Below are 55,489 nucleotides of genomic sequence, written 5' to 3'. Positions count from 1 at the left end.
TGCTGCCGCCCTGCGGGCCGAACGCGCGGGCCGCCTCCTGGCTGGCCAGCAGCAGGCCCAGCACGTTGGTGTCGAACTGGCGGCGGAATTCGTCCTCGGTCACCTCGTCCAGCAGGGCGAAACTATAGACGCCGGCGTTGTTGACCAGCACGTCCACAGCGCCGAACGCGGCCTTGGTCTCGGCGAACAGACGGGTCACGTCGGCCGCCTTGGACACGTCGCCCTGCACCGCCACGGCCTTGCCGCCGGCGGCGACGATCTCGGCCACGACCTTGTCGGCGCCGTCGCGGCTGGTGGCGTAGTTGACCGCTACGGCCGCGCCCTCGGCGGCCAGCGCCTTGGCGACGCCGGCGCCGATGCCCTTGGATGCGCCGGTCACCACGGCGGTCTTGCCCTGCAGCTTGCTCACTTGAACTCTCTCCATCGCCCGAGGCCTGAGCGCCCGATCGGGTCGATTAGACATTTAGATAAGCATCTAATCGATTCAAGAGGCAGGGAGCGGCGGCGGCGGTCTTGCCGTCAGATCTCCGCGAGCTGGGCCAGATAGGCGTTGAGGACGTCGCGCTGCAGCACCAGGAAGGCGAACTTGCCTTCGCGGACGATGCGGATCAGGCCTGCGCCCTCCAGTTCCTTCATGTGGTGCGACAGGGTGGCGGCGGTGATGGGCAGGGTCTGGGCGATGCAGCCGCAGGCGGTCGGCGCGCTGTTGGCCCCGATCTCCTTGAGGATCTGCACCCGGCGCGGCTCGGCCAGGGCCTTGGCGATCAGGGTGACCTGTCGCTCGCTCAGCGGGGCGGCCGTCTGGGTGTCCATGATCGACATATGACGGCGGGAGGCCGCGGACGCAACGCCGAGGGCGGGAGGGGCGTCGTCAGTCTGGCGTCTCTCGCCCCATCACCGCCCCGACATGGGCGATGCCCAGTTCGCGGGCTCGGGCCGCCTGGCGGTGGCGCTCGGCGTAGCGGGCCTTGGCTTCGTCGTCGCGGGCCTCGAAGCAGGCCGGACAGGCGACGCCCTCGATGAAGTGCTCCGAGGCGCGGTCCTCGGGCCCGACCGGCATGCGGCAGCCCCGGCACAGGTCGTGGGTCCCCGGCGCCAGGCCGTGGCCGACGGCGACCCGCTCGTCGAACACGAAGCACTCGCCGCGCCACAGGCTGTCCTGCGCCGGGGTGGTCTCCAGGTAGTTGAGGATGCCGCCCTTCAGGTGGAAGACCTGTTTGATCCCCTCGCTTTTCAGGAAGGCGGTGGACTTCTCGCAGCGGATGCCGCCGGTGCAGAACATCGCCACCTTGGGCGGCGGGGCGGCCGGGTCCCAGGTCTGGCGGAAGGCCCGGAACCAGGCCGGGAAGTCGGAGAAGCTGGCGGTCTTGGGGTCGATCGCCCCCGCAAAGCTGCCGATCGCCGCCTCATAGGCGTTGCGGGTGTCGATCACCACCACGTCGTCCCGGGCGATCAGGGCGTTCCAGTCGTCCGGCTCGACATAGGTCCCGGCGTTGGCGGCGGGGTCGAGGTCGCCGGCCCCCAGGGTGACGATCTCGCGCTTGATCCGCACCTTCATGCGGTGGAAGGGCGGGGTCGGCGCCTGCGCGAACTTCAGTTCCAGCGTCCGGCAGCCGGGCAGGGCGCGGATGTGGTCCAGCACCCGGTCGACCGCCTCGGGCGTGCCGGCGATGGTGCCGTTGATCCCTTCGCGGGCCAGCAGCAGGGTGCCCTTGACGCCGAGGCCGCAGCACAGGGCGGCCAGCGGTCCCCGCAGGGCGGCGGGGTCCTCGAAGGTCGTGAAGCGGTAGAGGGCGGCGACGCGGAAGCTCATCGGCTGGCCAATAGGCCCAGAAGGCCGGCTTCTCAAGCCGCCCTGGAACCCTTGGCCAAACGCGGCCGTTGAATCGGCATGAGCATACTGATCGTCGTCCTCGTCGCCCTCATCCTGCTCGGCCTGGCGCTCTACGCCGTCCAGCGCAGCCCGATCCCGTCGCCGGTCAACTGGATGATCCAGCTGGTGCTGATCGTCATCGCCATCTGGTTCATCGGTTCCCGGGCCGGCTTCTTCTGACCCAAGCGACCCTCGCTAGCCGGCCGTGATCATCGTCCGACGATAGAGGTCCAGCAGCCCCTCGGCGTCGACCCCGACGGTGATCGCCTGGATCGGCTGGTCGTCCCAGGCGCTGGGGCCGAACAGTTCGCCCTCGACCTTCTGGCAGGTCTGGCCCAGGGCGATCCCCTCGGTGACGACCCGGATCGAACCGCGGCGGACCTGGAACAGCGACGGGTCGACGACATAGGCCACGGCGGCGGCGTCGTGCACGCAGCAGCCGACGATGCCGTCGCGCCCGCCATAGAAGGCGGAATAGGGCTTGGAGATGGCGTTGAGGAAGGCCCCGGCCGGGCCGGCGCCGGCCTCGAGCGCTTCCATATAGGCCGGGCTCATCACCACCTGGGTGGTGACGTCCAGGCTGACGGCGGTGACGAACCACGGGGCGGTGAACACCTGGTCGGCGGCCTCGGGGTCGTTCCAGATGTTGGCCTCGGCCACCGGGGTGACATTGCCGGGCTTGCCGGCCACGCCGAACGCCCCGCCCATGATCACCACGGCCTTGAGCAGGTGGGCGACCTCGGGATCAGCCTGCAGGGCCAGGGCGAGATTGGTCAGCGGGCCGACAGCGATCAGAGTGATCTCGCCGGGATGCTGGCGGGCCAGGTCGATGATCGCCTGGTGGGCCGGCTTGGCCTCGGGCTCGGCGGCGACCAGGCCGGTCAGTTCGACGTCGCCCAGGCCGTTCTCGCCGTGCACGAAGGTCGGCGAGGGGTTGCGCGGCCGGGTCAGCGGCTTGTCGGTTCCCTGGAACACCGGGGCCGTCAGGCCGAAGCGCTGCTTCAGATAGAGGGCGTTGCGGGTGGTGGTGTCGATGTCGGAATTGCCGAACACCGTGGTCACCGCCAGCAGGTCGAGGGCCGGGCTGGCCTTGATGAACAGCAGGGCCATGGCGTCGTCGATGCCGGGATCGGTGTCGAAGATGATCTTGGCGGTCGGGGTCGTCATCCGCGGGACTTTTCTCATCGTGGGGCGAGGGGGAAGGCCCCCTCAAACGAACCATGCTCCCGGCGCGAACCGGGAGCATGGCGGGACGATGGCAATCCTTCGGGGCCGCCCGGCCGCGAGGCCAGGCGGGTCTTCCAGATTACCGCTTGGCGCTGATCGAGACGCCGACGATCCGAGGCTCGTTGACGAAACCGGTGTTGTTGTTGAAGTCGATGCCGCCGCGCAGGTTCACCTCGTTGGTGAGGTTGCGGGCGAACACGGCCACCTCATAGGCGCCGTCCTGCTTGGCGTAGCCGAGCTTCAGGCCGCCTTCGAAGGAACCCCTGGAGTTGAACTCCCTGCTCTCGTACAGGAACAGGTTGGTGTAGCCCTGCTTGAACCAGTCGGTATAGGCGAACAGCTCGCCGTCGCCGATCGGATAGCTGTAGCGGGCGGTGAAGTTCAGCACATATTTCGGCGCGTTCGGGAACGGGTTGCCGTTGACCAGGGCCTGGCCGGACGCGTTGAGCGGATCGATCACGCTGCACTGGGCGCAGACCGCCACGGCCAGATCCTTGTCCTTGATCTTGGTGTGGTTGTAGCTGTAGCCGGCGGTCAGCAGCAGGTTCTGGGTGACCTTGAACTCGCCGTCGAACTCGACGCCGTAGGCCTGGCCCTTGTCGGCGTTGATCAGCAGGGTGTTGTTGCCGGCGCCGCCGATGGCGCTGAACTGCGGGTTCTTTTCCTCATAGGTGAAGGCCGCGCCGTTGAAGCGGATGCGGCGGTCGAGCAGTTCGCTCTTGAAGCCGACTTCGTACGACTGGATCGTCTCGGACTGCGCCACCGAGGCGGGGCTGAAGAAGACGATGTCGCGGCCCTGGATGGTCGGGCCGCGGAAGCCGCGGGCGGCGCGGGCGTAGACGCTGAAGTCGTCGGTCACGCCGTAGAAGGCCGACAGGTCCCACGAGACCTTGCCGTCCGACACCGAGACCTTCGGCGCGGTCGAGGCGACCACGGTCATGCTCTTGTCGTCGTCGGTGTAGCGCAGGCCGCCGGTGACCTTCAGCTTGGGGGTGATCTGGTAGGCGGCCTGGCCGAAGGCGGCCCAGGCGGTGTTCTTGTGGTTCAGCGTCGCCTTGTTGAAGCCGGCGTCGGTGGTGACCAGGAAGTCGGAGTGGAAATAGTAGCCGCCGACCTGCCAGGAGAACGGGCCGTCGGTATCGCTGGCCAGGCGGATTTCCTGGGTCAGCTGGTCCAGGTCGTCCAGGCCGTCCCGGGTGTCGGAATCGAACGGGATGAAGCCGGGGCCGACGCCGGCGACGCCGCCGTCGATGTCGCCGCGGCTGGAGCCGTGGGTGGTCTCGTAGGCGCTGATCGAGGTCAGCTTGGCGCCGCCGAAGTCGTGGTCGATCTTCATCGACAGGCCGGTGCCGTCATACGTCTGCGGGTTGTTGGCGCCGCCGTTGTAGAAGACCGAATCCCGGTCGAAGTTGCCGTTGATCTTGTTGCTGCCCTTGGTGAGGATGTTGGCGCGGAAGATCGCGGCCGTGCCGTCCAGCGAGCGGGTGTGGGCGTTCAGCAGGATGCTGGTGTCTTCGTCGGGCGTCAGCAGCACCTGCAGGCGGGCGGCCTTTTCGTCATAGCCGCCCATGGCGTCCTTCACGTGGGTGAAGGTGTTGTCGATGTAGTCGTCGCGGTGCTGGTAGAGCACCGAGGCGCGCACCGCGACCTTGTCGGGGATCAGCGCCCCGCCGACGCCGGCTTCGAAGGTCGCCGAGTTGTGCGTGCCGTAGGTGGCCGTGGCGTTGGCCTTGAAGGCCTGGCTCGGCTTGACGCTGTCGAACTTGACGATGCCGGCCGTGGTGTTGCGGCCAAACAGCGTGCCTTGCGGGCCGCGCAGCACTTCGACCTGCTCCACGTCGAAGATCGGCGTGCTCTTCAGCACGACGTTTTCCATGACCACGTCGTCGACGATCACCGAGACCGGCTGCGAGGCGGCCAGGTCGAAGTCGGCGTTGCCCAGGCCGCGAATGTAGAAGCGCGGCGCGGCGCGGCCGTTGGAGGATTCGATGTACAGGCCCGGGACGCGGCTCGACAGGGCCAGCACGTCCTCGCCGGCGGCGAACAGGGCGTCCAGCTTCTCGCCCGACACGGCGGCGACCGAGACCGGCACCTCCTGGATGTTTTCCGACCGCTTCTGGGCGGTGACGATCACGTCGTCGAGGGTGACGGAGGCTTCCTGGGCGAAGGCCGGGGCGGCGAGGCCGGCGACCAGGATCAGGGCGGCGAGGGCGCCGCCGTTGCGAAGGCGCAGCTTGGCGGAGGTGGTCATGTCATATCCCCTTCATGCGTCGGCGGCCCGACATCTGAGGGTGCAATGCACAATCATCGCGGTGATTCCAAAGCTTTGATGACGCGATGGTCGTCGCTTGATGAAGTTTTGCCACGGGATGTCACTATTTGACCACGCCGTGAGCCCGGCGCCCAAAAGCAGGTCATAAGTCAGAATTTTATTACTTATGGACACTGTCCGGGCGGCTTTTCGCTTAGGCTGAAGGGGTCCGACGAGGGGGCTGCGCTCGGTCACTTGACGTTTTTGGCGACAAAGTCGCCGGTCGCCGCGATCAGGTCGTCGACGGTCCTGGTCTCCTCGAAGATGTTGAACACGTGGTCCATCGGGCGCACCCACAGTTCGCCCGGCCCTCGATGATGGGTCAGCAGCAGCTGGCCGGATTGGGGTTGCGGATAGATGGTGGTGTCCTTGGTTCCCACCGCCACGAAGACCGGTCCCGGATAGGTGGCGAGTTCCGCGACCGGGTCGATGTCGAAGAGATCCTGGAAGTAGGTCGGCTTCAGCGCGGTTTCGACGCCCCAGGGCAGCTTGATCGCGATGACCTGGCTCCCGCCGGCCAGGCCCGCCTTGACTGCATCGACCCCGAAAACCAGTTCGATCGTGCCGGCGGGGGAAGACAGCGGATTCCACAGCGCGACCGCCTTGAGGGGATGCGTCGTCCTTCCGGCGGCGGTCGCGGCCACGGCCCCGCCCTGGCTCCAGCCGACCAGGGCGATCTTCGTCGGGTCGATGGATTTTTCCGTCTGCAGAAAGTCGATGGCCGCCAGCGCATCCTTGACCTGGCCGGAGATCGTCGTGTCTTCGAAGGCCCCGTCACTGTCGCCGCCGCCGCGGAAGTCGATCCGCAGGCTCGCCAGGCCCCTGGCCGCCCAGGCGTCGGCGGCGCGTTCATAGACGCCCTGCTTCAGCGAGGGGATCTGGACTTCGTTGCGGCTGCCCTTGAAGCCATGCAGCAGCAGGACCACCGGCGGCGCGGCGACGCCTTCGGGGAGCTCCAGCGTACCGACCACCTTCTGGCCGTCGACCTGGAACGAGACGATCTTCTGCACGGGCGCGGCTTGAGCCGCGCCCAGGGACGACAGCAGAAAGAGCGCTACGGCGAGGGTTTTGACGGGGCGCATCTGGGGTCCTGTTCGATCGCGGCGGGCATGGCGTTCAAAGGCGGTTCGCTTACGGCGCAAGGCGCTGGTCGACGCCGTCCTGCAGCAGCGAGACGTGGGCGCTGACGATCTTCCAGCCGGTCTCGGTGCGGACCCAGGCCTGGCTCTGGCGGCCGGGACGGCTGGCCCCCTCGCGCAGGAACTCGACATTGGCGACGGCGAAATCCTGGCCGAAGGTGGTGATTTCCGTGCGCAGGCGCTGGCGCTGCGGCGAGCCGCCGGAGCGGCCGACCCGGAAGGCGGCGATCGCCTCGAAGCCGTAGAGGTTCTCGGCCACGCCGTAGCGCACCGTCTGCGGCGCGTCGCGGAAGAAGCCGTCCAGGGCCTCGACGTCGTTGGTCATCAGCGCCGTCTCATAGGCGTCGACGGCGGCGGTCACCTGGGCCAGCACGGGCGGATCGTTGATCGTCATGCGGGCTCCGGGGCCAGGGGCGGCGGACGGTGGGCGGCGACGACGCCGGCCTGCTCCAGCCGCAGGGCCGCGGCCAGGGCCAGGTCCTCGCGCCAGGCCGGGGCGATGATTTGCACCCCGATCGGCGGCTTGCCCGGCCGGTTGACCGGGGCGGCCACCACCGGCAGGCCGATATAGCTGATCGGCTGGGTGTAGGCGCCCAGGTTCTTGCGCACCGACACCGCCTGGCCGTCCATGTCCATGGTCGCCTGGCCGATGCCGGGAGCCGGGCAGACCGAGGCCGGGGCCAGCAGGATATCGTAGTCCTCGAACACCCCGGCGACGGCGTCGCGGAACAGCGGGCGATAGCGGCGGGCGGTCTCGGCCACGCCGTCCGGCAGCAGGGCGCCGGCCAGCAGCCGGTCGCGAACGGCCGGGTCGTAGTCGAGGGCCCGGACCTTGAGGTCGTCCAGGTGCAGGTGGCCGCCCTCGGCGGCGGTCAGGCAGAAGGCGGCGGCGCGGGCCTGTTCGGCCCCCGGCAGCTCGACGCCGCGCCGGGCCTGCAGGGCGTCGGCGACGATCTCCAGGGCCTCCAGCACCTCCGGAAAGGCGCCCTGCGCGAACCAGCCGCCCAGCACGCCGACGCGAAGGGGCGCGTCGGCGACAGCTTGCAGGCGAGGGGCGCCCGGTTCGGCGGGCCGACGGCAGAGCGGGTCCAGCGGATCGGCGCCCTGCATCAGGTCGTAGGCGAGGGCCAGATCCGCGACCGACCGCGCGAACGGGCCGATGTGGTCCAGGCTCTCGACAAAGGGGAAGGCGCCCTGGCGCGACAGCCGGCCCAGGGTGGGTTTCATTCCGAACACCCCGCACAGGCTGGCGGGGATGCGGATCGAGCCATTGGTGTCCGAACCCAGGGTCAGCGGCACCAGGCCGGCGGCCACCGCGGCGGCCGAGCCGCCCGACGAGCCGCCGGCGATGCGGGTCAGGTCGTGCGGGTTGCGGGTCGGGCCGTCATGGGCGTTCTCGGTGACGAAGCCGTAGGCGAACTCGTCCATGTTCAGCGCCCCGACCAGCACCGCCCCGGCGGCGGTCAGGCGCTGGACGGCGGTGGCGTCGCGGGCCGCCGGCGGGGCGTCGCGGCGGATCTTGGAGCCGGCGACCGTGGTCACGCCCTCGACGTCGAACAGGTTCTTGACCGCGAACGGCGCGCCGGCCAGCGGGCCCGCCGGACGGCCGGCGGCGAGGTCGGCGTCGATCGCGTCGGCCTGGGCCAGGGCGCGCTCGGCGAACACGGCCGTGAAGGCGTTGAGGGCGCGGTTATGGGCCGTGATGCGGGCCAGGGCGGCCAGGGTCTCGGCCCGGGCGGTGGTCGCGCCGGCGCGGACCTCGGCGGCGATGGCCTGGGCCGAGCGGAAGCTGGCGGCGCTCATGGCTCGAAGGCCTCGGGGGCGGCCGACGTGTCGGAAGCGTCGGCGAAGGTCGCGGCCTGGCGGCGCAGCAGGGTCAGGTTCTCGACCACGCCCGGGCGGCAGGCGGCCGGCAGGGCCAGGCCCAGCGCCGCGGCCCGGGCGTCGGCATAGGCCGCGACGGCGTCGTCAGACAGGGCGAGAAAGGCTGCGAGCGCCGGATCGGCCGCCATGCGGGCGAGCTCCACAAGTAAGAAAAATCTTCATAACGGGAACCGGCCGCCGCTGCTAGGGTGCGGCGGTCCGAACGCCGCCGACGCCCAGGGGCGCGTCACCTGCGAAGCTTCGGCGCCCGCAGGATGGGCGCCGGAGGCCGTCGCGGGCGCTGGCGGCGGCCAGGGCTAGGGCCTGGGGGCGCAACGGCGCCAACTGCGCAACAGGTAATAGAAGGCTTACTTCATGCGGCATCATCTGGCCTCGACCCCGAACACCGTGCGCTTCGGGATCTTCGACGCCGCCTTCGACCCGGTCCTGACCGTCGATCCCGGCGACACGGTGGTGGTCGACTGCGTGTCGGGCGGTCCCGAGGTGATGCCGCCGCCGGAACTGGGCCTGGCGATCCCGCCGGCCCTGCAGGCGATCCACGACGCCCGGCTGGAGCGGATGGGGCCGCACATCCTGACCGGTCCGGTGGCGATCCGCGGCGCCGAGCCCGGCGACACCCTGGAGGTGCGGATCGAGGCGATCGAGCCCAATAACAGCTGGGGCTATTGCGCCGTCCGGCCGCTGGCCGGGACCTTGCCGGAGGACTTCCCCGACCGTTATGTCAGCCACATCGCCGTCGACGCCGCGGCCGGAACCTGCAAGCCCAGCTGGGGCCCGACCCTGCCGCTGCGGCCGTTCTTCGGCACCGCCGGCGTCGCCCCGCCGCCACGCTACGGCAAGATCTCCAGCCGCGAGCCGCGCGAGCACGGCGGCAACATGGACTGCAAGGAGCTGACCGCCGGTTCGACCCTGCTCCTGCCGGTCTGGGTCGCGGGCGCCAACTTCTCGGTCGGCGACGGCCACGGCCGCCAGGGCGACGGCGAGGTCTGCGTCAACGCCCTGGAGATGGGCCTGACCGGGACCTTCACCTTCGTGCTGCACAAGGCCGCCGAGGTCGGCGTCCGCGCCTGGCCGAGCGCCGAAACCCCGACTCACTTCATCACCCTGGGCTTCAACGAGGACCTCGACCTGGCCATGAAGCAGGCCCTGCGCGGCATGATCGACCTGATCGTCGCCCGCTCGGCCCTGACCCGCGTGCAGGCCTACCAGTTCTGCTCCCTGGCCGTGGACTTCCGCGTCACCCAGACGGTGAACGGCGAGAAGGGCGTGCACGGCATGCTGGAGAAGGGCGTGCTGTTTTAGGGGCTCCCGTCCCCTTCGATGGGCCGGACGGCCGCCGACGGTCCGATGGCGTCAGCGCGGCGCCTTGTCGGGTCGGTAGTCCTGCGGCAGGCCGAGAATCCGTTCGGCGACGGTGTTGAGCAGCATCTCGTCGGTGCCGCCGGCGATACGCAGGGTCGGCTGGTCCATCCACGACATGGCGAAGTCGGTCTTGGGCCGCGGATGGGCCGTGGCGTCGAAGCGCAGGCCCTGGGCGCCCAGCAGGTCCAGGGCGCAGATCGCCACATCGCGGCGGCCGCGGGAGCCGACCAGCTTGTGGATCGAGCCCTCGGGTCCCGGCTCGCGCCCGGCCGCCAACTCCATCACCGACTTCTCGTGGATCGACGACAGGGCCTGCTGGGTGGCGTAGGCCCGGGCGATGACGGCGCGCACCCGGCCGTCCTCTGTGGCCGGACGGCCATTGAGGCGGGCGGCGCGGGCCACGGCGACCAAGGCCTCCAGCGGCGGACCAAAACCCGTCTCGTCGGCGGCGGCGGTGTAGCGCTCGATCATCAGGGTCTCGACCGCCAGCCGGAAGCCGGCCCCGACCTCGCCCAGCCGCCAGGCGTCGGGGATGCGCACGTCGTCGAAGAAGACCTCGTTGAACTCCTCGGCTCCGTGCAGTTGCTTGATCGGGCGCACGGTGACGCCCGGGGCCTTCAGGTTGACGAAGAAATAGGTCAGGCCGCGATGCTTGGGGGCGTCGGGGTCGGAGCGGGCGACGATGACGCCGTAGTCCGAATATTGCGCGAAGGTGGTCCACACCTTCTGGCCCGACAGGATCCAGTCGTCGCCGTCGCGGACGGCGCGGGTGCGCACCGCGGCCAGGTCCGAGCCGGTCGAGGGTTCGGAAAACAGCTGCGACCACATCTCCTCGCCGCGCAGGGCCGGCGGCACGAAGCGGGCCTTCTGCTCGGGCGTGGCGTAGCGTAGCATCATCGGGATCGGCATCGACAGGCTGATGACGAAATAGGCCGAGGGGAAGCCGCGGGCGGCCTCTTCCTCGACGAACAGCACCTGCTCGATCTGGCTGAGGCCGGCCCCGCCGTATTCAGTGGGGAAGGTCAGGCCGGCGAAGCCCGCCGCCGCCTTGGTCGCCTGCCAGCGGCGGGCCAGGGCCACGTCGTCGTCCAGCGACAGGCCCAGGCGCGCGGCCTGGCCGAACCTGGCGACGTGCGGCTCCATGAAGGCGATCGCGCGGGCCCGGAAGGCCTCCAGGGCCGGAGACAGGGCGGTCATGCGGCGACCTCCTTGGCGGCGAGGGCGAGGACCCGTTCGGCCACGATGTCTTCCCAGGGACCCGTCGCGCCCAGTTCGAGCGCCAGGGCCCGGCCGCGGCGGTAGAACAGGTGCAGGTCGTGCTCCCAGGTCACGCCGATGGCGCCATGGGTCTGGATCGCCTCGCGGGCGGCCAGTTCGCTGGCCTCGATCGCCGACAGCCGCGCCGCCCCGGCCCGGAGCACCAGGTCGTCGGCGTCGTCGCGCAGGGCCAGGACGGCGCGCAGGGCGTTGCCGCGGGCCAGCTCGTTGGCGACATAGATCTCGGCGATGCGGTGCTTGACGGCCTGGAACTTGCCGATCGGCTGGCCGAAGGCTTGGCGCTCGTTGGCGAACGCCCGGGCCCGCTCCAGGCAGGCCTCGGCGACGCCCAGCTGTTCGAAGGCGACGACCACGGCGACCCGGGCCAGCAGGTCCAGGGCGGCGCCGGCCGGGTCCGCTGCGGCGAGCACCGTGGCCGGCGCGCCGTCGAAGCTCAGGTCGGCGTAGCCGCGGCTGTTGTCGAAGGTCTGCACCGCCGCGCGCCGGGTCCGCTCGCCGAGTTCGACCAGGACCAGGACGTCGCTTCCATTCGCCACATCGCGGGCCAGGGTGACCAGCAGCCCGGCCTGCAGGCCGGCGGCGACCGGGCCCAGGGCGCCGTGCAGTCCGCCGTCGCGCAGCACCGGCAGCTCGCCGCCCTCCAGAGCTGCCGACAAGTGGACGGCGCCGATCGTCTCGCCCGCGGCCAGGCCCGGCAGGTGGGTGACCCGGGCCAGCGACCCGCCGTAGCGGCGCAGGGCTTCGCTGACGCCGAAGCTGGTCGACAGGAACGGCGCGCCGGCGGCGAACCGGCCGGCGACCTGAACGGTCAGGCAAAGCTCGATGGGACCGAGGCCCAGGCCGCCATGCTCCTCGGCGACGGTGATCGCCGTCCAGCCCATCTCGCGGCAGCCGGTCCAGAACACCTCGTCATAGGCGCCGGTCCGCTCCAGCAGCGCGCGCAGCCGGTCGGGGGAAAAGCCGTCGCCGAGCCGGCGTTCGGCCTCCTGGACGATCTGGCGGTGGTCGTCGTCGAGCAGGAAGGCCATGGGCGGGTCCTAAAGGCCTTTCGCGATCAGGGCCGGGGCGTCTTTCCAGCCCTTGCCCTCGGCGACCAGGCGTTCCAGCAGCTTCGACGGTCCCCAGCGGGTCTGGCCGTTCTCGGCCCCCAGGATGCGGGCCGTCTCCAGCACCTTGTCCAGGCCGATCTGCTCGCCCCAGAACATCGGCCCGCCGGTGTGGATCGGGAAACCGTAGCCGTTGACCCAGGCGACGTCGATGTCGCTGGCGCGGATGGCGACGCCTTCCTCCAGCTCCTTGGCGCCTTCGTTGACCAGCGGGTGGAACAGCCGGGCAAGGATCTCCTCGTCGGTGAAGGCGCGCTGCTCAATGCCCTGGCGCTCGGCCTCGGCGGCGATGATCGCCACGGCCTCCGGGTCGGGCAGGCGGTCGCGGCCCTCGTAGCGGTAGAAGCCCGAGCCGGAGCGCTGGCCGATGCGGCCGGCCTCGACCATCCGCTCGACAAGTTCGGGCATGCGCTCGTCGGCGGGCAGGGTCTTCTTGCGCACGGCCCGGACATTGACGGCCTGGGCCATGCCGGCCAGGTCGCGCATGGCCAGCGGGCCCATGGCCATGCCGAAGGCCTCGGCGACACGGTCGATCTGTTCCGGCGTCGCCCCGCGCTCCAGCATGTATTCGGCGTTGACGGTATAGTACTGCAGCATGCGGTTGCCGATGAAGCCGTCGCAATTGCCGGCCAGCACCGGCGCCTTGCCGATCTGCTTGCCCAGGGCCATGACCGTGGCGATGGTCTCGGGACTCGTCGCCGAGCCGCGCACCGCCTCCAGCAGCTTCATCACATTGGCCGGGCTGAAGAAGTGGGCTCCGATCACCTTGTCGGGCCGGCTGGTGGCCGAGGCGATTTGGTCGATGTCCAGGGACGAGGTGTTGGTGCCGAGGATGGCGTGCGGCGACGTGGCCTGGTCGAGGAGGGCGAAGATCTTCTGCTTCAGCGCCATGTCCTCGAACACCGCTTCGATGGCCATGTCGACGTCGCCCAGGTCGTCATAGCCGCCGACCGGCTGGATGCGGCCCAGGCGTTCGTCCATCTGGGCCTGGGTGATCGAGCCGCGCGACAGCGAGGTCTCATAGGTCTTGCGCACCGCCGCCATGCCGCGGTCCAGCGCCTCGGCGTCGATGTCTAGCAGCTTGACGGCCAGGCCGGCGTTGGCCAGCGACATGGCGATGCCGCCGCCCATCAGCCCCGAGCCGATCACCACCACCTTGCGGATCGGCAGCGGCTTCACCCCGGCCGGAACGTCGGGGATCTTGCGGGCCTCGCGCTCGGCGAAGAAGTAGTGGATCAGGGCCTTGCGCTGGTCGCTGGCCATCAGTTCGGCGAAGGCCTGGTCCTCGAAAGCCTTGGCCTCGGCGAACGACCGGTTGGTGGCGGCCTCGATGACGTCGACGATGCGGGCGGGGGCGGTCTGGCCGCGCCATTTCTTGCGGTTCTGGGCGCGGAAGGTCTCGAACACCTTCGAATCGACGCCGGTGACCTTGTCGTTGCGATCGCGCACCGGCGGCGGCGCGCCCTCGGCCGCCAGCTTCAGGGCGTAGGCGACGGCCTCGGCGCGCAGGTCCTCGACGATGGCGTCGACAATGCCCAGGCGGACGGCTTCAACCGCGCCAATGTGGCGGCCGCTGGTGACCGCCTCCAGGGCGACCTCGACGCCGGTCAGGCGCGGCAGGCGGATCGTGCCGCCGGCGCCGGGCAGCAGGCCCAGCTTGACCTCCGGCAAGCCGACCTTGGCCGAGGCGACCGCGACCCGGGCATGGGCCGTCAGGGCCAGCTCCAGGCCGCCGCCCAGGGCGGTGCCGTGGAGAGCGGCGACGATCGGCTTGGCGCTGGCCTCGAACCGCGCCTGCACGGTCTGCAGCCGGGGCTCGGCGGCGCTGTTGGGGGTGCCGAACTCGCTGATGTCGGCCCCGGCGATGAAAGTGGTCCCGCCGCCGATCACCACGATCGCCTTGACCGCCGGATCGGCCAGGGCGCGGGCCACGCCGTCGGCCAGGCCGGTGCGGACCGCCAGGCTGAGGGCGTTGACCGGCGGGTAGGCGACGGTCAGCACCGCGACCTCGTTCTCGATGGCGTATTCGACGGCGGGCATGGGAACTCCGGTGGCTTGACGATTGTCTTACGCGCCGCGGGAAGGGCGCCTCAACCTCGCGGGTCTCCTTGATCGCGAATACGATAGGGCGGCCCCGCAAGCGCCTTGGCGCTCGCCGATCGGCCGCGGCTGGGGGAACAGTGGCGGCGAAACGCAGGGGAGGCCCACGATGGCGAAGTTCGATCTGAAGGCGGCGATCGCCCGGGCCGAGGCCCACGCCCTGGCGGCCGGCGCCCTGCTGCCGCTGGTCCTCGAGCAGCGGGTCATCGCGGACGCGGGCCTGACCTTCTCGGTCGAATGGCTTTCGACCCTGGCGATGAAGGACCTGGCGGGCAAGGTCCCGCGGGCCGGCGACCGGTCCTCGACCAACCCGTTCCTGCCGTTCGAGCAGGACCTGTTCGTCGCCGACCTGTCGGACAGCCATGTGGCCATCCTCAACAAGTTCCAGTCCTTCGCCGGGCACCTGGTGCTGATCACCCGCACCTTCGTCGAGCAGGCCGCGCCGCTGACCCGCGCCGACCTGGAGGCCTGCGCCCTGATGCTGGCCCAGTCGCCGGGACTGGTGTTCTTCAACAGCGGCAGCGCGGCCGGGGCCAGCCAAAGGCATCGCCACCTGCAGTTCATCCCCGACTACCACCCGCCGCTGGCCCCGGCGGTCCAGGCCCCGGCGACGCCGTGGACGGCGGGCCGTTCGCCCGCCCTGCCGTTCGCCCACCGGCTCTACGGGATCCCGGCCGGGACCTTCGATGACTTGGCGACGGCGAGCGAGCGGCTGCTGGCCGCCGTGGAGAACGCCTACGCCATGTTGGAGCCGCAGGACGGACCTGAGCTGGCGGCCTATAACCTGCTGATCACCCGCGACTGGCTGATGGTCGTGCCGCGCCGGACCGAGACGGCGGCCGGGGTGTCGCTTTCGGCCCTGGGCTTCGCCGGGCTGATCGGCCTGCGCTCGCCCGACCAGTTCGAGGCCGTCCAGGCGTTCGGCCCGATGGCGATGCTGGTCGAGGCGGCGGGAACGGCCGCCGCCCCGGATCAGTAGAGGCGGGCGAGCAGGGCCTTCTCGAACGGGATGCGCTCGTCCATCCGGCCGTCGCGGACCTTGTCGGCCCAGTCGGGGTCGGCCAGCAGGGCGCGGCCGACGGCGATGATGTCGAATTCTCCGGCCTCCATCAGCGCCTCGACGCGTTCGACGCCGTCAAGGCCGGCGTCGGCGAAGCTGACGGTGTCGCTGTTGATCTGTCCCGGGGCGGTCTTGGCGGTCGAGGCCACCCCCGCCAGGCCGACGCTGCCGACCGCGATCACCGGCTTGCCGGTGATGTCGCGGGTCCAGCCGGCCAGGCTGCGCGCGGACAGGTCCTTGAAGCCCGGCTCCCAGAAGCGGCGGGTCGAGGCGTGGAACAGGGTGACGCCGGCGTCCGACAGCGGGCCCAGCAGGGTTTCGAGCTCCTGCGGGGTCTGGGCCAGCTTGGCGCGGTAGTCCTGCTGCTTGAACTGCGACCAGCGGAACGACAGCGGGAAGTCGGGACCGACCGCCGCGCGGATGGCCTTGACCACCTCGATCCCGAACCGGGCCCGGGCGGCCAGGGTGGGGCCGCCCCACGGATCGTCGCGGCGGTTGGTCTCGTGCCAGAAGAAGGTGTCGATCAGGTAGCCGTGGGCGGCGTGCAGCTCGACGCCGTCGAAGCCCAGCGCCTGGGCGTTGGCCGCCGCCAGGGCGTAGGCGGCGATGACGTCGGCGATGTCCGTCTCGGTCATCGGCTTGGTCAGGTGGGCGGTGTTCTCGAAGGCGTTGAGGTTTTCGGAGGGGCCGAAGCCGGGCACCTCGCGGTCCGGCGCCATGCCGATCTCGCGGAAGCTGCCGGTGTGCCAAAGCTGCGGCATGATCTTGCCGCCCTCGGCGTGGACGGCGTCGGCCACGCGCTTCCAGCCGGCCAGCGAGGCCTCGCCGTAGAAGCGGGGCACGTTCTCGTAGCTGTGGGCCGAGGGGTGGCCGATATAGGTCGCCTCGGTGACGATCAGCCCGACCCCGCCGCGGGCCCGCCGGGCGTAGTACTGCACCATATCGTCGTGCGGGATCTCGTCGGGGCAGAAGTATCGCGACATCGGGGCCATCGCGATGCGGTTCTTCAAGGTCAGCGGACCCAGGGTGAGCGGCCGGAACAGCGGGCCTTTGTCGTCGCCGGAGCCGGCCGTCATGTGGTCTTCCCTGAAGCGGAACCTGGGGGCCGACTCTGACGTCGCGGTCCTGGGTTCGCCAGCGCGGCGGGGCGATCATCGCATTTCCGATCAACCGCGCGCCGGCTTCGGCCGCAGGCTTGGGCGATATATATCTCTGGGCGACAGCGCCGCACCAGACGGCGTTCCCCGGGACTAGGAAACACCGAGCATGCTCGACGACGCCTCCGATCCTTCCGACGCGATCGCCCTCAATCCGTCGGGCAACAGCGTCGCGTATCAGAGGGACAATGTCGCCAAATGGAGCGACCGGCCATTCCTGGACGCGGTGGAAACCGTCTCGCGGGCCGAGATCGACGCTCTGCAGGAGAAGAAGCTGCTGGAGCAGCTGGCCTGGGTGGCGACCCGGTCGGCGGTGGTGCGCGACGTCTGGAGCGCGGCCGGCGTCGACCCGCTGAGCATCACCTCCCTGGCCGACTTCAAGGCCCGCGCGCCGTTCATGGACAAGGACACCCTGCGGGCGTTCCGCGACCGCACCGGCGACCCGTTCGGCGGGGTGCTGTGCGTCGATCGGGCCGAGGTCCACAACATCGGCTCCAGCTCCGGCACCACCGGCGATCCGACCATCTTCGCCGAGCGCTGGAACCGGCCCTATGAGGGGCCGTTCACGCCGCGGGAATACTGGCACCTGGGCCTGCGTCCCGGCGACTATGTGCTGGAGCTGAGCACGGTGCTGCGGGGCGTGGCCCACCGCATCACCCGCGCCGCCGGGGCCATCCCGCTGATGCTCAACCACGATCCCAACGAGGTCGAGCAGGCGGTCGAATGGATCCTGAAATACCGGCCGACCATCTTCTTCATGCTGTCCTCGCCGGTGATCTATGGCCTGGAGCGGCTCGAGCGCGAGAAGGGCGTCGACATGGTCGACCTGTTCTCCAGCTTCAAGGCCTGCATCTATGGCGGCGAACCGATCGGGCCGCGCATGCAGCGCACCCTCGACCGCTGGGGCGTCAAGGTGTTCGAGTTCTCCAGCCTGGGCGATTCCGGCACGATCTGGGAATGCCAGGCCAAGGACGGCTTCCACGCCTGGGAGGACATCGCCATCGTCGAGGTGCTGGAGCCGGGCAGCGATCGCCCGGTGGCCGACGGCGAGGGCGGCGAGTTGGTGGTCACGGCCCTGCACAACCGCACCGACCCCCTGATCCGCTACCGCTCCGGCGACTTCGTCCGCTACACCAACGCGCCCTGCGCCTGTGGTCGCGAGCATGTCCGGCTGTGGCTGGCGGGACGGCTGGGCGACGAGGTGGTGGTCGACGGCGTCTCGGTCCTGCCGCGCGACATCTGGACGGCGGTCGAGGAGGTGCCGGAAACCGCCGCCGCCCTGTTCCAGATCATCCGCCCCCAGCGCGAACTGACCGAGCTGAAGCTGCGGGTCGGCTATGACGGCGAGCCCGACCTGGACGATGTCGCCCGCCGGGTCGCCGACCAGGTCGAGGCGCGCATCAAGGTCCGCCCCACGGTCGAACTGATCCCCAACAGCGAGCTGATCAAGCTGGGCCCGCCCCACAAGATCCCGCGCGTCGCAAAGGCCTGAGGATGTCCATCGCCACCCTGGAAAGCCCGCCCCTGACGTCGGCGGCCCTGACCTTCGATGATCCGGACGCGATCTGGGCGGTCGGCGGCGCGCCGACGGCCGGCGGCCTGGCCCATTATCCGCTGTCGAACCGCGACGTCCGCGCCGACGCCGCCTGGGCCCGCCGGCAGCTGGCCGCCCTGAGCGTCGGGTCCGGGTCGCTGATCGACCTGGTCCATAACTACAGCGAAAGCGGCCAGTTCTGGCCCTATTACCTGGCGGCGATCGAGCTGGGGGCCCAGGTGATGAACGGCATGGCCACGCCGTGGGACGTCGGCCGCATCGAGATGTACGTCCGGCGGTTCCCCCTGCAGGCCGTGCTCGGGGTCAGCCCGCAGACCATCGAGGGCATGGCCGCCTTCGGACTGGACGCCGCCCGGGTGCTGGGCGGGCTGCCGGTGGTCGGGGCGCGAGACGCGGCGGCCACGGCGCTGGAGGCGCTGGGGCTGCATCCGCAGCGGATGACGATCCTGGGGCCGATGATCCTGTTCACCGCGCCCGGCCAGGCCGACGCTCCTTATGACGCCGCCGAATGGCGCCTCGAGGCCGACGTCGAGGGCCGGATCCTGGTGAGTTCGGGACCCGAACGCGCGGCCCGCTTCGACCGGCTCGACACCGGCCTGCGGGGCAGCGTCGCCGACGGCAGGGTCCGCCTGGAGCCTGCGGCATGACGACCGACCCGGTGCTGGCCCGGCTGGACCGGATAGAATCCCACCTGGCCATCCAGCAACTGGCCGTCCGCTACGCCATGGCCGTCGACCGGCGCGATATCGACGAGTGGCTGGGGATGTTCGTCGAGGACATCGACTGCGGCCGGCGGGGCAGGGGACGCGAGGCGCTGCGCGGCTTCATCGAACCGGCGGTGCGCGACTTCTACCGCACGGTCCACACCATCACCGGCCACGCCATCGACCGCATCGACGGCGACGTCGCCGAGGGCCGGGTCTATTGCCGGGCCGAGCACGAGTTCGGCGACCGCTGGATCGTCCAGGCCATCTGCTATTTCGACACCTATGAGCGGCGCGACGGGACCTGGTACTTCGCCCGCCGGATCGAGGACTTCTTCTACAGCTGCGACGTCGCCGAACGGCCGCAGGAGGTCGATTTCGCCCGCTGGCCCGGGCCGGCGCCCAAGCACGCTCCGCCGATGATGCTGCCGCGCTTCCCGACCTGGAAATGCTTCTGGGCCGAGGCCGACGTCTCGGCGATCACCCGGCGTCCGGACCCCAGCTAGGCGTTTCACGCCAGACACGAGCGGCCCCGGCCTTGCACGCCGTCATCCAGGGCGTTGGAAACGGCGCCGTTGTGGGACGGGGCAGATGACCACCTGGATCGACATCGACGCCAAGACCCGGCGACCGCGCCGGACGGTGGGGCGAAAGGTCGCGCGGCCGGCGCGGCCGCCGAGACTGGCCCCCTGGCAGCGGCGCCCGTTCGCCTGGCTGCTGACCACCTGGGCCTTCTTCGCCCTGGTCCTGCTGGCGATCGTCGCCACCATCTAGAGTCCGCCCTTCGGCCCCGGTCCGGCCGGAAGCGGCGCGCCCCGAACCCGACATGAAAGCGAGTTAACGGGCGAATGCTTGCTCCCGTCGTAAACCCCGTCTAGCTAGGCGCGTCGGGGTTCGTCCGAGCCCATTCTGTCGAGAGCTCCTCCGCGCATGACCGAAACCGCCGAAACCGAAGTCCCGGAAGAGAAGACCGGGGCGGTCAAGGAGTTCATCGAGATCGTCAAGACGGTCGCCTACGCCCTGGGCATCGCCCTGGTGCTGCGGGTGCTGCTGTTCCAGCCGTTCACGATCCCGTCGGCGTCGATGGAGCCCAACCTCTACCAGGGCGACTACATCATCGTCAGCAAGTTCAGCTACGGCTGGTCCAAGCACTCGATCCCGTTCAGCCCGCCGCTGTTCGACGGCCGCATCCTGGGCAAGGCGCCCCGCCGCGGCGACATCGTGGTGTTCAAACTGCCGCGCGACCCCCATGTCGACTACATCAAGCGCCTGATCGGCCTGCCCGGCGACAAGGTGCAGGTGCGCGGCGGCGTGGTCTACATCAACGGCAAGATCCTGCCGCGCAAGGAAATGCCCTCGGCCCTGGTCGACACCGGCTACGGCACCATCCGCGCCGGCCGCTTCGAGGAGACCAATCCCGAGGGCCGCAAGTACCTGACCCAGGATTACGGCCCCGACGGCGAGAGCGACAACACCGGCGTCTACACCGTGCCGGAGGGCTGCTACTTCTTCATGGGCGACAACCGCGACAACAGCCTCGACAGCCGCTTCAACCCGGGCGTCTCGCCGTTCAAGACCGGTCCGGGCGTTTGCAAGTGGGACTACGCCAACGACCAGTACATCGGCATGCAGGAAGGGGTCGGCTTCGTGCCGGCCGAGAACCTGGTGGGCCGCGCCCAACTGATCCTGCTGTCGTGGAACGCCGACGCCCACCTGTTCAAGCCCTGGACCTGGTTCATGGACGCCCGGCCCAGCCGCTTCTTCCGCGTCCTGAAATGACCGCCAAGTGACTAAAGATCGGCGCGCCGTCGCCGTCGGCGACCTGGAGCGCCGGATCGGCCACAGCTTCCAGGACCGCAAGCTGCTGGAGCTGGCCCTGACCCACGCCAGCGTCGGCGACGGGGCCAAGAAGGCCGGCGACAACGAGGTGCTGGAGTTCATCGGCGACCGCGTGCTGGGCCTGCTGGCCGCCGAGGCCCTGGCCGAGCGGTTCCCCAAGGCCAAGGAAGGCGAGCTGGCCCCGCGCCTGAACGCCTTGGTCAGCCGCGAGACCTGCGCCCGGGTCGCCCGGGCGGCGCAGGTGGGGCCGGCGCTGCGGCTGTCGGCCTCGTCCAGCAAGATCGGCGGCCGCGAGACCGACTCGATCCTGGCCGGCGCCGCCGAGGCCTTGATGGCGGCCCTGTACCGCGACAGCGGACTGGAAACCGCCCGGCGGGTGTTCCTCGACCTGTGGGCCGACGAGTTCGACCGGGCCGGGCAGGACAAGCCGCGCGACCCCAAGACCGCCCTGCAGGAGTGGGCGCAAGGCCAGGGCAAGCCGCTGCCGACCTATGCGGTCAAGGACCGCAAGGGCCCCGACCACGCGCCGGTGTTCACCGTGCAGGTGACGGTGGTCGGCCTGGACCCGGTCTATGCCGAGGGCCGCTCGCGCCAGGAGGCCGAGAAGGCCGCCGCCAAGGCGCTGCTGGAGCGGGAAGGGGCGGGCGGGGCCTAGGTGCGCGTCCCCACTCGCCGCAACCGCAACATCGGAACGGCCAAGCAGGGTCACGGCGCCGACAATCGCCTGGTTGTCCCCTGGCCCTCTTCGGAAGAACGGGTCTGGTACGCCATGCTAGGCCCGCACCAGCGCTTCCGGATTCCTATAGCTGGCTATGAGATGCTGTTCGTCGTCGAGGAGAATCACGGCGGCTGCGTGCACGCCTGCTCGGCGGCCGACATCGCGCGGATGCTCGAGCACTTGCCGCGCTCCGACTGGGGAGGGTTGGCGGCGATCGTTCTGCGACAGCCCAAGCGCAAGGAGCGGATCCTCAGGCCGGCCTGGGGGCGGCTTTCCTACCATGCTGGCCTTGGCCGCCAGGGACGTCCCTCATTTTGCGAAGGTCCCATGGTGTTCATCGAGGCGGTGGACCTTTCCAGGCCCATCGAATGGTCGGCCTCGCTCGGACCCGAGAGCCAGGCCGAGCTGTCCCGGCTGAGCGCCGACGGCCACGATGTCCGGCAGGTCGGATCACGGTGGGTCGTGACGCCGAGCCTGGAAGCCGTGCGCGCCACCCAACTCTATCGCACTCTGCCGCATGAGATCGGCCACCATGTCGATTGGCTGGAGAAGGTCGAGCGCATTCCGGCCAGCGGGCCTGACGATTGGGATGCGCGCGAAGCGGCCTTCTTCGCCAGGCCCCGCGAAGAACGCGAAGCCTTCGCCCATCGTTACGCCGACGCCGCCAACGAGCGCCTCCGCCGTTTCGGCCTGATCCCGTTTGCGCCGCTGGTCTGAAAGGGGCTCCCCCAACGGGGGAGGCTTTTTCGGCCCATCGGTGCTACACGCACCCGCAATGACTGAAACCACCTCCCAAAACCAAACCACCCGCGCCGGCTTCGCCGCCATCATCGGCGCCCCGAACGCCGGCAAGTCCACCCTGGTCAACCGCATGGTCGGGGCCAAGGTCTCGATCGTCACCCAGAAGGTCCAGACCACCCGCTTCCCGGTGCGCGGCGTGGCCATGACCGGCGACACCCAGATCGTGCTGGTCGACACCCCCGGCATCTTCACCCCGCGCCGCCGCCTCGACCGGGCCATGGTCCGCTCGGCCTGGAGCGGGGCCGAGGACAGCGAGGTGGTCGTCCACCTGGTCGACGTCCAGGCCGAGCTGGCCGCCCGCGAGCGCCGCGCCACTCCCGGCGAGCACCGCTCGGTGCAGGACGTCCAGACCATCATCGAGGGCCTGAAGGCCGCCGGCCGCCAGGTGATCCTGGCGCTCAACAAGATCGACGGCGTCAAGCGCGAGACCCTGCTGGCCGTCGCCCACGACCTCTACGAGACCGGCGTCTATTCCGAGGTGTTCATGATCAGCGCCGGCACCGGGGCGGGGGTCGACGACCTGCTGGCCAAGCTGGCCTCGCTGATGCCGGAAGGTCCCTGGCTCTATCCGGAAGACCAGACCGCCGACCTGCCGGCCCGCCTGCTGGCCGCCGAGATCACCCGCGAGAAGATCTATCTGCGCGTCCACGAGGAGCTGCCCTACGCCGCCAGCGTCGAGACCACCGCCTTCGAGGAGCGCGCCGACGGCAGCGCCCGCATCGAGCAGACCATCTATGTCGAGCGCGACGGCCAGCGGGCCATCGTGCTGGGCAAGGGCGGCGAGGTGATCAAGTGGATCGGCAAGACCTCGCGCGAGGAGCTGGAAGAGATCCTCGACCGCAAGATCCACCTGTTCCTGCACGTCAAGGTCAAGGAGAACTGGGCCGAGGAGCGCGGGCTGTTCAACGACATGGGGCTGGATTTCGACGTCTAGGATCCCAACCTTCGGCGGACACGGATCTGATGAACAGCGGGACCCCATGACCAAGCTCGAAACCGCCTTCGCTCCTGTCGCGCCCGCGGTCGACCTCGACGCCTATTTCGCCCGTATCGGCTATGACGGCCCGCGCGAGCCGACCCTGGCCGTGCTGCGGGCCATCCACCAGAAGCACCCGGACGCCATCCCGTTCGAGAATATCGACGTGCTGCTGGGCCGACCGATCAGCCTCGACCCGGCCGCCATCGACGCCAAGCTGATCGGGGCCGGGCGCGGCGGTTACTGCTACGAGCAGAACGGCCTGCTCAAGCGGGTGCTGGCGGCGTTGGGCTTCCAGGTCGAGGGGCGGATGGCGCGGGTGCTGTGGATGGCCCCGGCGGGGGCCCCGCCGCGGCCGCGCTCGCACATGGTGCTGGCGGTGCGGGTCCCGGGGGACGACGCCGCCTGGCTGGCCGACGTCGGCTTCGGGGGCTGCGTGCTGACCGCGCCGCTGGCGCTGTTCTCCGACGACGTCCAGGCCACGCCCAACGGCGATTTCCGCATCCTGCCGATCGATGAACTGGGCGGCGAGCGCCAGGTCCAGGCCGACCTCTCGGGCCGCTGGTCGCCGACCTACCAGGTGGCCTCCGGCGCCTGGGCCGACGTCGACTACGAGCAGGCCAATTTCTACACCTACGCCCACCCCAGCTCGCACTTCACCTTCAGCCTGACGGCGGGCCGCACGACCCCGACCGCCCGCTACGCCCTGAAGAACAACCGCCTGACCCACCGCGACGCGACCGGCGCCCTGGTCGACCAGCGCGACCTCTCGGCCGCCGAACTGGAAGCGGTGCTGCGCGACGTGATCGGCCTGCCGGTCGAGCCCGACTGGCGGCCGCTGTTGGAAAAGATCGTGGCCTGGGGATCGGCGGCCTGAGGCTTTGACGCCGGACGGCCCACCTCCGATCACCCCGCGCGCTTTCCTTCTCCCGCAAGGGGAGAAGGAAAATGGTGCTCCATCCCCGCGGTTTGCGGGGATAGGCGCTGGTCAGGCCCAACGATTTCAAAGCCCTGCGATTTTCTCGCTTTTTTCCGTCCTCACCCTCCCAGACCAGCCCGATAATGCTCGCACCCAAGAGCACGGGGAGGGCGCACGTACGGCGACCGATGCGGCTTTTGGGGGTGGTCGAGCGGGGCGTGTCCGTCGGCCGGTTGCGCGGAGCCCTTCGGGCCGGCGCGGGTGGCGGGAGGATCCGGACGGACCTTCAGTCTTCCGGTCGGACGGCGGGAACACCTCCGCGGAGCCGAAAGACAGTCGCCACAGGCGCGGGCTGAAATCGCCCGCGCGGTCCGGACGGGGTTAGCCGCCCCTCCGCCCGTCGGGGGCCTCCATCGGAGCGGGTTAAAAATCCGCGACCCGAAGGCTTCCGGATAACGGTTCCACGCGAAGCGCCTGCACTTCGTCGAAACGGTAACAAACATCAAAGCTATTCCGGGCGAGGCCCGGGCGCTTCGCACCCTCCCCATCGACTCAGCGGGCGTCCGCGTGAGGCGGCGAAGCCGCGCACCTCAGAGCCCGATCCGCCGCGCCCCTTCGGCGACGGTGACCACGTCGAAGCCGGCCAGCACCGCCCCGTCGACCAGCCGCTCCAGCGCCGCCGTCGTGCAGCCCCAGGGCGACGGCTCGGGGGCCACGTCGTGGGTGTAGAGGATCAGCCAGGCCTTGCGGCGATGGGCCTTGTCCAGCCAGTCCAGGGCCACGGCCTCGCCGTCCTCGCCCTCGATGCCGACGGCCGGGGCCTGGTTGAGGTCGGCGCCGTCGGCGATCAGGCCGTGGTGCAGGGCCCGCAGGGTCTTGAAGCGGCCGGCCAGGGCGGTCTTGGCCGCGGCGGCGACGTCGCCATAGGGATAGGCGAAGCTGACCGGTTCGCCGGTTCCCCAGTCGGCCAGATGGCGGCCGTTGAGGTCGACGTCGTCGAGCGCGACCTGGCGCGAGGCCTGGCCGCAGTCGAGGTGGGAGAAGGTGTGGCAGGCGATCTCGTGGCCGGCGGCGTGCAGCCGGGCGGCGTCCTGGCCGGTGGCGAACCGGCCCATCGGCCCGTCGCGCCCCGCCAGGCCGGCGGCGAAATAATAGGTGCCGCGCAGGCCGCGCTGCTCCAGCACCCGGGCCCCGGCCTCGCAGGCGGTGACCGGCGCGTCGTCGAAGCTGAACGACACCATCGGCCGCTCCAGCCGCACCCGGGCCGGCCGCCGATGGGCCAGGCGGATCAGCCGCCGGCGCAACTTGCCCTTCAGCGAGCGGTCAGGCTCGTAGGCGTCGACCTTTTCATGCGAAGTCTGCATCAGACGGCGTCCGAATAGAGGGCGGCGCGGTAGAGCCGCAGGGCGAGGGCCCGCAGCGGCGTCGGCGCCGCCTCGGCCAGGGCGAGGGCCTTGAGCCACGGCCGCCAGACGCCGCGCAGCGGGAGCGGCTTGATGGCCTTGGCCACGCGATAGCTGGGATAGCGGCGGACCAGGTCGAGATGGCCGGCCACCACCCGGGCGAAATTGGCCGCCGACTGCTCGTACTTGGCCGCCAGGGCCGGGGCGGTGTCGAGGCCCAGATGGGTGGCCGAATTGTCGATGTGCAGGATCGGATGCAGGGCGACCACCCGCATGGCCCATTCGACGTCCTCCCAGCCCCAGCCGGCGAAGCCCTCGTCGAAGCGCACGGTCTCGAAGACGTCGCGGCGGACCAGCAGGTTGGAGGTGAAGACGTGCTTCTCCGGGGCCTTGGCCCGCTCCGGGGCCGGGGTGCAGTCGCTCTTCAGGGCCATGGCCCGGTGCAGTGCGTGCTCGGGCCGGCGGGGCGTCTGGTCGAGGGTGAAGCCGCCGAACGCCACGGCCGCGCCGGTCTCGGCCACCGCCGTCCAGCGGGCCAGGAAGCCCAGCGGGTCGGGCAGCATGTCGCTGTCGAGGAACAGCAGGTGGTCGGCGCGGGCGTGGCGGGCCAGGCGGTTGCGGCCCTTGGCGCGGCCCTCATTGTGCGACAGCTGCACCAGCCGGGCCGGCAGCTTCAGGCGCGACAGCCGCTCGGCCATGCGCCTGACCAGGGCAGCGTCGCCGCCGCCGTCGTCCAGCAACACGATCTCGGCGGAGACCCCCGGCTCGTCCAGGGCCTGGAGCAGGGCGCTCGGATCGTCGCGATAGGTCGGGATCAGCACCGACAGCCGCGGCCGGGCTCCGGCCCAGGCGGCGTTGTCGGTGAGGATTTCGCGGGCGGGACTGGTCATGTCGCTCATGCCGGCTTCAGGCGGCGCTGGACGAGGTCGGTCACTCGGCTGCGCAGGCCGTCGGCGTCGAGGGCCAGGACGACCAGGCCATAGACCAGGGCTCCCAGCGAGGCCTTGACCGCCAGCTCGACGATGCCGCCGAACGCCGGCACGGCCAGCACCGCGGCGGCCATCAGGGCGCAGGCCAGGCCGGCCTTGGCCAGGCTCGGCCAGGGCAGGGGCAGCGGGCAGGCCCGGCGGCCCAGGACGGCGGCGGCCAGGGCTCCGATCCCATAGCTGGCGGCGGTCGCCCACAGCGCTCCGTCCAGGCCGAAGCGCGGGATCAGCAGCAGGTTCAGCGCCACATTGGCCCCGGCCGGAACCGCCATGCAGGCGATCAGCAGCAGCGTCCGCCTGCCCAGGGTGAAGGCCTGCAGCAGGTAATAGGTGGTCACGCCCGACAGCCAGCCGGCCAGGGCGATCCACGGCACGACCGCGCCGGCCCCGGCGCTGAGCGCCGGCCCGACCATCAGCTGGGCCAGCGGCCGGCCGACCAGGGCCAGGCCGACGGCGGCCGGCAGGGTCAGCAGCACCATGAAACCGGCCTGCTCGCGGGCGGCGTCGCGCAGGGCGGGCTGGCCGCCGCGCTCCAGGGCCGCGACCATGGCCGGGCCGCCGGCCATGCCCAGCCAGATGAACACCACGTCCAGGGTGCGGCTGCCGAGCGAATAGCCGGCATGGTAGATCCCGACCGTCCGCTCGTTCAGGAAGGCGGCCAGCAGGAAGCGGTCGGTGGTCGACAGCACCAGGGCCAGGATCAGCGACAGGGCCACCGGCAGGCCGTAGGCGGCGTAGGTCCGGGCCAGGTCCGGGGCGAAGCGTCCGCCGCGGGCCCGGGCCAGGTCGGCGGGCAGCACGAAGACCAGGCACAGCAGCGAGATCGCGCCCATGCCCAGCAGCGGGGCCGCGCCGCCCAGGCCGGCCAGGGCCAGGCCGAGGCCGAGGGCGAAGCCGCCGACGGTCTGGACGATGTCGAGCAGGGCCGCGCCGGAGACCTCGCCGGCCGCCCGGCGGCGCTCCTGCGACAGCTTGGCCAGGCTCTTGACCACCACCGCGGCCAGGGCGGCGGCGACGGCGACCTTCAGCGGGGCGGGCAGGGGAGCCAGGCGCAGCACCCCGGCGGCGATGACCGGCACGGCCAGGGCCGGAACCAGCCACAGGCGGTAAAGGGTGGCGAAATGGTCGGCCAGCCGGCCGTCGGCCTCCTGGCGGGCGTGGAACCGGGCCATGGCCGCCTCGGTCCAGGTCAGCAGCAGGGTCTGGGTCAGGCTCAGCGCCGAGAAGCCCAGGGCGTAGACCCCGTACTGCTCGGGCGTCAGGACGCGGGTGAACAGGACGATGGTGAGCAGCCCCACCACCCCCTGGGCGATGTTGACCGGCAGATAGCCCAGGACGCCGCGCCAGAACATCGTCCCGCCCTCAGCGCGCCACCGACCGGTCGCCCAGCAGGCAGGGCAGGGTCATGGCGATGATGTAGAGGTCCAGCCAGAACGACTGGCGCTCGATATAGTCAATATCCAGGGCGACCCGCTCGCGCACCTGCTCTGGGGTGTGGACCGGCCCGCGCGAACCGTTGATCGCCGCCCAGCCGGTGACGCCGGGCTTCATGCGATGGCGATGGCCGTAGCAGGCGACCAGCTTGGCGGACTCCACGTCGCCGGTCTTCATGCCGACCGCGTGCGGTCGGGGACCGACCATCGACATCTCGCCCTTCAGCACGTTGAACAGCTGCGGCAGCTCGTCGAGGCTGGTGCGGCGGATGAACCGGCCGACCCGGGTGACGCGGTCGTCGTCGGCCGTGACCTGGCGGGCGGCGTGGGCGTCGGCCATCTCGTGGCGCAGGGAACGGAACTTCCAGACGAGGATCTCCTCGTTATTGAAGCCGTGGCGGCGCTGGCGGAAGAACACCGGCCCCGGGGTGTCCAGCTTGATGGCCGCGGCGGTGACCAGCATCACCGGCAGGGCCAGCATCAGACCCAGGCCGCCGATCACCAGGTCCTGGCCGCGCTTGAAGAAGGCGCGGCGGGCGTCGGTGGCGGCCCCCGACAGGTCGACGAAGCGGGCCAGGGCGGCGTTGCGCTCGGCCTCGCGGCCGACGTCGACGAACAGGCTGACCGGATTGGGCAGCACCTCGAGCCGGGCGACCAACTGGCGAATGCGGGCCTCGGCGGTCGAGGCGACCGCGATCACCACTCGGTCGACATAGGGTATGATGCGATGGTCGATCAGGGTCCCGGTGTCGCCCAGCACCGGCACGCCCAAAACGTGAGAAGGCGCGCGCTCGGCCCGGTCGTCGAACACGCCCAGCACATTGACGTCGCCGGTGGCCAGGGCCGAGCGGATGAAGCGCTCGGCATGGTCCGTGGCGCCGACCACCACGACATTGGGGGTCAGGCGGCCCTCGCGGCGGCCCCGGTCGACCATGCGCCACCAGGCCAGGTGCAGCAGGCCGATCATCAGGCCCAGGCCCAGGCCCCAGCCGGCGAGGATCGGCGGAGCGAACCCGGCGGCGCCGGAGGCCAGGGTCGACAGCGCTACGGTCAAGGCCGCAAAGCCGAGGGCGGCCAGCACCCGCAGGCCGTGGCGCTGGAAGGTCTCGCGGCGGCGGAAGGCGTAGGCCTCCAGCGTGTGAAGGGCGAGCGGCAGGGCCAGGGCCCCGAGCACCAGCGGCGCGAAGGCGGCGGGCGTCAGCCGGGCCGCGACGATGGTCGTGGCGGTGGCCGCGACCGCGACGACCGCGTCGGCCAGGTGGAAAAACCGCGAAAGGCCCTGCACCTGCATTCGGGCCCTGGCCGGCACCAGCCGGCCCGGCCGGAACGGCCCGCGTCGGCCCAGGGCGGCGGCGTCCTCGACCTCGATCACCGGACGCGCCGGCGGCGGCGCGAAAGCCTCCGTCACCGCGGTTTGCTCAGTCTCCAACGGATGTGTGATGACGGACGACATGAGCCTCAGGTGCGCTGCAGAACAAGGTTCAACCTAGTCGCGCGATCTAAGCGGCGCGTTAACGTGGATTTTTCCCGCGCGCTCGATTGTCATGCCGTCGCGAACAGGCTATCGAACCGCTCCCTCTCAGGAGGAGACGTGGCCGAGAGGCTGAAGGCACCGCTTTGCTAAAGCGGCATACCCCAAAAGGGTATCGAGGGTTCGAATCCCTCCGTCTCCGCCAACCTTTCTCAATGAAATCAAGTCGCCTTCTCTTTCCGGAGGCCATTCGGGGACAATTCGGGGACAATTGGGCGCCGACGACGGCGTTCGCCTTGGCGGCCTCAACCCCCTTGTCGGCTCGGTTGATCCATTTCGCGTAGACCTTGAACACCATGGCCAACGATGCGTGGCCTAGCTGCTTGGCGGCCAGCCCGATCTATTTGCCGACCGCCACTTCACAATGTGCCTCGGGGCCCTGGGAGTGCATCGGCTCATGACTGGAGGTCAAGACCACCACCAGCTACCAGGCGGGCAGCTCTGGGGTGGCGAGCAACCTCTTGCCGCTGACGGTGACCAGCGGGGCTGGCGACGGCTCGCTGAGCGCCACGACAGCAATGACCTATGACCAGTATGACAATCTGGAAACGGTCAACGGGCCGTTGGCCGGTTCGGCCGACACCACCCGCACCTATTGTGACGCCATGCGCCAGGTGCTCGGAGTGATTGGCCCCGATCCGGACGGGGCGGGAGGACTTCTCTATCGGGCAACCCGCACGACCTACAATCCTAGCGGCCAGGTGACGTCAGTGAAGGCCGGAACGGCCACCGGGCAGGCCGAAGGCTCAATGTCGAGCTTCGTAGCCCTGGATCAGACGGCGACCAACTACGACGCCATCGGCTGGAAGAGCCAGGCCAGCCAGATCGCTGGCGGCGCCACCCAGGCGGTGACCCAGTACGCCTATGACACGGCCAATCGCCCGATCTGCACGGCGGTAAGGATGAACACAGCAGCGTTCGGCGCGCTGCCAGCCTCGGCCTGCACCTTGGATTCGGCCAGGACTGATGGCGCTGACCGCATCACCTACACCACCTACGACAACGCAGACCGTGCCACCCAGATAACCAGTGGCTATGGAACCAGCGCGCCGCGGGTCGAGCAAGCCGTCACCTACACAACCAATGGCCAGTACGCGAGGGACGCCGACGGCAAGGGCAATCTGACCACCCACGAGTACGACGGCTTCGATCGTCTGGTGAAGACCCGCTACCCGACCGCTACCAGCGGCTCGACCAGTTCGACGAGCGACTATGAACAGTACGGTTATGACGCGGCCGGCAACGTACTCAGTGATCGCCGCCGCGACGGTCAGGTGGTGACCTTCACTTGAACCTCGACATCAAGGAGGACATCTATCCCGAGGTCATCGCCGCCGCCCGCGCCGCCGGCATGGGCGACGATGTGCTGGTCAAGAAGCTGGTGACCGACGAGCGGCCGCCCCTGGCCGACCAGGCCCCTTCGACGGCGCGCCCTTCATGCCCATCATCGGTCGCTGGGTGGACTCGCCGCTCCCCGCCGACGTGGCCCGGGTCATCGCCGCCCAGGCCGCCGGACGCCATCGGCTGGTGGGCGTGGAGATGGTCTATCTGACGCCCAGGGAAGCCGAAGACGCCGTCGAAGTCGCCCGCCGTCTGAAGATTCGGCGCTGGGCCAACACGCTCACCGCCGTGGGCGTGGTCAGCGTCGTCGGCGTCGGCGGCGACATCGAAAGCCTCAGGGGCGGCGGCTCGGCCTGGCGCGAACTGATCGCTCAGGGCTTCGACACCTTCCAGACCGACGAGCCCGGCGCCCTCATCGACTTTCTTCGCGCCACCGGCCGCCGGCGATGATCCTCTGACCCGACCTGGCGCGCGTCGCGATTTGGCGCCTGTTTCCCCAACGCCCGCCTGGCGTTCAGGCCAGGGCCTTGAGAATGCTCAGCATGACTTCGATGTCGGGCATCGGGGCGACGGCGGCGATCTGGGCCGGCATGCGACCGGCGATCATCGGGTCGGTCTCTGCTCCAACCGCGCCGAGCGGCCCGCGGAAGCCATGGTCGCGCCAGCCGATCTCCTGCAGCGGCCGCGACATCAGGGTGTCGATCAGCGGCAGGGCGTGCGGGTCCAGGGCGATCAGCGGGTGGGCGGAATAGACCGTCGGCTTGGGATAGAGGGCCACCGGCTTGGCCGGCCCGGCGGCGGCGGCGATGCGCTTCCAGCGCTCCTTGTCGGCCAGGATCCATTCGACCAGCTGATTCTCGTAGCCGACCACCATCGGCTGGGCGCCGGGGCCTCCGGCCACGTAGTCGTCGAACACCTTGCCGGAGGAACTGGACTTGAAGCCCATGCCCCGGAACAGGTCGACCAGCCTGGGCAGAACCGCCGGCAGGGTGTCGAGGGTGGCGACGTCGCCGGCCAGCAGGTTGGCGGCCAGGCCCGCGAACATGAAGCCGGAATTGGACTTGTTGGGGTCCGACGCGATCAGCCGCATCCGGCCGTAAAGGTCGGGCTGGCCCAGCTCGCTCCAGGATCGACGGGCCAGGACGGCGTCGATCAGGCCGCGGGCGTCGATATAGTAGTGGGCGCCTTCCTTGGTCGCCAGGCCGGCGCGGACCAGGCCTTCGGCGATCGGGGCCCAGGAATAGATGACGATGGGCGAGTTGAAGATCACCTCGTCCTTGAGGATCTTGACGCTGCGCCGGGCCAGGTCGACCAGCGGGCTGGAACTGGGCCACAGGAACTGCGGCTTGGTGGCCAGCAAGGTCGGGTCGCGGACCTGCTCCACCGAACCGGCCCGCTCGGCCGCCAGGGCCAGGCCGTGCTGCTTGAGGGCGGCGATCGTGCGGGGATTTTCGACGAAGCCGATCTTCTCGCCGCCGGCATAGCCCTTGATCAGGTCGACGTCGCCCAAGGCCCCGCGGACTTCGGGCCGGTCGCGAAACAGCACCACCCCGCCCGTGACCGCCGCACTGAGCCCCAGGACCCCCAGCCCCGCCACCGCCCGCCTGCTCATGGCCATGCTTCAGCTCTCCATCAGGGGGTGTTGCTCAGATCGGCCTTGAGGGCGTCCTTCAACACCTTCAGGTCCAGGTCGAGCGTCTGCAGTTCGGGTTCGGCGACGTCGTCGGCATATTTGGCGAAGGCCTGGGACAGTCCGCCCATCACCTCGCGAGTCTGGGTCATGCGGGCGGTCGAGGGGACGGAGCGGGCCTCCAGCGTGCGCCAGCCGTCGGCGACGCTGGCGGCGTTGGGCAGGTAGAAGGTCAGCAGGCGGCGCACGGCCATGGCGCGGCTGGGGTCCTCGCGCACCTCGCGCACCACCTTGTCGCCGACCTCCAGCAGGTGGGCGATCTCGGCGCGCATCGGCGGGTCCTGGATTTCGCGACGAACCTTGCGCAGACGGTCCATGGCGGTCGTCGCTTCGAGCAGCAAGCCTTGAGCCGTGGCGCTCCGGGCGTCCAGCACAGCCTCATCGGTGAGTCCGGGTCCCGGATCGCCGCTCGGCTTCAGCACCAGCCAGACCCCGCCGAACACCGCCAGGGCGAGGGCCAGCGCCAGCCACCACGGCAGGCTCAGACCCAAGGCCAGCAGCGGCAGGGTCACGGCGGCAGCCACGGCCGCCAGCAAGGTCGCGGCGCCGCGCCCCATCAGCGGGCCCTCAACGGGAGGCAAGGCCGCTCAAACAATCGCCCATCAACCCGCAAGATCGCCGCGCCCCTCATCGAACCCGGCTCAGTTGTAGCCCCTGGCGGACCGGAAGGCTTCCGTCAGATTCTTGCCGCCGTCGAACACCCGCGCCCGGGTCAGTTTCGCCACGGTGTCCAACTGGTCCTTGTCGGCCTCGCCGAAGGTCACGCCGAACACCGGCAATTCATGGCCGCCCTGTCGCCAGGCGGTGTCGAAGCCGTCGGCGTTTTCCGACTCGCCGTCGGTCATCAGCACCACGGCCGGCAGATAGCCCTTGTCCAGATAGGGCCCCATGGCGGCGAAGGCGGCATTGGCGCAGGCGTACATGTCGGTGCCGCCGCCGGAGCTTTCGGCCTCGACGGCGGCGAGCAGCCGGGCCTGGGAGGCGGGGGCGCCGTCGCCCTGCAAGGTCGTTCGCGGACCGTCGTCGAAGGGGATGATGATGATCCGATCGGCGGGAGACCATTGGATCAGCGCCTTGGACGCCTCGGCGGGGGTGAGCAGGGTGCGCATGGCGGACTTCAACTGCGCCTCGCCGTCGCCCTGCATCGACCCGGAGAAGTCCAGGCACAGGGCGGTGAGGGAGGGGCGGCGCAGTACCTCCTGATAGAGTGTCAGGGCCCGCGAGATCACCGCCGGCTCCGGCAGGGCGATGGAGGTTACAACGCGCGACGGGTCGAAGTTCCAATCCGGTTCGGCCCGAGTCGGCGGGGCCATCCCGGGGGCGGTGCGACGTCCGTCGGCGGCGATGCGGGTCTGGGCCTCGCCGCTCAGCAGATAGGTTTGCAGGGCGTCGAAGAAAGCCCGGGTCTTCTTGTCCTGGCCGCGCTCGACATAGCCCAGCGGCGCGTCGGCATAGGCGGCGCCCTCGGCCGGATAGACGGCGTACAGCAGCTCGCCGCCGTTCTGGCGCAGGGCGTCGTTGGTCTCCTTCAGCACCGCCTCGTAGTTCCACATGGCGTCGTACGGGCGGCCAGCCTGGGCGGTTTCCAGATAGAGGTCCTTCAGCCATCCCGAGGAACCGGAGGAGCGCGCCACGCCCTTCAGCAGGGCCTTGACCTTGGCGCGCGCCGCATTGTCGTCGAGCGCCGCCGGATCCAGCCGCGAACCGTCGCCGAACGCCGCCGCCAGCATGGCCAGGTAGGCGGCCGCGCCGGAATTGGACTGGGTGGCCGAGGTCATCAGGAACGACAGCTTGCCGGCCTGCACCGCCCGGAGGATGTCGTCCATCCGCACCGGCTTGCCGACCCAGCCGAGCTCGCGGGCCTTGCTGGTCCGCACCCCGAGGATCACCGGCGTGGTGTCGATGGACTTCAGGTCCTTGACTCGGCGGCGGGTGTCGTAGAGCTCAATCCACAGGCTGGAGGCCGGCCAGACCGCATCCACCTCGGGCGGCGCATCATTGGCCAGCATCAGGCCGATATCCAGCGAGCCCTTGTAGTCGATCTGGCATTTGACATGCTGGCGTTTGCAGAACGCCTGGACCAGGGGCTCCAGGGACTTCTGCTCCGAGCCGGCGACGATGCGAAAATCGGGGGCCCGCGACCCGCAGCCGGCCAGCACCCCAGCCAGGACGGCGACCGCCAGAACGGCCAGCCGCCTCACCGGCCGGGGCCCTGGGACAGCGCCTTCTTCAGGGCGTCGGTCTGGCGATCCATCTCGATCTCGACCATTTCGCGCTTCTTGCGGCCCTCGGCCTGGACCTGCAGCACGCCGGAAATGGTGTCGATCAGGTCCTGGTTGGTCTTCTGCAGGGTCTCGATATCGACGATGCCGCGCTGGGACTGGGTTTCGATGTCGATGGCCTGGGTCTTCATCATCTCCGAGGCCTGGCGCAGCATCTCATTGGTGGTGTCGGTGACGGTCTTCTGCAGGGCCAGGGCTTCGCGCTGGCGGGTCAGGCCCAGCAGCAGCACCATCTTCTGCTTCCAGGCCGGAACGGTGAGGTTGATCGAGGCCGCCAGGCTCTCGATCAGGGTGGCGTCGCCGTTCTGGACGATGCGGATCTGCGGCAGCTGCTGGATGGCGATCTGCCGCGCCTGCTGCAGGTAGAGCACGCGCTTTTCCAGCCGGTCCAGCGACTGGACGGCGTCCTGATAGGTCTGGGCGGCCATCAGGTCCTGGCTGCCGCTGTCGGAGCCGGTGGCCTTGGCCTTGGATTCCAGCTCGGCCAGCGGGCCCGCCTGGAACGCCTGGGCGAAGCTCTTGCCGGCCGCGATGTAGGCGTCGAGCTCGCCGATCGAGTCGCGGGTCTGGTCGTGCAGGCCGTCGAGCATGGCGACGTCGCGGCGCAGGCGGTCGATCCGCTTTTCCAGCTCGACGGTGATGCGGTCGATCTGGGCGGCCACCGTCTCGAACTTGGAGGTGAAGCGGTGCAGGCGCCGGCGCAGGCCGCCGAACAGCTTGGTGACAAAGCCGGCGTTCTGCAGGTCGGCCGGGTCGAGGCCCTTGGCCTTGGCGATGATGTCGCTGAGCAGTTCGCCCGTATCGCCCAGTTCGCGATTGCGGGTCTGTTCCAGAATCCGGTCGGCGAACCCCGCCACCTGTTGCTGGGCCCGCTCGCCGAAGGCGGTGATCTGGGCGGTATCGGCGATGTCGATCGTCGCCTGGATCGTCGCCACCTTGCCGCCGTCGGCCGGGGCAATGACCGGCGCCGTCGCCTGCGCCGTCTTGTCGATCTCGCTCATTCCTGCCTCCCGAACCCAAAGGCGAGTATGCGGAGCGTTGGACGCAAGACGAGTGACAGTTTTATTACGGTCGGGCGGTTGATCGGTTCGCCTGCATCAGCATGCACCTGGCGGATCGAACCCCGCCCGGGCGAGATCGCCTGGGCGGGGCCGCCTTCCGCGCCCACGGCCGCACTCGAAACGTCTCCGTGGAGCTGTCTTCGCCGAGGGCATTATGGCCAGCGGTCATGCGTATCGCACCAACAGGTCGAACACATGGCCGCACCGACCAAGTCTAACAGAACGTCAGATCACCCCTTGCCAACGGGGAGCCGTCCATACATGGCGCAGAGGCGGCTACACTGGAGGCGAGCCACGACCAGGTCGGAAACCTTTGGGATTGCGCGCCGCGCAACGCTGTTGCGGCCTTTGCGTTCGCGCCGCCGTGTGGCCTCGGACTAAACGCCTCGTCACGAGACGGGGAGAGGGTCATGACGGTGTTCAAGGGTTTGGCGGCGGGCGCGGCGCTGACGATATCGTTCGGCGCGACAGGGGCGCTGGCGCAGTCGGCAGCGCCAGCGGAGTCGGTGATCGATGAAGTCCTGGTGGTCGGATCGCGGGCGCCCGGGCGCCTGGCGACCGAGACCGCCGCGCCGGTCGATGTGTTCAGCGGCGAGGCGCTAGCCGAGAGGGGCTTCACCGACCTCGGCAAAATCCTGGGTTTCCTGGCCCCGTCGCTCAACTATCCGCGTTCGCAAACCTCGCCGTCGTCCAGCAGCACGCGCGGCTTCTCGTTGCGCGGGCTGGGGCCGGACCAGGTGCTGATCCTGGTCAATGGCCATCGCCGCCACGCCTCGTCGGTGCTGAACTTCAACAACGGCGTCGGCCGCGGCACGGTGGGGGGGATCGATCTCTTCGCGCGTGAGCGAAATGATCCCGCCGGCGTAGTCGACGAGGGCGATTTCGAAAACGCCCTGATGCACCGTCGCGCCGACGGCGTAACCACCCGCCGCCGCGATGCGGAGCGGCGTCATGGGGCGTCCGCGGCCCTGGGGATCCGGCGACTCCACAGCCTCGATCAGCCCAAGGGCGAGCAGGCCGTGGGAAAGCTTGGTGAGCGTGGCGTTGCTCACCTGCAGCGCCGCCGCCAGTTCGGTCCGCGCGGCCGAGCCGTGGGTCCGCAGCCGCCAGAGCAGCCGCTTTTCTTCCTCGGACAGGTTGAAAGGCGCGGAACTCATCAGGCCTCCCTAGCGGGTCGGGCTGTGGAGAGCCCCCCCAACTCGATTTATTTTACAAGTAATAAATAAATATGTCGCAGCAGGCCGCCATACGCCACCCCAACCGAAAATCCGATGGGGGTTACCGATGACCAAGACCATGCTTGCCCAAGGTTGCGCCTTGGCCGCCTTGTGCGCCGTCGCTTTCCCGGTCGCGGCCCAGACCAGCGCGGCGACGGAAGCCCCGGCCCAGGTCGATGAGCTCATCGTCACCGGTTCGGCCCGGGCCGAGCGTCGCTTCGACGTGTCCTACGCGGTGAACGCCCTGTCCCAGAACGACATCCAGAAGTTGGCGCCGCTGAACATGGCCGACCTGCTCGGAAAGCTTCCGGGCATCCAGGTCGAGCCGACCGGCGGCGAGGTGCAGAACATCACCCGTGTCCGCGGCATTCCCACCGACGGCGGCTATGCCTATTTCCAGCAGGACGGGCTGCCGCTTTTCCACGAGATCGACGGCTTCTTCTTTCGCGCCGCCGACCTTCAGCGCTACGACCTGATGGTCGATCGCATGGAAGTGGTGCGCGGCGGCCCCGCGCCGATCTACGCCAGCCAGGCGGCTGCGATCGTCAACAACGTCACGGTCTCGGGCAGCGACACGACCCGGGGCAAGGCGCAGCTGACGCTGGGGACCACCGGCCTCTATCGCCTGGACGCCTACCAGGCCGGGCCGATCAGCGACAAGACCTACTATGCCGTCGGCGGCTTCCTCCGGCAGGACGACGGCCATCGCGACAACGGCTTCGCCAACGATCGCGGCGGCCAGATCCGGGCCAACATCAAGCACGATCTCGACAACGGTTCGATCCGCGTCAGCGTCAACTATCTCGACGACCACAACCTCTTCTATCTGCCGATCCCGACCGCCGATCCGAGGAACCCGTCGGTCTCGCTCGACAAGTACATCGACTATTTCGACGGCACGATGAACTCGCCGGCGCTCCGCAATGTCAACCAGAAGTACCGGAACGGCGCCGGCATGACGCAGTACGACACGCGCGATCTCGCGGACGGTCGACACATGCGCTACGGCAACATCGGCCTGCAGTACGAAGGCGAGTTCGACGGCTGGCTGGTCTCGGCGAAAGGGGGCTTCACCAAGGGGAGCCTGGATTTCGACGCCTTCTATTCGACCTCGAACCCGGCCGACGCGACGACCTTCGCGGCCGGCTTCATGAGCGCGGCAACCACGGCCTTCGGCGCGGTGAGCCGGCTGGGCTATGCGATCGCCGGAACCAATGGCGCGACGGTCTACGATCCGTCGTCGGCGTCGGGCCTGGTCATGCAAGGCCAGTATCGGGCCGTCAGCTCGGACTTCTACTCGACCCAGGGCGACCTGAGCGTCACTCGAAAGTTCGAAACCGGTCTCGGCTCCCACGACATCAAGGCCGGCCTCTATGGCAGCGTCTACGGCCAAACCAGCAAGTCGGTCTATCAGGACCATCTGATCGAGGTCGCCGGCAAGCCGCGGACATTGGATCTGGTCGCCTATTCCTCGACCGGCGCGGTCCTCGGCTACGTCACCGACAAGGGGGTCCTGCGCTACACCACCACCCTGAACCAGGGGGACGCCGACGCCAAGATGGTCGCGCTCTACGCCAATGACACGTGGGACCTCACCGACAAGCTTCGTCTGGACGCCGGCGTCCGTCACGAGCGCTACAGCTTCGACGGCTACGCCCTGCTCACCGAGCAGGTGAACCTCGGCGACGCCACTACCCTGGCCGACGATGCGACCCGCGCCTTCACCGGCGCCGTCCAGTCGCACAAGCTCGAGCCGTCGGTGACCAACTGGACGTTCGGCGCGAACTACGACTTCACCAGCGACCTGGGCGTCTATGCGCGGGCCTCGCACCTGGAAGTGCCGCCCAGCCTGCAGGTCACCGCCTCGGTCAACCCGACCATCGTCAAGACCAAGGCCGACCAGTTCGAAGTCGGCTTCAAGGCCGTCTACCGCGGCTCCTACCTATACGTGACAGGCTTCTACACCAAGTTCGATCCGCTCAACGCCTCGTTTCTGGCCTTCAATCCGGTGACCGGCCGCAATGACCAGACGGTCCCGTTCGTTGGCACGGCGGTGGTCGAGGGCGCCGAAATGGACGGCGCGCTGCGCCTGGCGAACTGGTTCTCGATCAATGGCTCGCTGACGGTTCAAGATCCACAATACAAGAGCCTCGTCAACGCCGCCGGCGCAGACCCCAGCCAGGTCGAAGGCAACCAGATCATCCGGGAGGCCAAGCTCTTCGGCAATATCCGCCCCAACTTCACCTTCGAAACGGGGATGGGCAGCGTCGAACTCTATGGCCGGTACGAATATACGGGCAAGCGCTACGTCGACTTCTTCAACAACACCGCCCTGCCAAGCTATGGCGCCTACAGCGCCGGGGTGACTTTGACGAACGGTGACTGGCGCGTCCAGGTCGTTGGCGACAACCTCACCAACGCCCACGGCCTGACCGAGGGCAACACTCGCACTGACACCCTGTTGGGGCAGGGCAGCCGGGAGGCGATCTATGGCCGGCCGATCTTTGGCCGCAGCTTCCGGTTCGTGGTCAGCAAGTCATGGTGAGGGCGCGGGTGAGGGTGGGGCTGACCTCGGCCCTGGTCCTGGCGACGCTGCTGCTGGCGCCGCCAAGTCGCGCCGACCCGGTCGTAGACCAGCAGTGGTCGGTGCTCGCGGCGCGGCTCTTCCCCGCCCTGACCGCCCTGGGGCGGGGCCAGGCCGCCGACGGAGCGAAACCGTCGAGCCGGAACGCGGCGCTGGTCGAGCGCCGCGGGCGAATGGACGCCTGCCAGCAGGCGCCAGGTTGTCTTTTTCGCGCCGGCCTCTGGAGCGATGCGGAAATCGCGGAGGTCGCCGCGCTCGCCGACCGCACGCTGCAGGGACCCGCGCGTCAGGCCGTCTCCGCCGACGACGGGCTCCAGGCCCAGGTCGCTCGCGAACTGAAGGGCCTCAACGGCGTCCTGCAGGTCTACGGCCTCGGCGCGCCGCCGCGCTATCCCCAGATCGACGGTCCGATCGACCCTCCGGGCACGGCCCTGTTCGCCGCGACCCTGGCCGACGCCGTGAGCTTGGCGGACGGCGGCAAGCAGGACGCCAGTGCGGTGCTCGATCCAAGCCTCGCCCTGGTCCTGGCGCTGCTGGACGTGAACGATCGCAAGACGGCGTCGGCGTTCGAGCCGCTGGACGAGCGCTACAACGCAGGCGCCCTGGCCCACGCGCGCACCGTCGATTGGCGGCGTTACCGGTTCACGGCGATCATCGTGCCCGGCGTCGGACCCGAGAATCCGGCGCTGACGCTCAGCGCCCGGGGCAAACTGAACGTCCGCATGGCGGCCCAACGCTTCGCCGACGGTGCCGCGCCCTTCATCATCCTCAGCGGCGGCGCCGTGCACCCGCGCCAATCGCCCAATGTCGAGGCCCTGGAAATGCGAAGGGCGCTGATCGAGCGTTTCGCCGTTCCGCCCGAGAGCATCGTGGTCGAGCCCTATGCCCGGCACACCACGACCAATCTGCGCAACGTCTCGCGCCGGCTTTTCGCCTTGGGGGCGCCGGTCGATCAAGAGGCTCTGATCGTCACGAACGCCGAGCAGAGCAAGTACATCGAGAGCGCCTTGTTCAGCGAGCGCAACCGGATCGAGCTGGGCTATCAGCCCGGCGAGATCGAAAGGCGGCTCTCGCCCGTCGAGCTGACCTTCCGACCCGCGGCGTCCTCGCTGCGGATCGACCCCCTGGACCCGCTCGATCCCTGATCGGCACGGATCCTCCGCGCGTGCAGCGCGCGGAGGACTCTGGCGTGCGCCAGATGCCCGACCGAGAGGCGCGAGAGCACCAGGATGGCGACCAGCCCGCCAAGAAACGGGACACCGCACGCCAGCGCCTTCATCCCCAGCAGCACCGTCCCGGTTTGTTGGGCGCCGGGCGTGTAGCCCAGTCGGCCCAGCGTCCAGCCGATGACGCCCGCCGAGGCGGCCGCTCCGGCCTTGAGGATCACCAGAACCAGGGCGAATGTCGCCGTCTCGCGCCGCTCCCGGTGGCGAAACTCCGCGAAGTCCACCACGTCGGCCAGGATGCACCATCCGGCCAAGAGGTCGAAGATCAGGTCGCCGGCGAGCATCAGCAGCATCAGCAGGCTGACGAATGTTGGCGCCACGCCGAGCAGGTCGGTGAGCATGAAGACAAGCGTTACATCGACGCTGGACAGCAGAAGGTTCGGGGCTGACACGATGTTTGGGGCGCGACGCTTCGAGCCTGGGGGCTTGGCCTCGCAGTCTCCGCCCTTATTCACGCGCTGTTCCTATTGATCCGCGCCCTCGTCAAACCGGGTGGAAAGCCTACGCTTTGGGGGTAGGGGCGCTGTTTGCAGCCGTGCCAGCCGCCGAGCGCGACACGCTGGCCGCGCGGCTCATAGGCAGGACGCGCGGAGGGGGGCGAAAGGTCTGGCTCGGCTATAGGCCAATGTCCCTTGATGGCGCAACATTGACGCTCGGGCTCTGAGATCAGGCCGCGAGACGATCCTCGAGCATGCGCAAGGTGGCGATCACTCCGTGACTGGGCCAGTCATAGGTGCTCGGGTCCGCCCGGTTGGGCCAACCTGCCTCAGACGACCATCTCGCTGCCGAACCCCTGGAACCTTCCGGCGGGTTGACCGTCGGGCCGCCACGTTCGACCCAAACCACCAACGATGGTCTTGGGCGGTGCAGGAACACCCAGCCGCGGTGGGACCGACAGCGGCCTGGTCCTGCAGCGGCGGTCACGCTGCTGCAGGACGGGCCAGGGACTACCTATCCCGATACTCGGCGGGCTCGAAATCGAGGGTCCGGCCCTGCTCGCACCACCACGCCCCTTGCCGCGTAATGATGCTGTCTTTCGAGCGGTCGTAACGCTCCAGCGGATGGCGCCAACGGGCAAGCATTTCGCGCTTGCCTGACCTGACCAGGACCAGACGGCTCAGGTGAAACGGACGGCTCACGGAGATATCGCTCTTGATATTGGTGTCGATCGGACGCCAAGAGACGGTAGGTTCGTATATGGTCTTCCCTTCAGAGGTCGTCATTTGGGCGGGCGACGCCTCGGCGACGTTCGAACCTGGGCGACGATCCCTTGATTGGGCGCCGAAACGCCCCTGGGAGAGCCGTACCGGATCGGTCAAGGCTTCGTGCCCCGCAGGGCGTCAGGGTCGATGGGGCGCGGCCTGATCGGCTGGCTTCCGGTCGAGCGAGGATCGTTGAGGCCCTTCGGACCTGACGGGCGCGTACCTGGATAGGTTTTCATGAAACGGGGCCTTTCGTCGGACACGCCGTGCTGCGGCGCTCAGTCGTCGAAGGCGGGAAGGCTATTTCTTGCGGACGGCGAGGGTCTGCGTCGCCATGGCGGGCGCCGCGGCGATCACCTTGGGCTTGGCGGTCTTGGGTTTGCGGATTTCGCGATTGCCTTTGGACAATGGGCTTCCTTTTTCTGGTGAGACTGCTCACGAGCGCCGGCCATCGCCTGGCGCGAGCCAGATGATGCGGTGGATAGACTCATGAAAAGGTCGAGCGCCCCGGCTTCGGAGCAGAAGATCTCTCGCCGGAGAGCGAGTCGATCTGATTGGCGTGACTGAGCGCCTCGGCGGGAAACCTATCACGTCCGCCCAGGCGGCGGGAAAATCATATTGCAGGCGTGAGGAACTGAGGAGTTGAGCGCCGCTGCCTTGCGGCGTGGGCTCGTGTTCGCGGCGGGGCGGTTTAGGCCGCGGCCTTGGCCATGAGCAACGTGAGCTGGCCTTCCGCATAGGGCTTGCCGATGAAATAGCCGCGATCGGGCATCTGCGCGGCGGTCGGCCGCTCGCGACCCGACGTCAGGACCACGCGCATCAGCGGCCGGCGCGCCCGGACCTCGGCGGCCAGGGCGAAGCCGTCCATGCCTGGCATGTTGATGTCGGTGAACAGCACGCTGATCTCAGGGTTCTCATCGAGGAAGGACAGCGCCTCGACGCCGTCGTCGGCCTCGAAGATCAGGTAGCCCGCGTCCCGAAGATACTCGGCGGCGACTCCGCGAATGAACGGCTCGTCGTCGACCACCAGGATCGTCGTTCGGTTCACCAGCTTTGCCATCACAGTTCCAACACCTGCGTCACCCGCAGGTTCCGCTTAACTTAGTTAAGTCATTGCGGCGCGCAGGCCGTTTCAGCGCGCGAGGCGCGCCTGCGAAAAGCGCAGATTCGTCTGCAGCCCCGTGGCGGTCCATTCGCGCGACCATTGTCCGCGAAGCTGCCGCACGATGGCGTTCTCCAGGAGGGTGCTGCCGAAGCCGCCGCCCTGTATCCCCTCCGTCGCGGTCATGGCCGCCGGGACATGTTCGCGCCAGGTGAGCGCCACGTCGTCCCCCTCCCGGGTCATCTCGATCCTGACCGTACCGCCCGCGTGACCCAGGGCCCCGTACTTCAGCGCGTTAGTCGCCAGCTCGTTGATGATCAGGGCCATCGAGGTGGTGGCGGCGCGGCCTATGCGAACGTCGTCGCCCGACACGGTGACCCGTCGGTCGGCGGTATCCAGGTCGCCATAGGGCTCCAGCAGGACGTGCAGCAGGACCAGTAGGGTCTGCGGTGCGATCTCCGAGCTGCCCACCACCTCGGGCGGGGTCACATAGGCCATCGCGCGGCCCAGGCCGAACAGTCGCGTCCGCAGGGCGTCGGCGAACGGCCGGGCCGCCGCGTCGGCCCTGGCGGACAGCGAGATCACGCCGTCGACGACGGCGAACATGTTCTTGATGCGGTGGGCGAGCTCCCGCAGCAGCAAGGACTTTTCTTCATTGGCCTTCAGGCGCTCGGAAATGTCCATGGAAACGCCGACCAGGCGCAGGGGCGCGCCGTCGACGCCCCGGATGATGTCGGCGCGCATCTGGATGAAGCCGATGGCCGCGTCGGCGCGAACGATCTGGAACTCGATCGCGAAGTCGCCGTCGACGTCCAGGCTCGTGAACGCTTCCCGCACCCGGCGACGATCGTCGGCATGGACGGCGTCCAGCAGCTGCGGCCAGTCGAACGCCTCCGAGGCCAGGCGTCCGAAGTTCTCCCGGAACACCGAGGAGGCCGTCAGTTCGCCCGAGACCAGGTTCAGGTCCCACAGGCCCATGTGGCCGGCCCCCGTGGCGAAGCGAAGTCGCTGTTCGCTGTCGTGCTGCGCCTGCAGCCGCCGCGCCGACTCGGTAGCCAGGTCGGCGTTGTGGCGTTCGAGGTCTTCCAGCCTCTGCAGTTCGGCCGTGACGTCGAACTGACTGGCGATGAAGTAGCTCAGCTCGCCGTCGGCGTCATGGACCGGCGCCATCTGCAGGCGGTTCCAGAAAGCCGAACCATCCTTGCGATGGTTGCGCACGTCGATGGCGATCGCCCGCCCCAGTCTCACGGCGGCGCGGATGGCCTCGACCACCACCGGGTCGGATTGGGGCCCCTGAAGGAAGCGGCAATTTCGCCCGATGACCTCTTCGCGGTCATAGCCGGTGAGCTGACAGAAGGCGTCGTTGACGAACACCAGCGGATTGTCGGCCAGGCGCGGATTGGTGATGATCATCGGCGTTCCGGTCGCCCGGACGGCGGCGGCGAACGGATCGCTATCGCCGCCGAACCCGGCGAACGTCCCGCTACGGCCGGGCGTCAACACGGCGGGGTCTGCAAGGACGGTCGGGCGCGGCGCTTGGGGCATAGTCGCTCCGGCGCGCGACAAGACCACGATGAATAGAAGTCGTCCCTGTCGATCGCGTCCTAGCCGTAGCGGCTCGCGGGACCGCGCGCCAGCGAGAATGGCAAGTCGGGTCTCGACGTCGCGATCCGCGTCCCGTCCTCGCGCGTCAGGCGGCGGAAGGAAGGAGGCGAGTTCCCGCGAAAAGCCCCGCCAGGACCTTGGCCAATTCCGAAGGATGGAAGGGTTTCTGCAGCATGGCGAAGGACCTGTAGCCGTCCCTCAGCCTGTCTCTGTCGTAGCCTGTCGAGAACAGGAAGGGAATGCCTCGGGCGACAAGCGCGTCGGCGACGGGATAGCTCAGTTGCTGGTCGAGCGAGACGTCGAGAATGACGGCGTCGATGGCCTCGCCGGCCACCAGCCGCAACGCCTGGTCGACCCCTGAGGCCGGGCCGATCAGCATGCAGCCGAGGTCTTCAAGCATGTCCTCCAACAGACAGGAGATGAGCAATTCGTCCTCCACCAGGAGGATGCGGCGGCCGATCAGTTCGGGGATCATGGTCCCACCGGGGGCTTCAACGGCATGGCGATCTGGCAGATGAGACCGGATTGTTCGTAGGTGACACGAACCTCGCCACCGATATCCTGCGCCAGTCCGCGTTCGATCAAGCGCGAGCCGAAGCCCTTGCGACTTGGCGAAGTGACCAAGGGGCCGTCGCTCTCCTGCCAACGAAGGTGCAGCCTGGTCTCGCCGGGCGTGGTTTCGATGCGCCAGCCGATGCCGACTTGGCCTTCGGCGGCCGACAGGGCGCCGTGGGCCGAGGCGTTCGCCGCCAGTTCATGGAACACCAGGGCCAAGGACAGGGCGGCCTTGGCGTGCAGCCGAACGTCTTCGCCCTCCAGCGTGATACGAGGCGGAGCGTCGCCGCCCAGCCCGTACGGCTGCAGGATGCGGTCCAGGACATCGCGCAGCGGCACTGCATCCCAACTTTCCCGGCCAAGCAGGCCATGGGCTTTGGCCAACGCCAGGACGCGGCCTTCGAAAGCCTGCACTACGGTGCGATCCTGGGATCGGAGGGTTTGAGCGGCGATCGCCAGCACCGTGGCCAGCGTGTTCTGGGTGCGATGATTCAGTTCGTCCAGGAGGAAGCGGAGGCGTTCGGCTTCCCGCTTGGTTCCGGTGACGTCCACGAACGACGAGAAGTGCTGCACGACCAGGCCCTCCGCGTCCCAGACCGGGTTGATCGACAGCGAAACCCAGAGCGTGCCGCCGTCCCGGCGCTGGTCGCAGATCTCCAGCTGTTCGTGGAACTCGCCGGCGAACGCCGCCTCGATCCGGGCCAACGCCTCAAGGTTGTTGCCGCGGGCCAGCAGGAAATCGAACGGCTGGCCGAGCACCTCTTCCCGATCATAGCCGGTCAAGGCGAGAAAGGCATCGTTGGCGAAGATGATCGGATTGCCGGCTTCGGCGGCGTTCGTGAACACCATCGCCGATCGGGTCGTCTCCGCCGCGACAACGAACGGGCCGAGGTTTTTTCGGAATCCGTCGACCTCGTCTTCCGCGATCTTCTGACGCGTAACCCTGGTGGCGCGCGGCACGGTGGCCCCCGATCTCTTCGGCCGGGGGCGGGACGGGCACGTCGCTCTGCGCTCGAAACGACGACTGCCGGAACGGAAAGATTCCATTCCCAAGGTTAATAATGCTTGGCCTCACGCTTTGGTTGCGTGCCCGATCGCGCGGGCGTCCCTCTCAGGCGGCGAGACGACCCTTGTGCATCCGCAGAGTGGCGATGACGCCATGGTCGGGCCAGTCGTAGGCGATCGATCCGCCCAACTGCGCAGACATCCCTCTGGTGACAAGCTTGCTCCCAAACCCGCCAGGACCCTGTGGAGCCGTAACCGGCGGGCCTCCGCGCTCGGTCCAGACCAGGACGACATCCTGGTCATGCATGGTGCAAGAAACATCAAGCGTGCCCGCCGCGACCGAGAGCGCCCCATACTTCAGGGAATTGGTCGCCAGTTCGTGGATGACCAGGGCCAGGGTGGTCGCCGCAGCCTCTCCTACGCCCATCCGAGGGACGGATACTCGAATGCGGCCGCTGAATGCGCCCAAGTCGTCGTACGGCGCAAGCAGAACGGAAATCAGATCACCAAGCAGCGCCGCCTTGCCGTCCTGGCCGGGGACAGGACGCACAAGGTCGTGCGCGCGTCCCAGGGAGGTCAGGCGCTCGGTCAGTTCGCGAGCCATGTCCGTCGTGGTTTCGGTGGAGCGCGACGTGATCGCGGTGAGGGCCGAGGCGATTGTCAGAAGATTTTTGACCCGGTGACTCATCTCGCCAGCCAACAGCTCATTGGCCTCTTCGGCATGCTTGCGGCCAGTTACGTCGAGAAAAACCCCGACCATGACCCGGCCGATAATGCCGGCGTCGTCGCCCTGGCCACGTGCGGAAATCCACCGGACGTCATCTTGGACCAAGACGCGAAAATCGATTTCATAGGCCCCGAGAATCCCGCGCGTGGCCGCGAAGGCGGCGCGGACCCGATCGCGATCCGCCGGGTGGATGTGAGCGGACAGATCTTCGAAGCGAACGGCCGCCGCGGTCGATACGCCCCATAGACCGTAGCCCAGTTCGTCCATGATCAATTGATCAGTGTCGACGTTCCACGACCAGAGCGCGACGCCTGCCGCCTCCAGAGCCCGTCGGAGCTGCTTTGTGTCCCAGACCTGCGGGATAGACTCTGAATCGGGCAAGGACGGCTCTCGGACCATGTGAGCTCGATCAGTATCATGCGGGGGGCTGGCGGCCCTATTCGGATTGAGCGTGCTCCACCTTTGCATGACGCCCTGAATGTCGTGTCCTGGACCAGGACCAGAGGCTGCTTCTGGCGCGGCTTCGACATCTCGGAGCGACAGACATCGTGAGCCCAGGGGATTTGATCGCTAGCGACTGCCGGCCAACAGCCATAGAAGGGTCGTGGCGAGCCGATCGATCGCCGGCGATGTGAAGGCCCGTGACTTGATCGAGCAATACGGCTGGTCCGACACGCTGCGGCGGGCTTTCGAGCCGCACGCACGCGAGGGCCATAGCCCTGGCCGTATCGTCGCCCAGCACCGTGACAGCTATCAGGTGGTCACCTGTGAGGGCGAATTGCGCGCCAAGCTCGCCGGCCGCCTGCTGCACGAGGCGCGCGAGGCGGGACATCCGGCCGTCGGCGACTGGGTGGCGCTGTCGCTGAGCCCAGCCGAAGGCGCCGCCACCGTCCACGCCGTCCTGCCGCGCCGCACCGCCTTCGTGCGCCGGGCAGCCGACAGCGTGCAGACCCTGCAAGTCATCGCCGCCAATATCGACGTCGCCTTCGTCGTCACCTCTCTGAACGCCGACCTCAATCCGCGCCGGATCGAGCGCTATCTGGCCGCTGCCTGGCAGAGCGGGGCGCGGCCCGTGGTGGTGCTGACCAAGTCCGACCTCGCCGACGACGCACGGGGCCAGGCCGACACGATCGCCGCCTTGGCGGCTGGCTGTCCGGTGCTGACGGTGTCGGCGCGGCGAGGACTAGGCCTGGACGCTCTCCTGGCCCAGGTGGCGCCGGGCGAGACCTGCGTGCTGATCGGCTCGTCCGGCGTCGGCAAGTCCACCCTGGTCAACGCCTTTCTGGGCGAGGACCGCATGGCGACCCGGGCGATCCGCGAGTCCGACGACCAGGGCCGCCACACCACCAGCCATCGCCAACTGGTCCTGCTGCCGGGCGGCGGGCTGATCCTCGACACCCCCGGCATCCGGGAAGTGGGCCTGATCGACGCCGAGGAGGGCCTGAGCGTGGTGTTCGAGGACATCGAGCGCCTGATCGAAACGTGCAAGTTCAATGACTGCGGCCACGCCAAGGAGCCCGGCTGCGCGGTGCGCGAGGCGCTGGCGAACGGCGCGCTCGATCCCGCCCGCTGGGCTCACTTCCAGAAGCTGGGCGCCGAACTGGCCGAGGTCGAAGACAGAGCCGACCGTATCGCCAAGGACATCGAACGTCGCCGCTTGGCCGGGCTGCAGAAAACCTACCGCGCCACGAAGAGAGACGCCCGAGGCGGCGACTGATCGACCCGGTTCTAATGCAAGGATTTTGCAGAATGTGGCCCTCGACTCGGACGAACGGGGCTAGGTGAGGATTCCCGCCTTACGAGAGATGCCCATGCCCGCGTTCACCATCGTCACGACCAGCGCCACCCAGGGCAGCGATGCGGTGGAAGTGAGCACCTTGAGCGACGACTTCATCAACGAAAGCGAGGCCTTGGGGTATTCGCGCCGCATGGCCGAGGAGATGGTGGGCATGGCCCATCAACTTTCGCTGGACTTCGATTTCAGCACTGTCGGCCTCTATGACGGCGACCTGATCGACGAGGAGATCGATCCTGGGCATGCCGCCTTCCTGGGCGCCTGGGTCCTGGACGAAGAGGGCGTCGCCTTTGTTGGAGCGGATGAATTTCGCGAAGGCCCAACCGAGTCCGACGTCCTTTAGCGGAAGTCGGGCATCCGCTTTCTGGCGCCGCACCAAACAGCGTGCGCGTCCGTTTGGGTGAATTCCCGTTCGGCGCCCCGGACCAAGAGTCGTGTTTCTGGAACGGTGCTTGGGTCCGTTCATGGCGCGACCCGGCCGGTTATGCAGACCTCGGGATCGGCAGGGCAGGGTGGTGGGAGGCCGCCAGTCGGCTATTCTGGCGCGAGGCACGTAGGGGCGGCGCCGAGCAACGGAGAGTCGGAACGAGCGGTCAGGCGGCGGCTGGATATCTCCTCAGCATCAAGGCGCCAGCCGGCGACGACGATCTGCACACGCCGCAGCCGCTTGGCGAAGTCAGCGGCGGTTGGAGGGCTCCGATCTCGCAATCTCGGCGCGATAGTGTTCTAGGTAGTTGTCGAGCATCCGCTCCTTCGCCTCATCCCACGCACCGTTCATCCGTTTGGGCGGCCGGTAGGAGAATTCGAAACGGAACGCGCCATCATTGTCGATGCGCAGCTCGAAACCGCTGAACAGCTCGCCGGCAATATCCTTACGCTGGCGGTAGAGGTCGACGATCGCGCGGCGCATCGGTTCGCTGACGCTGAACGACGGGTCACTGAGCGCGCCATCGGCGCCCTTCAACACCGCGAGCGCCACGGTGTCGAAATGGTAGCTGTCCGCCACCTCCTGGATCTCGACATCGGCGACGAGGCGTAGCCAGTTTGGGCCGGGCGCATCGGCAGCCAGCGCCTGAACGACGGCGACCTGGGCATCGGTGAAAGCTGTCGTCACGCGGACATCGTTACTTGTTGGTCATCGTCTGCTTAGGCCAGCGGCTTCCGTCAACCCGGTAACTCGCCACAATCCCCCGATCCGACTAAGCCTATGGTTGTGGCGATTTAGGGACCTGGCGGGGATCAGTTGGCCAGCCCGCGACAGCTGCGATAACGCATATAATCCTCACGGCTGAGCGACCCGATCCGGCTTTGCAGGCTGGCCATGTCGCCACAACTGGCCGTGGTCGCAGTGCTGCGCGAGCGCACGGTGTTGCGGTACGGCGTCGTCGCCCGATTGCGGGCATTGTCGTTGCGCGAGACGCGGCTCACCGTCGTGTTGTTGAGATTGTTGACGCCGATCGACGTCGACCAGTCGCCATAGCTTTGCGCGGCGGCCGGCAAGGTGGTCAGTCCACCGGCGACGAACACCGCGGCGACCGCCAATATCGCCCGTTTCGAACCCAGTATGTTCAGCATCCTGACTCTCCTGGTCTCCGGTTTGAAATTTAAACCCTGATCCGGAATTCGGGCCAAGCGTTATTGTTTTCGCGCCATGTCGCCGAGCGCTTGGCCAATCGTCTTGATCGCGTTGCTGCTGGCGTTCATCAGCATCGAGCAGCCGGTAGTCTTTGACAGAGGGCGTGAGAATCTCAAGGTTTGGAGTCTTCGACATAAATGGCGGCTACAACAATTGTCCAGCGCCGCCCAAGAAAAAGTCCGGCGCCCGATCACCAGCCCGAACCTCAGACCCTCAAGAGCGCAAATCCGGCTATGCACCCACCGCGCTGCCGGGCGACGTCCTTTAACGGACCTTCGCAAGGTCGCAGAAGGGGTGGAAAGCTGCCATTAGGCGCCTCCCGAGTGCGCACGCTAATTTATCAGACAATTGATAACATGACGATCCCTAGCACTTTTGTGATGCTGAGACTGCACCCATCGCGCACCGCAGGGTGTCCGTCGCCTATACGCCTGTAAATTGTCTGAGTAATGTTGAAAAGTCAGGCGCTTTGCTCTAGAATGCTCCGCTTCGGCGAAGCGCGCGGCGCAAGAACGGTTAGTGGCCGACCTGTTGGGGGCGATGAAATGGAATTCTGTGGGCGAGCGCATCGTCGGGTGCGAGGTTTGTTGGGAAGAGCAATTTTGGTGGCGGCGGCGTGCCTGTTCGTCACGCAGAATGCCTGGGCGGGGGAAACGACCCAAAAGGTCGTCAACAAGGCGCCCAACGGCCTCGCGCAAACGCCTCCCATGGGGTGGAACAGTTGGAACAAGTTCGCCTGCAACGTTGACGAGAAGACCGTCCGGGCAGCCGCCGATGCAATGGTGACGTCGGGCATGAAGGACGCCGGTTATCAATATGTCGTCATCGACGATTGCTGGCAGGGACCACGCGACGCCAACGGCTTCATTACCGCCAACCCGGTAAAATTCTCTTCCGGGATCAAGGCGCTAGCCGATTACGTCCACTCAAAAGGACTGAAGTTCGGAATCTATTCGGATGCGGGGCGGGAGACCTGCGACGGGTTTTCGGGCAGCCAGGGCCATGAATATCAGGACGCGATGACTTATGCCCGCTGGGGCGTCGATTATCTGAAATATGACTGGTGCGAGACGGGCTCGCGCAACGCAGAGGAAGCCTATGCGGTGATGGCCGACGCGCTGCGCTCGACCGGGCGGCCGATCGTCTTCTCGATGTGCGAGTGGGGAGGGTCCAAGCCGTGGCTATGGGCGCGGAATGTGGGCAATCTCTGGCGGACCACCGGCGACATCCGCGACAGTTTCGACAAGTGGGACCCGAAGAACCAATGGGTCCATCCTCTGCTCCAGATCCTCGATGATAACGAGCCTTTGTGGTCGTTTGCCGGTCCCGGCCACTGGAACGATCCCGACATGCTTGAGGTCGGCAACGGCGGCATGACCACGGCCGAATATCGCTCTCACTTCTCTTTGTGGGCGATCATGGCCGCCCCGCTGATGGCCGGCAACGACATTTCCACCATGGACGAAAGCGCGCGCTCGATCCTTACCAACAAGGACGTGATCGCCGTCGATCAGGACCGGCTGGGGGTACAGGGCCATCGTGTGTCGAAGGACGGCGACAAGGAAATCTGGATGAAGCCGCTCGCTGGCGGCGGCCGCGCTGTCCTTCTGTTCAACCGCGGCGCGACGCCCGTGAAGATCACGGTCGACAACGGCGATCTCGGTGATGCGTCCACCATGCGCGCCAGGGTCCGTGACCTCTGGACGCACAAGGAGGTGGGCGATTGGAAGGGCTCGTACAGCGCCACTGTTGAGCCCCATGGCGTCGTGATGCTGCGGCTGAATCCGTAGGTATCAAGACGGCCTCAATCGGACCAAGCCGACGCTTCTGAAAATCCGGTTGGGCATCGTTCACTGACATTGGCGCGGTTGGCGGTATGGCGCCTTTTCGAAGGGCCCATGCGACAGGCGGACGTTTGCTTGAGGGCCACCTCAACGCTGGTCGGACGGACGCTTCAACACGAACGGGAGAAAGAATTGCGAAAAGCTACGATTCTGGCGGCTCTGACAGGGATTGCTCTGACTGTCCCGGCGAGTGCGGGATCATCGCCCACGCGCCAACCCCATCTCGGCACGCGTACGATCCCGATCCTGCATGCCCAAGGACTCGCGTTTCGCGACCTCAACCGCGACGGCCAAGTTGAACCCTATGAGGATTGGCGGCTGCCGCCCCGCAGACGCGCCGCCGACCTCCTGTCGCGCATGAGGCCGGACGAAAAGATCGGTCAAATGGTGCACGGCTCGCTCTACACGAGCGGCGACGACTACATTGTCGCCAACGCCTCCCAAGAGATCCTCGACAAGCATGTCACTGCGATGATCACACGCTTGGCGGCTACGCCCGCTAAGCTCGCGGCCGCCAACAATGGGCTACAGGCGATCGCAGAGAAGGGCCGGCTCGGCATCCCCCTCAGCTTGAGTTCGGACCCGCGCAACCAGCTCGAGGGCGTAGCAGGGGCCAGCGTTGCCGCGGGCGGCTTCACCGCTTTCCCCGATCCGCTCGGCTTCGCCGCAATCGGAGACGCCAGGCTCACCCGGCGCAGCGCCGATATTGTCCGCCAGGAATATAAGGCGGTGGGCATCCGCATCGCGCTCTCGCCGCAGGCCGACATCGCCACCGAGCCACGCTGGCCGCGCATCGACGGCACCTTCGGATCCAACCCCGCACTCGCCGCGCAGATGGTCGGCGCTTACGTCGCCGGTATTCAGGGCGGCGCCGACGGCATTGGCCCTGACAGCGTCGCCGCCGTCGTCAAACATTGGGTGGGCTATGGCGCCGCTGCCGATCAGGGCTTCGACAGCCACAACTACTATGGTCGCTTCTCTGCGGTGACCCAGACGGCTTTGCCCAGGCACGTCATCCCCTTCCAGGCCGCCTTCGCCGCGCATGTGGCCGCAGTCATGCCGATGTACTCGCAGCCCGAGCAGTTGCACGACGCGGAACGGCACTCGATCGGGACCGCCGCCGGCTTCAGTCGTTATCTCCTGACCGATCTGCTGCGCCATCGCTACCATTTCACCGGCCTCGTTCTGTCCGATTGGGGCATCACCAACGATTGCCACGAAACTTGCCGCGTCGGCGCAAAACCCGGGGCTGAGCCAAACTGGTCCGACTTCAGCCCCGCCTGGGGTGTGGAAGATCTGGCCGAGGAAGACCGCTTCGCCAAGGGCGTCGATGCGGGCATCGAGCAGTTTGGCGGCACGACCCGCGTCGACGCCCTTATGGCGGCATTGCGCGACGGGAAAATTGCGCAGGCCCAGGTCGATCGCGCAGTGCTCAAGGTCCTGACCCAGACCTTCGCCCTGGGCTTGTTCGAAGACCCGTATGTCGATCCCGACACGGCGGCGAAACTGGTCGGCAATGCCGACTTCCTCGCCGAAGCGCAGCGCACGCAGGCGCGCTCGATCGTTCTGCTTCAGGCTAATCACGGCCTGTTCCCGCTCTCGAGGGCGACTCACCGCCGATTGTTCCTACGCGGCCTCGCACCCCAGCCTTTCGCCGCGCTTGGTTTTACCATCGTCGACCGCCCCAATCAGGCGGACGCTGCGATCGTGCGCCTCGCCGCACCTCACCAGTTGCTTCATCCCAATTTCGCTGCAGGCCGCGTCCAGCACGAAGGCGCTCTCGACTTCCAGCCTGGCGACCCCGATCTGGAAGCCGTCCGCAAGATTGCCAGCACAACGCCGGTGATCGCGATCGTCCACCTCGATCGCCCGGCTATCCTCACCAGCCTTCGCCCCTACACCGCGATGCTTGCCGGCGATTTCGGCGCAACCGATGCGGCCGTCGCCGACGCGCTTACCGGCATTGTCCGCCCAGAGGGCCGTCTGCCCTTCGAACTGCCCTCCTCGATGGCGGCGGTGGAGAAACAGCGCCCCGATTTGCCCGACGATAGCGTTGCACCGCTTTATCCCGTCGGCTTCCGCGCCGTCGTTCCTACCCCGAAAATCAATCGGAGAGCGTCACGATGATCAAGTCGGCCATATTCTACCCCTTTCGAAAGGGCGCACGCTTGAGGGCACGGGCTGCTAATGCCTGGAATGGGTCGTTCATCGCCTTTGGGGTGCCGGGCTGAACGTCGTGTTTCTGGAGCGACGCCAGAGTCCGGTAGTGGCGCGGGGCCGCCGCTAGAACACCGCCATTGTGCGTGCGAGTGAGAGGCGGCGGCGACACCGCAGGTCTGCGCCAAAATGGCGCATCACGATCTGGGACTGGCAAGCCGGCGGTTAATTCGGAGTTCAGCGGTCGGGGCGATGGTCGAGCGGCCGAGCCTTTTTGCCGGCGCAAAAGTTTTGAGTACCGTCATGCGTCTCGACGATCTGAAGATTTCCGCCAAAGTCATGCTGCCGGCCATCGTCCTGGCGCTCGTCGCGCTGGCGAGCATCGGCATGGGAACCTGGCAAGCCAGCAGGATCGAAAGATCCCAGGAACTCCTGGTGGAACGGCGCGCGCCGACGGAACTGGCGGTGGCCCGTTTCAGTCGGCAGGTCGCCACGATCGGCTATTCGGCCTATCGCGCCGTCGCCAACGACGGCGCCTCGCAGAACGCCCATCAAGCTTCGGATGCGCTCGATGAAGCCTTCCACAAAGGCAACGGCTATCTCGACAAGGCGATGGCCGCCGATCCCTCGGGCGTCCCCGAAATCATGGGCCTCAAGACACGCTTCAAGACGATCCACGACAGCGCGCGCCAGGGCGCGGACATGGGCCTGCAGAATGTCGACGAAGCGGCCGTGGCGATGATGGACTCGATCGATCCGCAGATGGTGGCGCTGACCAAGGACACCGCCGCCTGGATCGATCGGCACAACGCCGAAACCGAGGTCTTGGTCACCCAATCCAAGCGCGAGGCGGCGAAAAGTTCGATGATCAGCATCGCCTTTGGCCTGTTGTCAGCCGCCGCGGCTCTGGCCTACGCCCTGTGGATCGGTTCACGAAAGATCGCCCAGCCTCTGGTTGGTCTTTCCAAGACCATGGAAACCCTGGCCCAGGGTTCGGTGGAGGTCGAGGTGACCGGCGTCGCGCGCAAGGACGAGGTCGGCGCCATGGCCCGCTCGGTCCAGGTGTTCAAGGACAACGCCGTGGCCCTGCGCACCGCC

52 protein-coding genes, 1 tRNA gene and 2 pseudogenes (1 of these 55 cut by a window edge) are annotated in these 55,489 nt (G+C 68.3%); 23 read left to right on the top strand and 32 right to left on the bottom strand.

Going from position 1 to position 55,489, the window contains the following annotated elements:
- From ACIPQB_RS20740 to trhO, 3 genes are all read right to left on the bottom strand, one after another.
- Positions 1–409 carry the 5' portion of a glucose 1-dehydrogenase gene (locus ACIPQB_RS20740; protein ID WP_446487151.1) on the bottom strand. It extends 341 nt beyond the left edge of the window, so the window shows 409 of its 750 coding nt (coding positions 1–409); it begins with the start codon at positions 407–409; its stop codon lies beyond the left edge, outside the window.
- 110 nt (positions 410–519) lie between these two features.
- Positions 520–813: an ArsR/SmtB family transcription factor gene (locus ACIPQB_RS20735; RefSeq protein ID WP_446487150.1), complete on the bottom strand. Its 294-nt coding sequence runs from the start codon at positions 811–813 to the stop codon at positions 520–522.
- Between the two features lie 58 nt (positions 814–871).
- A complete protein-coding gene (trhO, locus tag ACIPQB_RS20730) occupies positions 872–1,813 on the bottom strand; it encodes an oxygen-dependent tRNA uridine(34) hydroxylase TrhO (RefSeq protein ID WP_446487149.1) in 942 nt (313 codons plus the stop codon).
- Between the two features lie 78 nt (positions 1,814–1,891).
- Between trhO and ACIPQB_RS20725 the strand changes: the two genes are divergently transcribed.
- Positions 1,892–2,053 (top strand): hypothetical protein, encoded by a 162-nt coding sequence (locus ACIPQB_RS20725; protein WP_446487148.1) that lies wholly within the window; start codon positions 1,892–1,894, stop codon positions 2,051–2,053.
- A gap of 15 nt (positions 2,054–2,068) precedes the next feature.
- Here the strand turns inward: ACIPQB_RS20725 and ACIPQB_RS20720 are convergent, their stop codons facing one another.
- The 6 genes from ACIPQB_RS20720 to ACIPQB_RS20695 form a co-directional block, all read right to left on the bottom strand.
- Positions 2,069–3,040, bottom strand: a complete 972-nt coding sequence (locus ACIPQB_RS20720) for a nucleoside hydrolase (RefSeq protein ID WP_446487147.1) — start codon at positions 3,038–3,040, stop codon at positions 2,069–2,071.
- Between the two features lie 139 nt (positions 3,041–3,179).
- Positions 3,180–5,351, bottom strand: coding sequence for a TonB-dependent receptor (locus ACIPQB_RS20715; protein WP_446487146.1), 2,172 nt, complete (start codon positions 5,349–5,351; stop codon positions 3,180–3,182).
- Between the two features lie 251 nt (positions 5,352–5,602).
- Positions 5,603–6,493 carry an alpha/beta hydrolase family protein gene (locus tag ACIPQB_RS20710; RefSeq protein WP_446487145.1) on the bottom strand — a complete coding sequence of 297 codons (891 nt, stop codon included), beginning with the start codon at positions 6,491–6,493 and terminating at the stop codon, positions 5,603–5,605.
- Between the two features lie 49 nt (positions 6,494–6,542).
- Positions 6,543–6,944, bottom strand: coding sequence for an oxalurate catabolism protein HpxZ (gene hpxZ, locus ACIPQB_RS20705; RefSeq protein WP_446487144.1), 402 nt, complete (start codon positions 6,942–6,944; stop codon positions 6,543–6,545).
- Complete coding sequence (locus ACIPQB_RS20700; protein WP_446487143.1) at positions 6,941–8,353, bottom strand: AtzE family amidohydrolase; 1,413 nt, start codon at positions 8,351–8,353, stop codon at positions 6,941–6,943. The genes hpxZ and ACIPQB_RS20700 overlap by 4 nt, the downstream gene beginning before the upstream one ends.
- Positions 8,350–8,562 carry an AtzG-like protein gene (locus ACIPQB_RS20695; protein ID WP_446487142.1) on the bottom strand — a complete coding sequence of 71 codons (213 nt, stop codon included), beginning with the start codon at positions 8,560–8,562 and terminating at the stop codon, positions 8,350–8,352. Before ACIPQB_RS20695 ends, ACIPQB_RS20700 begins: the two co-directional genes overlap by 4 nt.
- Positions 8,563–8,788: 226 nt before the next feature.
- On the opposite strand from ACIPQB_RS20695, the gene ACIPQB_RS20690 reads away from it, so the two are divergent.
- Positions 8,789–9,736 (top strand): acetamidase/formamidase family protein, encoded by a 948-nt coding sequence (locus ACIPQB_RS20690; RefSeq protein WP_446487141.1) that lies wholly within the window; start codon positions 8,789–8,791, stop codon positions 9,734–9,736.
- Between the two features lie 51 nt (positions 9,737–9,787).
- Here ACIPQB_RS20690 and ACIPQB_RS20685 read toward each other — a convergent pair whose 3' ends face one another.
- Genes ACIPQB_RS20685 through ACIPQB_RS20675 form a run of 3 tightly spaced genes read right to left on the bottom strand, consistent with a single transcriptional unit; the run spans position 9,788 to position 14,220 of the window.
- A complete protein-coding gene (locus tag ACIPQB_RS20685) occupies positions 9,788–10,993 on the bottom strand; it encodes an acyl-CoA dehydrogenase family protein (protein ID WP_446487140.1) in 1,206 nt (401 codons plus the stop codon).
- Positions 10,990–12,102, bottom strand: coding sequence for an acyl-CoA dehydrogenase family protein (locus tag ACIPQB_RS20680; RefSeq protein ID WP_446487139.1), 1,113 nt, complete (start codon positions 12,100–12,102; stop codon positions 10,990–10,992). Before ACIPQB_RS20680 ends, ACIPQB_RS20685 begins: the two co-directional genes overlap by 4 nt.
- Before the next feature lie 9 nt (positions 12,103–12,111).
- Complete coding sequence (locus ACIPQB_RS20675; RefSeq protein ID WP_446487138.1) at positions 12,112–14,220, bottom strand: 3-hydroxyacyl-CoA dehydrogenase NAD-binding domain-containing protein; 2,109 nt, start codon at positions 14,218–14,220, stop codon at positions 12,112–12,114.
- A gap of 169 nt (positions 14,221–14,389) precedes the next feature.
- Here ACIPQB_RS20675 and ACIPQB_RS20670 point away from each other — a divergent pair, with 169 nt between their 5' ends.
- Positions 14,390–15,259: a hypothetical protein gene (locus ACIPQB_RS20670; RefSeq protein WP_446487137.1), complete on the top strand. Its 870-nt coding sequence runs from the start codon at positions 14,390–14,392 to the stop codon at positions 15,257–15,259.
- On the opposite strand, the gene ACIPQB_RS20665 is transcribed toward ACIPQB_RS20670, so the two are convergent.
- Positions 15,253–16,416 (bottom strand): NADH:flavin oxidoreductase, encoded by a 1,164-nt coding sequence (locus ACIPQB_RS20665; RefSeq protein ID WP_446487136.1) that lies wholly within the window; start codon positions 16,414–16,416, stop codon positions 15,253–15,255. The genes ACIPQB_RS20670 and ACIPQB_RS20665 overlap by 7 nt on opposite strands.
- A 190-nt stretch (positions 16,417–16,606) precedes the next feature.
- Here ACIPQB_RS20665 and ACIPQB_RS20660 point away from each other — a divergent pair, with 190 nt between their 5' ends.
- The 9 genes from ACIPQB_RS20660 (at position 16,607) to ACIPQB_RS20620 (ending at position 23,967) form a co-directional block, all read left to right on the top strand.
- Entirely contained in the window at positions 16,607–17,989 is a 1,383-nt protein-coding gene (locus ACIPQB_RS20660; protein ID WP_446487135.1) for a phenylacetate--CoA ligase family protein, read from the top strand.
- 2 nt (positions 17,990–17,991) lie between these two features.
- A complete protein-coding gene (locus ACIPQB_RS20655) occupies positions 17,992–18,699 on the top strand; it encodes a hypothetical protein (protein ID WP_446487134.1) in 708 nt (235 codons plus the stop codon).
- Positions 18,696–19,262 carry a nuclear transport factor 2 family protein gene (locus ACIPQB_RS20650; RefSeq protein WP_446487133.1) on the top strand — a complete coding sequence of 189 codons (567 nt, stop codon included), beginning with the start codon at positions 18,696–18,698 and terminating at the stop codon, positions 19,260–19,262. The genes ACIPQB_RS20655 and ACIPQB_RS20650 overlap by 4 nt, the downstream gene beginning before the upstream one ends.
- An 85-nt stretch (positions 19,263–19,347) precedes the next feature.
- Positions 19,348–19,530, top strand: a complete 183-nt coding sequence (locus ACIPQB_RS20645) for a hypothetical protein (protein WP_446487132.1) — start codon at positions 19,348–19,350, stop codon at positions 19,528–19,530.
- A gap of 156 nt (positions 19,531–19,686) precedes the next feature.
- Positions 19,687–20,535, top strand: coding sequence for a signal peptidase I (lepB, locus tag ACIPQB_RS20640; RefSeq protein ID WP_446487131.1), 849 nt, complete (start codon positions 19,687–19,689; stop codon positions 20,533–20,535).
- Positions 20,536–20,542: 7 nt separating this feature from the next.
- On the top strand, positions 20,543–21,250 hold the full coding sequence (rnc, locus tag ACIPQB_RS20635) for a ribonuclease III (protein WP_446487130.1): 708 nt from the start codon (positions 20,543–20,545) through the stop codon (positions 21,248–21,250).
- Positions 21,251–22,030 (top strand): hypothetical protein, encoded by a 780-nt coding sequence (locus tag ACIPQB_RS20630; RefSeq protein WP_446487129.1) that lies wholly within the window; start codon positions 21,251–21,253, stop codon positions 22,028–22,030.
- Between the two features lie 58 nt (positions 22,031–22,088).
- Positions 22,089–23,048, top strand: coding sequence for a GTPase Era (gene era / locus ACIPQB_RS20625; RefSeq protein ID WP_446487128.1), 960 nt, complete (start codon positions 22,089–22,091; stop codon positions 23,046–23,048).
- Between the two features lie 46 nt (positions 23,049–23,094).
- Complete coding sequence (locus ACIPQB_RS20620) at positions 23,095–23,967, top strand: arylamine N-acetyltransferase family protein (RefSeq protein ID WP_446487127.1); 873 nt, start codon at positions 23,095–23,097, stop codon at positions 23,965–23,967.
- Positions 23,968–24,599: 632 nt separating this feature from the next.
- Here ACIPQB_RS20620 and hfsH read toward each other — a convergent pair.
- Genes hfsH through hfsE form a run of 4 tightly spaced genes read right to left on the bottom strand, consistent with a single transcriptional unit; the run spans position 24,600 to position 29,284 of the window.
- Positions 24,600–25,373, bottom strand: a complete 774-nt coding sequence (hfsH, locus tag ACIPQB_RS20615; RefSeq protein WP_446487126.1) for an oligosaccharide deacetylase HfsH — start codon at positions 25,371–25,373, stop codon at positions 24,600–24,602.
- Positions 25,373–26,302: a polysaccharide biosynthesis protein HfsG gene (hfsG, locus tag ACIPQB_RS20610; RefSeq protein ID WP_446487195.1), complete on the bottom strand. Its 930-nt coding sequence runs from the start codon at positions 26,300–26,302 to the stop codon at positions 25,373–25,375. Before hfsG ends, hfsH begins: the two co-directional genes overlap by 1 nt.
- A 5-nt stretch (positions 26,303–26,307) precedes the next feature.
- Positions 26,308–27,750, bottom strand: coding sequence for a polysaccharide biosynthesis protein HfsF (gene hfsF, locus ACIPQB_RS20605; RefSeq protein ID WP_446487125.1), 1,443 nt, complete (start codon positions 27,748–27,750; stop codon positions 26,308–26,310).
- 10 nt (positions 27,751–27,760) lie between these two features.
- A complete protein-coding gene (gene hfsE, locus ACIPQB_RS20600; RefSeq protein WP_446487124.1) occupies positions 27,761–29,284 on the bottom strand; it encodes a polysaccharide biosynthesis protein HfsE in 1,524 nt (507 codons plus the stop codon).
- A gap of 132 nt (positions 29,285–29,416) precedes the next feature.
- Here hfsE and ACIPQB_RS20595 point away from each other — a divergent pair.
- From ACIPQB_RS20595 to ACIPQB_RS20585, 3 genes are all read left to right on the top strand, one after another.
- Positions 29,417–29,507 (top strand) — tRNA-Ser (locus tag ACIPQB_RS20595).
- Positions 29,508–29,823: 316 nt separating this feature from the next.
- Complete coding sequence (locus ACIPQB_RS20590) at positions 29,824–30,654, top strand: hypothetical protein (protein ID WP_446487123.1); 831 nt, start codon at positions 29,824–29,826, stop codon at positions 30,652–30,654.
- A 145-nt stretch (positions 30,655–30,799) separates the two neighbouring features.
- Complete coding sequence (locus ACIPQB_RS20585; RefSeq protein ID WP_446487122.1) at positions 30,800–31,153, top strand: hypothetical protein; 354 nt, start codon at positions 30,800–30,802, stop codon at positions 31,151–31,153.
- Between the two features lie 64 nt (positions 31,154–31,217).
- Here the strand turns inward: ACIPQB_RS20585 and ACIPQB_RS20580 are convergent, their stop codons facing one another.
- The 4 genes from ACIPQB_RS20580 to ACIPQB_RS20565 all read right to left on the bottom strand — a co-directional run bounded on the left by ACIPQB_RS20580 (position 31,218) and on the right by ACIPQB_RS20565 (position 35,676).
- A complete protein-coding gene (locus ACIPQB_RS20580; RefSeq protein ID WP_446487121.1) occupies positions 31,218–32,321 on the bottom strand; it encodes a hypothetical protein in 1,104 nt (367 codons plus the stop codon).
- A 14-nt stretch (positions 32,322–32,335) separates the two neighbouring features.
- On the bottom strand, positions 32,336–32,950 hold the full coding sequence (locus ACIPQB_RS20575; protein ID WP_446487120.1) for a 5-bromo-4-chloroindolyl phosphate hydrolysis family protein: 615 nt from the start codon (positions 32,948–32,950) through the stop codon (positions 32,336–32,338).
- An 84-nt stretch (positions 32,951–33,034) separates the two neighbouring features.
- Complete coding sequence (locus tag ACIPQB_RS20570; protein WP_446487119.1) at positions 33,035–34,594, bottom strand: substrate-binding domain-containing protein; 1,560 nt, start codon at positions 34,592–34,594, stop codon at positions 33,035–33,037.
- Positions 34,591–35,676 (bottom strand): toxic anion resistance protein, encoded by a 1,086-nt coding sequence (locus ACIPQB_RS20565; RefSeq protein WP_446487118.1) that lies wholly within the window; start codon positions 35,674–35,676, stop codon positions 34,591–34,593. Before ACIPQB_RS20565 ends, ACIPQB_RS20570 begins: the two co-directional genes overlap by 4 nt.
- A 470-nt stretch (positions 35,677–36,146) precedes the next feature.
- On the opposite strand from ACIPQB_RS20565, the pseudogene ACIPQB_RS20560 reads away from it, so the two are divergent.
- A pseudogene (locus ACIPQB_RS20560) lies at positions 36,147–36,512 on the top strand (TonB-dependent receptor plug domain-containing protein); the annotation flags it as partial.
- A gap of 261 nt (positions 36,513–36,773) precedes the next feature.
- Here ACIPQB_RS20560 and ACIPQB_RS20555 read toward each other — a convergent pair.
- A pseudogene (locus ACIPQB_RS20555) lies at positions 36,774–36,893 on the bottom strand (ROK family transcriptional regulator); the annotation flags it as partial.
- 127 nt (positions 36,894–37,020) lie between these two features.
- On the opposite strand from ACIPQB_RS20555, the gene ACIPQB_RS20550 reads away from it, so the two are divergent.
- Positions 37,021–39,498: a TonB-dependent receptor gene (locus ACIPQB_RS20550; RefSeq protein ID WP_446487117.1), complete on the top strand. Its 2,478-nt coding sequence runs from the start codon at positions 37,021–37,023 to the stop codon at positions 39,496–39,498.
- 8 nt (positions 39,499–39,506) lie between these two features.
- A complete protein-coding gene (locus ACIPQB_RS20545) occupies positions 39,507–40,682 on the top strand; it encodes a YdcF family protein (RefSeq protein ID WP_446487116.1) in 1,176 nt (391 codons plus the stop codon).
- Here ACIPQB_RS20545 and ACIPQB_RS20540 read toward each other — a convergent pair.
- The 8 genes from ACIPQB_RS20540 to ACIPQB_RS20505 all read right to left on the bottom strand — a co-directional run bounded on the left by ACIPQB_RS20540 (position 40,580) and on the right by ACIPQB_RS20505 (position 47,340).
- The gene (locus ACIPQB_RS20540) at positions 40,580–41,104 is read right to left on the bottom strand and encodes an MFS transporter (RefSeq protein ID WP_446487115.1); all 525 of its coding nucleotides are present in this window, start codon (positions 41,102–41,104) and stop codon (positions 40,580–40,582) included. The genes ACIPQB_RS20545 and ACIPQB_RS20540 overlap by 103 nt on opposite strands.
- 606 nt (positions 41,105–41,710) lie before the next feature.
- A complete protein-coding gene (locus ACIPQB_RS20535) occupies positions 41,711–42,082 on the bottom strand; it encodes a hypothetical protein (protein ID WP_446487114.1) in 372 nt (123 codons plus the stop codon).
- A complete protein-coding gene (locus tag ACIPQB_RS20530) occupies positions 42,079–42,204 on the bottom strand; it encodes a hypothetical protein (RefSeq protein WP_446487113.1) in 126 nt (41 codons plus the stop codon). The genes ACIPQB_RS20535 and ACIPQB_RS20530 overlap by 4 nt, the downstream gene beginning before the upstream one ends.
- Positions 42,205–42,656: 452 nt before the next feature.
- Positions 42,657–43,025, bottom strand: coding sequence for a response regulator (locus tag ACIPQB_RS20525; protein ID WP_446487112.1), 369 nt, complete (start codon positions 43,023–43,025; stop codon positions 42,657–42,659).
- Between the two features lie 72 nt (positions 43,026–43,097).
- Complete coding sequence (locus ACIPQB_RS20520; protein WP_446487111.1) at positions 43,098–44,612, bottom strand: PAS domain-containing protein; 1,515 nt, start codon at positions 44,610–44,612, stop codon at positions 43,098–43,100.
- Between the two features lie 145 nt (positions 44,613–44,757).
- Positions 44,758–45,147, bottom strand: a complete 390-nt coding sequence (locus ACIPQB_RS20515) for a response regulator (RefSeq protein ID WP_446487110.1) — start codon at positions 45,145–45,147, stop codon at positions 44,758–44,760.
- Complete coding sequence (locus tag ACIPQB_RS20510) at positions 45,144–46,187, bottom strand: HWE histidine kinase domain-containing protein (protein WP_446487109.1); 1,044 nt, start codon at positions 46,185–46,187, stop codon at positions 45,144–45,146. The genes ACIPQB_RS20515 and ACIPQB_RS20510 overlap by 4 nt, the downstream gene beginning before the upstream one ends.
- Positions 46,188–46,338: 151 nt before the next feature.
- A complete protein-coding gene (locus ACIPQB_RS20505) occupies positions 46,339–47,340 on the bottom strand; it encodes a sensor histidine kinase (RefSeq protein ID WP_446487108.1) in 1,002 nt (333 codons plus the stop codon).
- Between the two features lie 265 nt (positions 47,341–47,605).
- On the opposite strand from ACIPQB_RS20505, the gene rsgA reads away from it, so the two are divergent.
- Positions 47,606–48,676, top strand: a complete 1,071-nt coding sequence (rsgA, locus tag ACIPQB_RS20500) for a ribosome small subunit-dependent GTPase A (RefSeq protein ID WP_446487107.1) — start codon at positions 47,606–47,608, stop codon at positions 48,674–48,676.
- Between the two features lie 94 nt (positions 48,677–48,770).
- Entirely contained in the window at positions 48,771–49,097 is a 327-nt protein-coding gene (locus ACIPQB_RS20495; protein ID WP_446487106.1) for a hypothetical protein, read from the top strand.
- Positions 49,098–49,430: 333 nt separating this feature from the next.
- On the opposite strand, the gene ACIPQB_RS20490 is transcribed toward ACIPQB_RS20495, so the two are convergent.
- Together ACIPQB_RS20490 and ACIPQB_RS20485 are read right to left on the bottom strand one after the other, a co-directional pair.
- Entirely contained in the window at positions 49,431–49,868 is a 438-nt protein-coding gene (locus tag ACIPQB_RS20490; RefSeq protein ID WP_446487105.1) for a hypothetical protein, read from the bottom strand.
- Positions 49,869–49,993: 125 nt separating this feature from the next.
- Positions 49,994–50,329: a hypothetical protein gene (locus ACIPQB_RS20485; RefSeq protein WP_446487104.1), complete on the bottom strand. Its 336-nt coding sequence runs from the start codon at positions 50,327–50,329 to the stop codon at positions 49,994–49,996.
- 540 nt (positions 50,330–50,869) lie between these two features.
- Between ACIPQB_RS20485 and ACIPQB_RS20480 the strand changes: the two genes are divergently transcribed.
- The 3 genes from ACIPQB_RS20480 to ACIPQB_RS20470 all read left to right on the top strand — a co-directional run.
- Positions 50,870–52,180, top strand: a complete 1,311-nt coding sequence (locus tag ACIPQB_RS20480) for a glycoside hydrolase family 27 protein (protein ID WP_446487103.1) — start codon at positions 50,870–50,872, stop codon at positions 52,178–52,180.
- A gap of 186 nt (positions 52,181–52,366) precedes the next feature.
- Entirely contained in the window at positions 52,367–54,361 is a 1,995-nt protein-coding gene (locus ACIPQB_RS20475) for a glycoside hydrolase family 3 N-terminal domain-containing protein (RefSeq protein ID WP_446487102.1), read from the top strand.
- Positions 54,362–54,580: 219 nt separating this feature from the next.
- Positions 54,581–55,489: HAMP domain-containing protein (locus ACIPQB_RS20470; RefSeq protein WP_446487101.1), on the top strand; the 909-nt coding region annotated here is incomplete at its 3' end.

It is taken from the genome of Caulobacter sp. LARHSG274 (genome assembly GCF_052871235.1).
The sequence above is the reverse complement of the archived record's forward strand: the minus strand, read 5'-3'. Positions and strand labels throughout refer to the sequence as shown.

Bases quoted from the DNA above. Each gene is read 5' to 3' on its own strand.
- ACIPQB_RS20670 (WP_446487137.1), top strand. From the start codon at position 14,390: ATGGCGAAGTTCGATCTGAAGGCGGCGATCGCCCGGGCCGAGGCCCAC.
- ACIPQB_RS20700 (WP_446487143.1), bottom strand. From the start codon at position 8,353: ATGAGCGCCGCCAGCTTCCGCTCGGCCCAGGCCATCGCCGCCGAGGTC.
- trhO (WP_446487149.1), bottom strand. From the start codon at position 1,813: ATGAGCTTCCGCGTCGCCGCCCTCTACCGCTTCACGACCTTCGAGGAC.
- ACIPQB_RS20580 (WP_446487121.1), bottom strand. From the start codon at position 32,321: ATGGCCATGAGCAGGCGGGCGGTGGCGGGGCTGGGGGTCCTGGGGCTC.
- ACIPQB_RS20735 (WP_446487150.1), bottom strand. From the start codon at position 813: ATGGACACCCAGACGGCCGCCCCGCTGAGCGAGCGACAGGTCACCCTG.
- ACIPQB_RS20620 (WP_446487127.1), top strand. From the start codon at position 23,095: ATGACCAAGCTCGAAACCGCCTTCGCTCCTGTCGCGCCCGCGGTCGAC.
- ACIPQB_RS20540 (WP_446487115.1), bottom strand. From the start codon at position 41,104: ATGCTCACCGACCTGCTCGGCGTGGCGCCAACATTCGTCAGCCTGCTG.
- era (WP_446487128.1), top strand. From the start codon at position 22,089: ATGACTGAAACCACCTCCCAAAACCAAACCACCCGCGCCGGCTTCGCC.
- hfsH (WP_446487126.1), bottom strand. From the start codon at position 25,373: ATGCAGACTTCGCATGAAAAGGTCGACGCCTACGAGCCTGACCGCTCG.
- ACIPQB_RS20725 (WP_446487148.1), top strand. From the start codon at position 1,892: ATGAGCATACTGATCGTCGTCCTCGTCGCCCTCATCCTGCTCGGCCTG.
- ACIPQB_RS20645 (WP_446487132.1), top strand. From the start codon at position 19,348: ATGACCACCTGGATCGACATCGACGCCAAGACCCGGCGACCGCGCCGG.
- ACIPQB_RS20530 (WP_446487113.1), bottom strand. From the start codon at position 42,204: ATGAAAACCTATCCAGGTACGCGCCCGTCAGGTCCGAAGGGCCTCAAC.
- ACIPQB_RS20485 (WP_446487104.1), bottom strand. From the start codon at position 50,329: ATGCTGAACATACTGGGTTCGAAACGGGCGATATTGGCGGTCGCCGCG.
- hfsF (WP_446487125.1), bottom strand. From the start codon at position 27,750: ATGTTCTGGCGCGGCGTCCTGGGCTATCTGCCGGTCAACATCGCCCAG.
- hfsE (WP_446487124.1), bottom strand. From the start codon at position 29,284: ATGTCGTCCGTCATCACACATCCGTTGGAGACTGAGCAAACCGCGGTG.
- ACIPQB_RS20720 (WP_446487147.1), bottom strand. From the start codon at position 3,040: ATGACGACCCCGACCGCCAAGATCATCTTCGACACCGATCCCGGCATC.
- ACIPQB_RS20480 (WP_446487103.1), top strand. From the start codon at position 50,870: ATGCTCCGCTTCGGCGAAGCGCGCGGCGCAAGAACGGTTAGTGGCCGA.
- ACIPQB_RS20695 (WP_446487142.1), bottom strand. From the start codon at position 8,562: ATGGCGGCCGATCCGGCGCTCGCAGCCTTTCTCGCCCTGTCTGACGAC.
- ACIPQB_RS20525 (WP_446487112.1), bottom strand. From the start codon at position 43,025: ATGGCAAAGCTGGTGAACCGAACGACGATCCTGGTGGTCGACGACGAG.
- ACIPQB_RS20690 (WP_446487141.1), top strand. From the start codon at position 8,789: ATGCGGCATCATCTGGCCTCGACCCCGAACACCGTGCGCTTCGGGATC.
- ACIPQB_RS20685 (WP_446487140.1), bottom strand. From the start codon at position 10,993: ATGACCGCCCTGTCTCCGGCCCTGGAGGCCTTCCGGGCCCGCGCGATC.
- ACIPQB_RS20655 (WP_446487134.1), top strand. From the start codon at position 17,992: ATGTCCATCGCCACCCTGGAAAGCCCGCCCCTGACGTCGGCGGCCCTG.
- ACIPQB_RS20680 (WP_446487139.1), bottom strand. From the start codon at position 12,102: ATGGCCTTCCTGCTCGACGACGACCACCGCCAGATCGTCCAGGAGGCC.
- ACIPQB_RS20520 (WP_446487111.1), bottom strand. From the start codon at position 44,612: ATGCCCCAAGCGCCGCGCCCGACCGTCCTTGCAGACCCCGCCGTGTTG.
- lepB (WP_446487131.1), top strand. From the start codon at position 19,687: ATGACCGAAACCGCCGAAACCGAAGTCCCGGAAGAGAAGACCGGGGCG.
- ACIPQB_RS20660 (WP_446487135.1), top strand. From the start codon at position 16,607: ATGCTCGACGACGCCTCCGATCCTTCCGACGCGATCGCCCTCAATCCG.
- ACIPQB_RS20585 (WP_446487122.1), top strand. From the start codon at position 30,800: ATGCCCATCATCGGTCGCTGGGTGGACTCGCCGCTCCCCGCCGACGTG.
- ACIPQB_RS20565 (WP_446487118.1), bottom strand. From the start codon at position 35,676: ATGAGCGAGATCGACAAGACGGCGCAGGCGACGGCGCCGGTCATTGCC.
- ACIPQB_RS20715 (WP_446487146.1), bottom strand. From the start codon at position 5,351: ATGACCACCTCCGCCAAGCTGCGCCTTCGCAACGGCGGCGCCCTCGCC.
- ACIPQB_RS20665 (WP_446487136.1), bottom strand. From the start codon at position 16,416: ATGACGGCCGGCTCCGGCGACGACAAAGGCCCGCTGTTCCGGCCGCTC.
- ACIPQB_RS20575 (WP_446487120.1), bottom strand. From the start codon at position 32,950: ATGGGGCGCGGCGCCGCGACCTTGCTGGCGGCCGTGGCTGCCGCCGTG.
- ACIPQB_RS20515 (WP_446487110.1), bottom strand. From the start codon at position 45,147: ATGATCCCCGAACTGATCGGCCGCCGCATCCTCCTGGTGGAGGACGAA.
- hpxZ (WP_446487144.1), bottom strand. From the start codon at position 6,944: ATGACGATCAACGATCCGCCCGTGCTGGCCCAGGTGACCGCCGCCGTC.
- ACIPQB_RS20675 (WP_446487138.1), bottom strand. From the start codon at position 14,220: ATGCCCGCCGTCGAATACGCCATCGAGAACGAGGTCGCGGTGCTGACC.
- ACIPQB_RS20650 (WP_446487133.1), top strand. From the start codon at position 18,696: ATGACGACCGACCCGGTGCTGGCCCGGCTGGACCGGATAGAATCCCAC.
- ACIPQB_RS20710 (WP_446487145.1), bottom strand. From the start codon at position 6,493: ATGCGCCCCGTCAAAACCCTCGCCGTAGCGCTCTTTCTGCTGTCGTCC.
- ACIPQB_RS20495 (WP_446487106.1), top strand. From the start codon at position 48,771: ATGCCCGCGTTCACCATCGTCACGACCAGCGCCACCCAGGGCAGCGAT.
- hfsG (WP_446487195.1), bottom strand. From the start codon at position 26,302: ATGACCAGTCCCGCCCGCGAAATCCTCACCGACAACGCCGCCTGGGCC.
- ACIPQB_RS20550 (WP_446487117.1), top strand. From the start codon at position 37,021: ATGACCAAGACCATGCTTGCCCAAGGTTGCGCCTTGGCCGCCTTGTGC.